This window comes from Lentiprolixibacter aurantiacus (assembly GCF_026241225.1).
Classification (GTDB): Bacteria; Bacteroidota; Bacteroidia; order Flavobacteriales; family Flavobacteriaceae; genus Lentiprolixibacter; species Lentiprolixibacter aurantiacus.
On sequence record NZ_JAPFQP010000001.1, the window covers coordinates 1,092,793 to 1,150,463 of the forward strand.

At 45.7% G+C, this 57,671-nt stretch carries 55 protein-coding genes and 1 tRNA gene; 27 read left to right on the forward strand and 29 right to left on the reverse strand.

What is annotated here, in order from left to right; all coding sequences use genetic code 11:
- Nucleotides 1–215: 215 nt before the first annotated feature.
- Genes OO016_RS04885 through OO016_RS04895 form a run of 3 tightly spaced genes read left to right on the forward strand, consistent with a single transcriptional unit; the run spans nt 216 to nt 2,100 of the window.
- Nucleotides 216–827: a 30S ribosomal protein S16 gene (locus OO016_RS04885; protein ID WP_266011307.1), complete on the forward strand. Its 612-nt coding sequence runs from the start codon at nt 216–218 to the stop codon at nt 825–827.
- A gap of 16 nt (nt 828–843) precedes the next feature.
- Nucleotides 844–1,371: a ribosome maturation factor RimM gene (gene rimM / locus OO016_RS04890; RefSeq protein WP_266011309.1), complete on the forward strand. Its 528-nt coding sequence runs from the start codon at nt 844–846 to the stop codon at nt 1,369–1,371.
- A 9-nt stretch (nt 1,372–1,380) separates the two neighbouring features.
- Nucleotides 1,381–2,100, forward strand: a complete 720-nt coding sequence (locus tag OO016_RS04895; protein ID WP_266011311.1) for a tRNA1(Val) (adenine(37)-N6)-methyltransferase — start codon at nt 1,381–1,383, stop codon at nt 2,098–2,100.
- A 2-nt stretch (nt 2,101–2,102) separates the two neighbouring features.
- On the opposite strand, the gene OO016_RS04900 is transcribed toward OO016_RS04895, so the two are convergent.
- Together OO016_RS04900 and OO016_RS04905 are read right to left on the reverse strand one after the other, a co-directional pair.
- Complete coding sequence (locus tag OO016_RS04900; RefSeq protein ID WP_266011313.1) at nt 2,103–2,981, reverse strand: dimethylarginine dimethylaminohydrolase family protein; 879 nt, start codon at nt 2,979–2,981, stop codon at nt 2,103–2,105.
- Between the two features lie 7 nt (nt 2,982–2,988).
- Entirely contained in the window at nt 2,989–4,266 is a 1,278-nt protein-coding gene (locus tag OO016_RS04905) for an amino acid permease (RefSeq protein WP_266011315.1), read from the reverse strand.
- Between the two features lie 95 nt (nt 4,267–4,361).
- On the opposite strand from OO016_RS04905, the gene OO016_RS04910 reads away from it, so the two are divergent.
- Nucleotides 4,362–5,450, forward strand: coding sequence for an aromatic ring-hydroxylating oxygenase subunit alpha (locus OO016_RS04910; RefSeq protein ID WP_266011317.1), 1,089 nt, complete (start codon nt 4,362–4,364; stop codon nt 5,448–5,450).
- A 98-nt stretch (nt 5,451–5,548) separates the two neighbouring features.
- Nucleotides 5,549–6,727 (forward strand): acyl-CoA dehydrogenase family protein, encoded by a 1,179-nt coding sequence (locus OO016_RS04915; protein WP_266011319.1) that lies wholly within the window; start codon nt 5,549–5,551, stop codon nt 6,725–6,727.
- A 6-nt stretch (nt 6,728–6,733) separates the two neighbouring features.
- Here OO016_RS04915 and OO016_RS04920 read toward each other — a convergent pair whose 3' ends face one another.
- Entirely contained in the window at nt 6,734–7,792 is a 1,059-nt protein-coding gene (locus OO016_RS04920) for a phosphotransferase enzyme family protein (protein ID WP_266011321.1), read from the reverse strand.
- A 15-nt stretch (nt 7,793–7,807) separates the two neighbouring features.
- Entirely contained in the window at nt 7,808–8,704 is an 897-nt protein-coding gene (locus OO016_RS04925; protein WP_266011323.1) for a nucleotidyltransferase family protein, read from the reverse strand.
- Nucleotides 8,705–8,853: 149 nt separating this feature from the next.
- Here OO016_RS04925 and hemN point away from each other — a divergent pair, with 149 nt between their 5' ends.
- Both hemN and OO016_RS04935 read left to right on the forward strand, forming a co-directional pair.
- The gene (gene hemN / locus OO016_RS04930) at nt 8,854–10,215 is read left to right on the forward strand and encodes an oxygen-independent coproporphyrinogen III oxidase (RefSeq protein ID WP_266011325.1); all 1,362 of its coding nucleotides are present in this window, start codon (nt 8,854–8,856) and stop codon (nt 10,213–10,215) included.
- A gap of 31 nt (nt 10,216–10,246) precedes the next feature.
- Nucleotides 10,247–11,071, forward strand: coding sequence for a universal stress protein (locus tag OO016_RS04935; RefSeq protein ID WP_266011326.1), 825 nt, complete (start codon nt 10,247–10,249; stop codon nt 11,069–11,071).
- Between the two features lie 33 nt (nt 11,072–11,104).
- On the opposite strand, the gene OO016_RS04940 is transcribed toward OO016_RS04935, so the two are convergent.
- The 13 genes from OO016_RS04940 to OO016_RS05000 all read right to left on the reverse strand — a co-directional run bounded on the left by OO016_RS04940 (nt 11,105) and on the right by OO016_RS05000 (nt 23,725).
- On the reverse strand, nt 11,105–11,641 hold the full coding sequence (locus OO016_RS04940) for a DUF1643 domain-containing protein (RefSeq protein WP_266011328.1): 537 nt from the start codon (nt 11,639–11,641) through the stop codon (nt 11,105–11,107).
- Entirely contained in the window at nt 11,638–12,396 is a 759-nt protein-coding gene (locus tag OO016_RS04945; RefSeq protein ID WP_266011330.1) for an LOG family protein, read from the reverse strand. The genes OO016_RS04940 and OO016_RS04945 overlap by 4 nt, the downstream gene beginning before the upstream one ends.
- Nucleotides 12,397–12,398: 2 nt before the next feature.
- Complete coding sequence (gene deoD, locus OO016_RS04950; protein ID WP_266011332.1) at nt 12,399–13,103, reverse strand: purine-nucleoside phosphorylase; 705 nt, start codon at nt 13,101–13,103, stop codon at nt 12,399–12,401.
- Nucleotides 13,104–13,105: 2 nt separating this feature from the next.
- A complete protein-coding gene (gene deoC, locus OO016_RS04955; RefSeq protein ID WP_266011334.1) occupies nt 13,106–13,759 on the reverse strand; it encodes a deoxyribose-phosphate aldolase in 654 nt (217 codons plus the stop codon).
- A gap of 10 nt (nt 13,760–13,769) precedes the next feature.
- A complete protein-coding gene (locus OO016_RS04960; protein WP_266011336.1) occupies nt 13,770–15,041 on the reverse strand; it encodes an acetyl-CoA hydrolase/transferase family protein in 1,272 nt (423 codons plus the stop codon).
- Nucleotides 15,042–15,081: 40 nt separating this feature from the next.
- The gene (locus OO016_RS04965; RefSeq protein ID WP_266011338.1) at nt 15,082–15,789 is read right to left on the reverse strand and encodes a sulfite exporter TauE/SafE family protein; all 708 of its coding nucleotides are present in this window, start codon (nt 15,787–15,789) and stop codon (nt 15,082–15,084) included.
- Nucleotides 15,790–15,797: 8 nt separating this feature from the next.
- Nucleotides 15,798–16,244 carry a FixH family protein gene (locus OO016_RS04970; RefSeq protein ID WP_266011339.1) on the reverse strand — a complete coding sequence of 149 codons (447 nt, stop codon included), beginning with the start codon at nt 16,242–16,244 and terminating at the stop codon, nt 15,798–15,800.
- Nucleotides 16,245–16,254: 10 nt separating this feature from the next.
- The gene (gene ccoG / locus OO016_RS04975; RefSeq protein WP_266011340.1) at nt 16,255–17,664 is read right to left on the reverse strand and encodes a cytochrome c oxidase accessory protein CcoG; all 1,410 of its coding nucleotides are present in this window, start codon (nt 17,662–17,664) and stop codon (nt 16,255–16,257) included.
- A 34-nt stretch (nt 17,665–17,698) separates the two neighbouring features.
- Nucleotides 17,699–18,652 (reverse strand): cbb3-type cytochrome c oxidase N-terminal domain-containing protein, encoded by a 954-nt coding sequence (locus tag OO016_RS04980; RefSeq protein WP_266011341.1) that lies wholly within the window; start codon nt 18,650–18,652, stop codon nt 17,699–17,701.
- Nucleotides 18,653–18,657: 5 nt separating this feature from the next.
- Complete coding sequence (locus tag OO016_RS04985; RefSeq protein WP_266011342.1) at nt 18,658–18,840, reverse strand: CcoQ/FixQ family Cbb3-type cytochrome c oxidase assembly chaperone; 183 nt, start codon at nt 18,838–18,840, stop codon at nt 18,658–18,660.
- Nucleotides 18,841–18,843: 3 nt separating this feature from the next.
- Nucleotides 18,844–21,045, reverse strand: coding sequence for a cytochrome-c oxidase, cbb3-type subunit I (gene ccoN, locus OO016_RS04990; RefSeq protein WP_266011343.1), 2,202 nt, complete (start codon nt 21,043–21,045; stop codon nt 18,844–18,846).
- Between the two features lie 18 nt (nt 21,046–21,063).
- Nucleotides 21,064–21,261 (reverse strand): cbb3-type cytochrome oxidase assembly protein CcoS, encoded by a 198-nt coding sequence (gene ccoS / locus OO016_RS04995; RefSeq protein WP_266011344.1) that lies wholly within the window; start codon nt 21,259–21,261, stop codon nt 21,064–21,066.
- 73 nt (nt 21,262–21,334) lie between these two features.
- Nucleotides 21,335–23,725, reverse strand: a complete 2,391-nt coding sequence (locus OO016_RS05000) for a heavy metal translocating P-type ATPase (RefSeq protein ID WP_266011345.1) — start codon at nt 23,723–23,725, stop codon at nt 21,335–21,337.
- A gap of 112 nt (nt 23,726–23,837) precedes the next feature.
- Here OO016_RS05000 and OO016_RS05005 point away from each other — a divergent pair, with 112 nt between their 5' ends.
- Complete coding sequence (locus OO016_RS05005) at nt 23,838–24,533, forward strand: Crp/Fnr family transcriptional regulator (protein WP_266011346.1); 696 nt, start codon at nt 23,838–23,840, stop codon at nt 24,531–24,533.
- Nucleotides 24,534–24,727: 194 nt separating this feature from the next.
- Complete coding sequence (locus tag OO016_RS05010) at nt 24,728–25,570, forward strand: universal stress protein (RefSeq protein WP_266011347.1); 843 nt, start codon at nt 24,728–24,730, stop codon at nt 25,568–25,570.
- A 36-nt stretch (nt 25,571–25,606) separates the two neighbouring features.
- Here OO016_RS05010 and OO016_RS05015 read toward each other — a convergent pair whose 3' ends face one another.
- On the reverse strand, nt 25,607–25,828 hold the full coding sequence (locus tag OO016_RS05015; RefSeq protein ID WP_266011348.1) for a hypothetical protein: 222 nt from the start codon (nt 25,826–25,828) through the stop codon (nt 25,607–25,609).
- Between the two features lie 325 nt (nt 25,829–26,153).
- Between OO016_RS05015 and OO016_RS05020 the strand changes: the two genes are divergently transcribed.
- Nucleotides 26,154–27,311: a homogentisate 1,2-dioxygenase gene (locus OO016_RS05020; RefSeq protein ID WP_266011349.1), complete on the forward strand. Its 1,158-nt coding sequence runs from the start codon at nt 26,154–26,156 to the stop codon at nt 27,309–27,311.
- A 113-nt stretch (nt 27,312–27,424) separates the two neighbouring features.
- Here OO016_RS05020 and OO016_RS05025 read toward each other — a convergent pair whose 3' ends face one another.
- Nucleotides 27,425–27,574, reverse strand: coding sequence for a hypothetical protein (locus OO016_RS05025; RefSeq protein ID WP_266011350.1), 150 nt, complete (start codon nt 27,572–27,574; stop codon nt 27,425–27,427).
- A 242-nt stretch (nt 27,575–27,816) separates the two neighbouring features.
- Between OO016_RS05025 and OO016_RS05030 the strand changes: the two genes are divergently transcribed.
- Nucleotides 27,817–30,189: a hypothetical protein gene (locus OO016_RS05030; RefSeq protein ID WP_266011351.1), complete on the forward strand. Its 2,373-nt coding sequence runs from the start codon at nt 27,817–27,819 to the stop codon at nt 30,187–30,189.
- 122 nt (nt 30,190–30,311) lie between these two features.
- Here the strand turns inward: OO016_RS05030 and hutG are convergent, their stop codons facing one another.
- The 4 genes from hutG to hutH are packed head-to-tail and all read right to left on the reverse strand — an operon-like array spanning nt 30,312 to nt 36,169.
- On the reverse strand, nt 30,312–31,271 hold the full coding sequence (hutG, locus tag OO016_RS05035) for a formimidoylglutamase (RefSeq protein ID WP_266011352.1): 960 nt from the start codon (nt 31,269–31,271) through the stop codon (nt 30,312–30,314).
- A 14-nt stretch (nt 31,272–31,285) separates the two neighbouring features.
- On the reverse strand, nt 31,286–33,325 hold the full coding sequence (gene hutU, locus OO016_RS05040; RefSeq protein WP_266011354.1) for a urocanate hydratase: 2,040 nt from the start codon (nt 33,323–33,325) through the stop codon (nt 31,286–31,288).
- A 1-nt stretch (nt 33,326) separates the two neighbouring features.
- Nucleotides 33,327–34,586, reverse strand: coding sequence for an imidazolonepropionase (gene hutI, locus OO016_RS05045; RefSeq protein ID WP_266011356.1), 1,260 nt, complete (start codon nt 34,584–34,586; stop codon nt 33,327–33,329).
- A gap of 5 nt (nt 34,587–34,591) precedes the next feature.
- Complete coding sequence (hutH, locus tag OO016_RS05050; RefSeq protein ID WP_266011358.1) at nt 34,592–36,169, reverse strand: histidine ammonia-lyase; 1,578 nt, start codon at nt 36,167–36,169, stop codon at nt 34,592–34,594.
- 135 nt (nt 36,170–36,304) lie between these two features.
- Here hutH and OO016_RS05055 point away from each other — a divergent pair, with 135 nt between their 5' ends.
- A complete protein-coding gene (locus tag OO016_RS05055; protein ID WP_266011360.1) occupies nt 36,305–36,862 on the forward strand; it encodes a nitroreductase family protein in 558 nt (185 codons plus the stop codon).
- Nucleotides 36,863–36,865: 3 nt separating this feature from the next.
- Here OO016_RS05055 and OO016_RS05060 read toward each other — a convergent pair whose 3' ends face one another.
- On the reverse strand, nt 36,866–37,381 hold the full coding sequence (locus OO016_RS05060) for a DUF456 domain-containing protein (protein ID WP_266011362.1): 516 nt from the start codon (nt 37,379–37,381) through the stop codon (nt 36,866–36,868).
- 163 nt (nt 37,382–37,544) lie between these two features.
- On the opposite strand from OO016_RS05060, the gene OO016_RS05065 reads away from it, so the two are divergent.
- From OO016_RS05065 to OO016_RS05100, 8 genes are all read left to right on the forward strand, one after another.
- Nucleotides 37,545–37,994, forward strand: coding sequence for a hypothetical protein (locus OO016_RS05065; protein WP_266011364.1), 450 nt, complete (start codon nt 37,545–37,547; stop codon nt 37,992–37,994).
- Complete coding sequence (gene ruvC / locus OO016_RS05070) at nt 37,991–38,542, forward strand: crossover junction endodeoxyribonuclease RuvC (RefSeq protein ID WP_266011366.1); 552 nt, start codon at nt 37,991–37,993, stop codon at nt 38,540–38,542. The genes OO016_RS05065 and ruvC overlap by 4 nt, the downstream gene beginning before the upstream one ends.
- A 66-nt stretch (nt 38,543–38,608) precedes the next feature.
- Nucleotides 38,609–39,736, forward strand: a complete 1,128-nt coding sequence (gene hemW, locus OO016_RS05075; protein WP_266011367.1) for a radical SAM family heme chaperone HemW — start codon at nt 38,609–38,611, stop codon at nt 39,734–39,736.
- Between the two features lie 76 nt (nt 39,737–39,812).
- Nucleotides 39,813–40,562 (forward strand): cyclase family protein, encoded by a 750-nt coding sequence (locus OO016_RS05080; RefSeq protein ID WP_266011368.1) that lies wholly within the window; start codon nt 39,813–39,815, stop codon nt 40,560–40,562.
- Nucleotides 40,563–40,597: 35 nt separating this feature from the next.
- Nucleotides 40,598–41,221 (forward strand): DUF4230 domain-containing protein, encoded by a 624-nt coding sequence (locus OO016_RS05085; RefSeq protein ID WP_266011369.1) that lies wholly within the window; start codon nt 40,598–40,600, stop codon nt 41,219–41,221.
- A gap of 20 nt (nt 41,222–41,241) precedes the next feature.
- Nucleotides 41,242–41,643: a Dabb family protein gene (locus tag OO016_RS05090; protein WP_266011370.1), complete on the forward strand. Its 402-nt coding sequence runs from the start codon at nt 41,242–41,244 to the stop codon at nt 41,641–41,643.
- Nucleotides 41,644–41,665: 22 nt separating this feature from the next.
- Nucleotides 41,666–42,028 (forward strand): MmcQ/YjbR family DNA-binding protein, encoded by a 363-nt coding sequence (locus OO016_RS05095; protein WP_266011371.1) that lies wholly within the window; start codon nt 41,666–41,668, stop codon nt 42,026–42,028.
- Nucleotides 42,029–42,045: 17 nt separating this feature from the next.
- Nucleotides 42,046–43,878 (forward strand): MutS-related protein, encoded by a 1,833-nt coding sequence (locus OO016_RS05100; protein WP_266011372.1) that lies wholly within the window; start codon nt 42,046–42,048, stop codon nt 43,876–43,878.
- A 15-nt stretch (nt 43,879–43,893) separates the two neighbouring features.
- Here the strand turns inward: OO016_RS05100 and OO016_RS05105 are convergent, their stop codons facing one another.
- Entirely contained in the window at nt 43,894–44,994 is a 1,101-nt protein-coding gene (locus tag OO016_RS05105; RefSeq protein WP_266011373.1) for a DUF4407 domain-containing protein, read from the reverse strand.
- An 87-nt stretch (nt 44,995–45,081) separates the two neighbouring features.
- Nucleotides 45,082–46,470, reverse strand: coding sequence for a dipeptidase (locus OO016_RS05110; protein WP_266011374.1), 1,389 nt, complete (start codon nt 46,468–46,470; stop codon nt 45,082–45,084).
- Between the two features lie 119 nt (nt 46,471–46,589).
- Here OO016_RS05110 and OO016_RS05115 point away from each other — a divergent pair.
- Nucleotides 46,590–46,671, forward strand: a tRNA-Leu gene (locus OO016_RS05115).
- Nucleotides 46,672–46,902: 231 nt separating this feature from the next.
- On the opposite strand, the gene OO016_RS05120 is transcribed toward OO016_RS05115, so the two are convergent.
- The 3 genes from OO016_RS05120 to OO016_RS05130 form a co-directional block, all read right to left on the reverse strand.
- The gene (locus tag OO016_RS05120; protein ID WP_266011375.1) at nt 46,903–47,034 is read right to left on the reverse strand and encodes a hypothetical protein; all 132 of its coding nucleotides are present in this window, start codon (nt 47,032–47,034) and stop codon (nt 46,903–46,905) included.
- 150 nt (nt 47,035–47,184) lie between these two features.
- Complete coding sequence (locus OO016_RS05125) at nt 47,185–48,531, reverse strand: sugar porter family MFS transporter (RefSeq protein WP_266011376.1); 1,347 nt, start codon at nt 48,529–48,531, stop codon at nt 47,185–47,187.
- A gap of 50 nt (nt 48,532–48,581) precedes the next feature.
- Nucleotides 48,582–49,877, reverse strand: a complete 1,296-nt coding sequence (locus tag OO016_RS05130; protein ID WP_266011377.1) for a 3-deoxy-D-manno-octulosonic acid transferase — start codon at nt 49,875–49,877, stop codon at nt 48,582–48,584.
- 48 nt (nt 49,878–49,925) lie between these two features.
- Between OO016_RS05130 and OO016_RS05135 the strand changes: the two genes are divergently transcribed.
- The 6 genes from OO016_RS05135 (at nt 49,926) to odhB (ending at nt 57,660) form a co-directional block, all read left to right on the forward strand.
- Nucleotides 49,926–51,080 carry a DegT/DnrJ/EryC1/StrS family aminotransferase gene (locus OO016_RS05135; protein ID WP_266011378.1) on the forward strand — a complete coding sequence of 385 codons (1,155 nt, stop codon included), beginning with the start codon at nt 49,926–49,928 and terminating at the stop codon, nt 51,078–51,080.
- Between the two features lie 26 nt (nt 51,081–51,106).
- Nucleotides 51,107–52,126 carry a UDP-glucose 4-epimerase GalE gene (gene galE, locus OO016_RS05140; protein WP_266011379.1) on the forward strand — a complete coding sequence of 340 codons (1,020 nt, stop codon included), beginning with the start codon at nt 51,107–51,109 and terminating at the stop codon, nt 52,124–52,126.
- A 20-nt stretch (nt 52,127–52,146) separates the two neighbouring features.
- Nucleotides 52,147–52,521, forward strand: a complete 375-nt coding sequence (locus OO016_RS05145; protein WP_266011380.1) for a hypothetical protein — start codon at nt 52,147–52,149, stop codon at nt 52,519–52,521.
- Between the two features lie 95 nt (nt 52,522–52,616).
- Nucleotides 52,617–55,436: a 2-oxoglutarate dehydrogenase E1 component gene (locus OO016_RS05150; protein ID WP_266011381.1), complete on the forward strand. Its 2,820-nt coding sequence runs from the start codon at nt 52,617–52,619 to the stop codon at nt 55,434–55,436.
- Between the two features lie 77 nt (nt 55,437–55,513).
- Complete coding sequence (locus OO016_RS05155; RefSeq protein ID WP_266011382.1) at nt 55,514–56,398, forward strand: peptidoglycan DD-metalloendopeptidase family protein; 885 nt, start codon at nt 55,514–55,516, stop codon at nt 56,396–56,398.
- 26 nt (nt 56,399–56,424) lie between these two features.
- On the forward strand, nt 56,425–57,660 hold the full coding sequence (gene odhB / locus OO016_RS05160; protein ID WP_266011383.1) for a 2-oxoglutarate dehydrogenase complex dihydrolipoyllysine-residue succinyltransferase: 1,236 nt from the start codon (nt 56,425–56,427) through the stop codon (nt 57,658–57,660).
- Nucleotides 57,661–57,671 lie beyond the last annotated feature (11 nt).

A 57,671-nucleotide genomic window follows, 5' to 3' on the forward strand; every position in this document is an offset into this window, starting at 1 on the left:
GGGTAGTTATCAGGAGTTATTAACGCACTCGCACTACCTGTTGTAAAAGGCAGACATCCTCATTTTTATATTCAGAATATTCTGCTGATTACCAGGCCTTAAAATAATGTTTTCCAAAGCATTGTGCATTAAAAGAAATAAAGTATCTTTGCCGTCCTTTTAAGGAATAAAGAATTAATAACTGAGGGTCGGGCACCCTGCAAAATTAATGTGATATGCCAGTAAGAATCAGACTTCAAAGACACGGAAAAAAAGGGAAACCTTTCTATTGGGTAGTAGCTGCGGATTCCCGCGCCAAGAGAGATGGTAAATTCCTTGAAAAATTAGGAATCTACAACCCCAACACCAATCCGGCTACCATAGATATCGACGTGGATAGCTCTGTAAAATGGTTGGAAAACGGAGCTCAACCTTCGCACACCGCAAAACGTATCCTTTCTTACAAAGGAGTTTTGTTAAAGCATCACCTGCAAGGTGGGGTTAAAAAAGGAGCTTTAACCGAAGAACAGGCTGAGGAGAAATTCCAGGCCTGGGTTGCTGATAAGGAAAAAGCTATCGCCAATAAGGCCAGCAATCTTGAAAAAGCAGAAGCTGATGCCAGGGCCAAAGCACTTGAGGCTGAGAAAGAAGTAAACGAGAAGCGTGCTCAGGCCGCCGCAGAAGCGGAAGCTGCAGAATTGGCTGAAGCAGAAGCTGCCACTGAAGAAGCACAGGCTGAAGATACTACAGCAGAAGCAACAGAGGCTGCTGCTGAGACCGAAACAGCGGTAGAAGAAACTACAGAAGAGACTGCTCCGGAGGCTGAGGCATCTGCTGAGGAAGAATAGAGAAGCCGGCAACACCATGCGTAAGGAAGATTGTTTCTACCTGGGCAAGATTGTTGCAAAACATAGCTATAAAGGGGAAGTCCTGGTAAAATTGGATACCGACGAACCCGGGATATACGAAAACATGGAATCAGTGTTTGTTTCAAGAGGAAACAGCCTGGTTCCATTTTTTATTGAACGCTGCAGGCTCCATAAATCTAACCTGCTGCGTATCAAATTTGAAGAGGTGAATGATGAGCCAGAGGCTGTGAATCTGGTTGGTTCCGGGTTATACCTGCCCCTGGAGCTATTGCCTGAACTGGAGGGGAACAAGTTTTACTACCATGAGGTTATCGGTTTCAGTCTGATGGATCAGAAACACGGTGATATTGGCGTAATCAAAGGAGTGAACGACAGTGTGGCTCAAGCCCTCTTTGAGGCTGAAAAAGATGGGAAAACCCTGCTGATTCCTATAAATGATGAGATCATCCTAAAGGTGGACCGTCAAAACAAAACCATACATGTAGCCACCCCGGAAGGCCTGGTTGAGCTGTATTTGTCCTAATCATTCACAATGAGCAGGAGTAAACCCTTCCGATTCAAGCAATTTACGATCCACCAGGACCGCTGTGCCATGAAAGTAGGCACGGATAGTGTGCTGCTTGGTGCCTGGGCACCTGTATTTCATAATCCGGTTTCCATATTGGATATAGGAGCAGGAACGGGCCTGCTTTCCCTTATGCTCGCCCAGCGCAGTCAGGCCGAAATTATCGACGCCATAGAAATACAGGATTTGGCCTTTGAACAATGTGTGGAAAATTTCGAAGCCTCACAATGGTCAGACCGCCTTTATGCCTATCACGCCTCCCTGCAGGAATTTGTTGCGGAAGTGGAAGATCAGTACGAGCTTATCATCAGCAACCCCCCTTTTCATTCCGAAGTACAGGCAAGCGCAGAACCCAGCCGGGACCTGGCCAGGCAGAACCTGTTTCTGCCATTTCCCGACCTTCTGCAAGGCGTAGGGCAACTATTGGCACCCATGGGCATTTTTGCTGTCATTTTACCTCATAAGGAAGTAACATCTTTTACCGACCTAGCAGCAACTGAAGATTTGCACCCTATTAAGGTACTAGCTGTACGCGGCAACCCTGAAGCACCTGTAAAACGAAGCCTTATCGCGTTCGCCCGGGGTAAAACAAACTTCGAATACGACGAGCTTATCATTGAGATGGGGAGGCATGTATATACACAGGATTACATTGCACTAACCCGGGATTTTTACCTGAAAATGTAAGGTTAATCCATTCTGTAAATGGGGCGTGTGAGGCAGGTAGGACCACCCCCGCCTTTGTAACTTATTTCCTGCCCTGCATAAGTATCAACTGTGCACCCTGCTTTTCGCAAAGCATTTTCGGTGTGTGGATTTCCTGCCACCATTATACATTCCCTTGGAGCTACAGCCAGTACATTGCAACCCATAGATTCGAATTCATGTTCGGGCACCTCCACAAGGGAAAAACCACGGTCTAGTAGTTCATTCCTGAATGCAATTGGCATGAGTAGGGAATAGACGACTGCCAGGTCTTTATCTACCGGACTTAAAATAGACATTAGATGAAAAACATCCGAAGGGCCTTTGTAATGGGGAAGTTCTGCTACCAAAACTTCAATATTGTAAGGAGCCAGCAGTTCTTTTAATTGTTTTATGCCGGATAAATTTGTGCGATAAGTATGGCCCACGGCCAACGTATTTTTGTTCAACCAGGCAACATCACCTCCTTCGAGCGTACCCGGGGCTTTAATGGTGCCAAGAACCGGAATATTACTGGCGTCAAAAAATTCTTTTTGCACCTTCGGTTCCAGGGCCCTGGCGTGCTTTCCCATATTGCAAATAATCATTCCATGATCTGTAGCAATGCTGGCATCACGGCAATAAATAGAATCTATTGTAACAAATTCAGATTCGGGGAAACAGCTTATGTGGGGTATTTTTTTGAAAAGTAATTTTTTGAATTCTTCGTATTCTTCTATCGCCCTGGTCAGATCAGGTTTGGAAAGGTAGTTGTGGGCAGCCCATTCATTTTTTAGCTTCTCCTCGCTAATAAAGGCATCCTTTACGGTTTTGATGAATACATATTTCAATTTTTTGTATTCAGACTGACAGGTGTTTTGCATCTGACTATTATGTTTGGTCTTTATTTTTCCATTTGACAAATACATAAAAGGGTATGCCTATCATCAACATAATAAATCCCCAGAATACCGATTCTTCCCCTGCGCCAAACAGGGCCCAAAGGGAATAGGAAAAGGCCAGGCTCCCCATGCCGTATATTCCCAACCATGGCTGGGAAGGCAACTTTTTTTCTAAAAGGATGCTAACATAGGAGGCAGCGGAAAAGAGATATGGAACTACGGCAATCATGGTGCCCAGTAAAATTAGAAACCTGAATTGCTCTACCAGGCCTTCGGTATAATTCATCAGCATTACTATAGAGGCCAGTGCACTCCCAATGATCATTCCATAAACGGGAATACCCTTTTTATTTTCTTTCTTGAAAATACCCGGAAAGAGTTTATCTTTTGCTATAGCCTTTGGCATTTGACCAACAATTAAGATCCACCCATTAAGGGCGCCAAAGGCAGCAATTGCAGCTCCACCGGCTACCAGCCCACGTCCAAGTTCTCCTGTCATTATCCCCATGGCATCTGCAAAGGGTGCCGGTGAGATCTCAAGTTCCTTCATTGGTACCATTCCCATAACAGCTGCTGTTCCCAATACATAAACCATAGTGGTTATTAAGGTTCCCAGGATGGTGGCCTTAGGGATGGTTTTTCCGGGGTTTTTTACGTTATCTGAGGGAATAGTTGCACTTTCAAACCCTAAAAAAGCATAGAGTGTCATCGTTGAGGTTATTGCAATAGCTTCAAAACTTGATGAATCACTTACATTGAAGGGGATAAAGTTGTCAATATTAAAAAAGAAAAAGCCCCCAATAATAATCATTAGTATGGGGGTGAGTTTAAGGATGGTTGTGACAACCTGGATTTTTCCCGATTCTCTTACCCCTCTGGTGTTTATCCAGGTGAGCAGCCAAATAGCACTTAGTCCCGTTAAAACAGAAATCAAGGAATTATTCCCCAATATTGGGAATAAAATACTCAGGGCGCTTACAAAGCCAATGGCGATTACAGCTATACCTATCCAGGTTGAAATCCAATACCCCCAGGCCACCAAAAAACCAGCGAATTCACCGAAGCCCGCCCTTGTATAAGCATAGGGCCCACCGCTTTTATCCAGGAACAATTTACTGAGCTTGCTGAAAACCAGGGCCAGCACAAAAGTACCCAATGAAGAAGCCAGCCAACCCATAATACTGATTCCTCCATATGCCGCGAGGGCAGCAGGCATCATAAAAACGCCTGCCCCAACCATATTGCCAATAACCAGCGAGGTACTCATCCATAACCCCAGTTTTTTATTATCGTTTTGATTCATCGGTTTAGGTTGGTTCTGAAAAGAATTATATATTTTTAAATGTACTAATTAAAAAGAGAGTGTCTCAAAAATTCAGTATTGACCCTGATATTACCAGGGCTAAAACCTTGCCGGCTCATTTTTACAGGGACCCAGAAGTATTTGAAGCTATCAGGGACAAGGTTTTCTACAAATCCTGGCAATGGATAGGGGACAGGAGAAACCTCGATGCTACAGGTGGTACCTTGCCTTTCACTTTACTGGAGGGGTTTTTGGATGAGCCTTTGGTTCTTACCAGGGACAAGTCCGATAAGATTCATTGTCTTAGTAATGTTTGTACACACAGAGGTAACCTGGTAGTTCAGGAAGGGGGCAAGGCAAAGAAACTGATATGTGGGTATCACGGCCGCAGATTTACACTTAGCGGCCATTTTGAACATATGCCCGAATTTGCCGAAACCAGTGATTTTCCGAGGGATTGCGATGACTTGTTTGACTTTCCTCTTCGTCAATGGGGTCCTTTTTTATTCGCTGGCCTGAACCCTGCTTTTGATTTTCAATCCGTGATCGATGGAATGAACGAACGCGTAGGATTCCTTCCGCTCAACAGGTTCCATCTTGATGAATCCCGTAATAAGGATTATTACATCAATGCGCATTGGGCACTCTACTGCGATAATTACTTGGAAGGGTTTCATATTCCTTTCGTTCATGAGGATCTTAATGCCGTGCTGGATTATGGAGATTATGAAACCGTGCTTTACGATCATATGAACCTGCAAATTGGCTATGCCAGGGACAATGAGGATATTTTTGAATTGCCAAATGGGCATATAGACCACGGTAAGAAGATAGCTGCCTATTACTACTGGGTGTTTCCCAATATGATGTTTAATTTCTATCCATGGGGATTATCATTGAACCTCGTCCAACCATTGGCTAAAGACAAAACAAAGGTTTCTTTTATCAGTTATGTTTACGATCCCACCAAATTGGATAAAGGGGCAGGTACTGGTCTTGATAAAGTAGAGCTGGAAGATGAAGAAGTTGTTGAGGGTGTTCAAAAAGGACTGTCATCCAGGTTCTATAAAGCAGGCAGATTTTCTCCAACCCGTGAACAGGGGGTTCATCATTTTCATCTGCTTCTCAGTAAGTTTTTAAGCAACTGAAAGAATAATAAACCCCGAGATGAATTCCCTTGAAATAGTATAAGGCTGCATTGGTTGATACGGGGGCATTAAGTACCTTTGTTCAAAACCATTAAAGAATGAAACCCGACCTCTTTGAAGCCCCTGATTACTATAATTTAGATGATTTATTAAGCGAGGAACACAAGCTCGTAAGGGATGCTGCACGCAGCTGGGTAAAACGGGATGTTTCACCCATAATTGAAGAATATGCCCAAAAGGCAGAATTCCCGAAACAGATCCTGAATGGCCTTGCTGAAATTGGTGCTTTTGGTCCATATATTCCCGTGGAATACGGAGGTGCTGGCCTGGATCAGATCAGTTATGGCATTATCATGCAGGAGATTGAAAGGGGCGACAGCGGTGTGCGTTCCACTGCTTCCGTGCAATCATCACTGGTAATGTATCCCATTTATGCATACGGGACCGAAGAGCAACGCAAAAAATACCTCCCTAAACTGGCAACCGGGGAATTGATGGGCTGTTTCGGGCTAACTGAACCCGACCATGGTTCCAACCCCGGAGGTATGGTTACTCATTTCAAGGATGAGGGTGATCACTACCTGCTCAACGGGGCAAAACTCTGGATCTCCAACTCACCTTTTGCAGATATTGCCATCGTCTGGGCTAAGAATGAAGAGGGAAGGATCCACGGGCTTATCGTGGAGCGTGGCATGGAAGGATTCTCCACTCCTGAAACCCACAACAAATGGTCACTTCGGGCCTCAGCTACAGGAGAGCTGATCTTTGACAATGTAAGGGTCCCGAAAGAGAACTTGCTGCCGGGTAAGAACGGACTTGGGGCCCCTCTGGGCTGCCTGGATTCTGCCCGATACGGCATAGCCTGGGGCGCCATTGGTGCCGCTATGGATTGCTACGATACGGCACTTCGTTATGCCAAGGAACGTGTTCAGTTTGGTAAGCCCATAGCAGCTACACAACTACAGCAGAAGAAGCTGGCTGAAATGATTACGGAAATTACCAAAGCACAATTGCTGGCTTTCCGTCTGGGACAACTCAAAAACGAAGGCAGGGCTACCACGGCCCAGATTTCCATGGCCAAACGGAACAATGTGGAAATGGCCATCAAGATAGCAAGGGAAGCCAGACAGGTACTCGGTGGTATGGGAATCACTGGTGAATACAGTATAATGCGGCATATGATGAACCTGGAGTCTGTAATTACCTATGAAGGAACCCATGATATCCACCTGCTTATCACCGGGGCAGATATCACAGGACACCAGGCATTCAAATAGATAAGATCAGCTCAGAAAGTATTTTCCAATCACTTCCTCCAGAAACGAGGTTTCTTCCTCCGCCAGTGAGGCAAACCGGAACAACGCGAGGGAACGGTCCAGGTTTTGGCTGGGATAACTTACCTGATAATATCGGTCCCCCAGCAGAAAGTCTGTCAAAGCTCTTACTCCATGAAGGTATGGCATCATTTGCGCCCCGTGAGGAAGCGATTTAATTTCCTCAATATTAAGCTCAGGGGCCGTTTTGCTTAGGGCAAATATAAATGCTTCACAATAACTTCGATTAAAGGTAATTTTATCAAGATCGCGTTCATCCTCCGCGGAGGGGTTAACCACCGTTCGCAGGGCATCCCCGAAATCATAGTAAAAATAACCCGGCATTACTGTATCCAGGTCGATCAGGCAAAGCCCTTTTCCGTCCCTTTTAGAGAAAAGGAAATTGCTCATTTTGGTGTCATTGTGGCAAACACGCAGGGGTAAGCTGTAATTTTGCTTCGCAAGCAACGGCTCTCTTTTAGCCTGTGCGAATCCAATAGCCGCTTTTGCTTTTTCCAATCGTTCTGCGGAAGCTGAGGATAGTGCCTCGTCAAACTGCTCCAATCGTTTGCGGAGCGATTGGAACCCGGGAAGGAAATCTTTAAAACCTCCGGGATCGGCTTTTCCCAGTAACTGATGAAATAATCCCAGAATTCTTCCTGTTTCTGAGGCCATTTGTTCGCTAGTGCAAAACAGGCTGCTAAAACTGTCAGGGACATAGGTGATTAGGCGCCAGTATTCTCCGGAAGGCGTTTTTATGCAGTCGTCCCCTGTTTTGGCAGGAATAAGTTCAGGGCCACAATACTTCGGGTCCTGCAGGAAGGTCAGTGCACGCCTTAAATTTTCCATAAGGCTTTCCACATCCTCAAAGACCGCAGAATTTAACTGCTGCAGTACATAGGTAGGCTTTCCTTCATATTCTATAGCAAAGGAACGGTTGATGTAACCGGAATCCAGAGGCCGGATCCCGGAAGGATGAGGGGGGACAGGGAAACCGCTAAGTACAGCATGTATTTCCTTTTGTCCCATATGAAAATTCTTTGTTTACACAGTCACTGCGGGCCAGAGCGGACTAGGGTACCCCCCGGCACCTGTCATTTCCTGAAGTTTTTCCATAGCCTTCTCCTTGTCGTCAAGATAGGTAACACCAAACCACAAGCTTTCTGAAGGTATCACTTTTACTTCTGCCAGCTGGCTTTTGAGCATTGCCTGTATTACAAATGGCAGATAAACTTCTCCACGTTCCAGGTTATCTCCCTGAGCAATAAATGCCTTCAGGTCTTTGGTGATCTGATCGAATATCGTTGGCTGGCATACCCAGAAGTTCATGCTCACCAATTCCTCACCGGTAAATGTTAAGCCAGAATCTGTATCCACAATACCATTGTCCTGCTCTTGTATTTTGGTACGTTCAACTACGGATAGCAGTTGATCTCCTTCCTGCTCGCAAACCCCTCGGGATACAGAGCCGTGCTCGGAAAGGGTATCCTTCAGGGTATAGGCTACCAGACCAAAGGCATCTGAGCCATCTTCGGATCTGATGAACTGGGCGGCGTTGCGGTATGCATTTTTTCCGTAGTAATCATCAGCATTAATAACCACAAAGGGGGCATCTATGACTTCCCTTGCTGTCCATACTGCATGGGCAGTACCCCAGGGTTTGGCTCGCTCCCCATCAAATTCTATTCCTGCAGGAAGGTCTTCCAATTGCTGAGCCAGTACATCGAGCCTGATCCCGTCCGGTAATCGCGGACTGAGATAGTCCCTGAGGAAATCCACATTGTTTTTCTGGGTAATAACCACGATATGGTCGAAGTCATTCTGGAGGGCATCGTAGATGCTGAATTCCATCAGGAACTCCTCTTCTGGCCCAAGGCCATCAAATTGTTTTAGTTTTCCGTAGCGGCTCCCTTTTCCGGCAGCCATGAGCAACAAAATCATAGATATCTTTTATGCTGGCAAAAATAGGTTTTATGGGCCAACCTGAAAGGAAGAGTAGATGTATTTCCGTTTTTTAACGATAAGATAAACTGATTTATATCATTTTTTGCAGTATGCAAAGCAGTTAGCTTTGTGAGAAAGTGCTAGTTATGTCCAGTTTAGTTGCCAAATACAACGTTCCAGGCCCCCGTTACACCAGTTATCCCACAGTACCCTATTGGGACATGGATACCTTCTCCGGCAAGCGCTGGAAAGAATCCCTGAAACGAAGCTTTGATGAAAGCAATCAGGAGAATGGGATAAGCCTGTACATTCACCTTCCCTTTTGTGAAAGCATGTGTACCTTCTGCGGTTGCCACAAGCGAATCACAAAACGGCATGATGTAGAAGTCCCGTATATAAAAACCCTCCTCAGAGAGTGGAGGCTGTATTGCGACTTATTGGGGGCGAGACCTAGAATCAAAGAACTGCACCTTGGTGGTGGTACCCCCACTTTTTTCTCTGCCGAGCACCTGGAAATGCTCATTAATGGCATATTCCGATGGGCAGACCGGGCCGAGGATTACGAATTCAGCTTCGAGGGCCACCCCAACAATACCACACGCAAGCATATGCAGGTATTGTACAACCTGGGCTTCAGGAGGGTGAGCTTTGGTATCCAGGATTACAGCAAATCCATTCAACAGGCTATACACAGGATTCAGCCCTTTGAGAACGTAAAAAATGTAACTGAATGGGCCCGGGAAATAGGCTATACTTCAGTGGGGCACGACCTTATTTACGGACTGCCGCACCAGCACATTTCACACGTAGAGGCTTCAGTAGTAATGACCAAGTCGCTGATGCCAGACCGTATAGCATTCTACAGTTATGCCCACGTTCCCTGGTTAAAGGGCAACGGACAAAGGGGGTTCAGGGATTCTGACCTCCCCAGCCCCAGGGACAAACAGCACCAGTACGAATGGGGGAGGGAACTGCTAATTGAAGCCGGCTATGAAGAGATAGGCATGGATCATTTTGCCCTGAAAAGCGACAGCTTGTATAAAGCCATGGAAGATGGCAGCATACACCGAAATTTTATGGGATATACCATTTCTACCACCCAATTGATGATTGGACTGGGAGTTTCCAGTATTGGTGACAGCTGGTATAGTTTTGCCCAGAATGTCAAGAGCCTTGAGGAATACGAACACCTGGTTTATAATAACATTATCCCGATATATCGTGGCCACATCCTCACCAAAGAGGATCGGATTATAAGAAAACACATACTCAATTTGATGTGCCGGTTCCACACATCCTGGGATCAACAGGATCAGCAGTTTCCGGAGCTTGCCCATGCGATGGAAAGATTAGGGGAGATGGAACAGGACGGTCTTGTGGTTATAACCCCCACGGAATTGATCGTCACGGAAAAAGGAAGGCCCTTTATCCGGAACATTTGTATGGCCTTTGACCTGCGAATGCAGCGCAAAGCCCCGGAAACCCAGTTATTTTCAATGACCATCTAAGTATGGTATATTCACCTTAAATTCCTGAATCATGAAAACCATTATTGTCCCCGTTGATTTTTCCGAACAGTCCGAATATGCGCTTAAAGTGGCAGCCTCCCTGGCCAAGCAATACGATGCTCAGATATTGGCTTTGCATATGCTTGAATTGAATGAAGCCATGATTTCATCATCAGAAGGTTTTCACCCGGAACAAACAGTATTCCTGCTGAAACTTGCCGAGAAACGCATAAGTGATTTCCTGGACAAAGCCTATTTGAAAGGGGTAAAAAAAGTTACCCCCATTATTAAACACTTCAAGGTTTTTGGAGAGGTGAATGATGTGGTGGAAAGGCATGGTGCCGATTTGATTGTGATGGGATCACATGGCAGCGATGGCCTCAGGGAGATTTTTGTGGGATCCAATGCCGAAAAAGTGGTACGCCATTCCGAAGTACCGGTATTGGTGATAAAAGATGAAATGGAAGACTTTAAAGTAGATACCTTTGTTTTTGCCTGTGCCTTTAAGGAAGAAAGCTTGGGAGCTTTCCATAAGGCCTGGAGCTTTGCGGAAAAACTCAACGCAGATTTTCACATGGTGTATATCAATACACCCGGTGATAATTTCCTGAGCGACCAGGATGCGCAGGAAAAAATCTCCAATTTTATGGAAAAGGCCGGAACGGACCATGAGGTCAATATCTTTAATGACTACAGTGTTGAAAAAGGGGTATTGAATTTTTCTGAGAAAATCAATGCCGATGTAATAGGTATTCCCACACATGGAAGAAAGGGCTTATCTCACTTCTTTATGGGTAGCATTGGGGAGGATATTGCTAATCATTCCAAAATCCCGGTAATTACGTTCAAGATATAACCAGCATCCATATATTTTTAAAGGGACTTTGCTTCAGGGTCCCTTTTCCTTTGTGCTAAAAGGATGCACAAAATCTTTGTAAGTCCCTCGAGAAGGATGAGATCTCGTCTGGAGCACGGGTTTTTCAGGAAATTCCTCCAGAAAACGCATTACAACCTTTTGACGCTCCGGAAACCCGCAGGTTTTCCCCCAGGCGATTAACGCGATATGTGCTTTGGAGATTGCATATTGTAGATAATGATCATTCAAGGGTCCTACCTGTTTGGGATTTCCCTGAAAGCTGCGGGTTTGGATATGGGCAAACAGGTTAACGATGGTCAGTTCACTAATATCCTTAAAATAAGCAGAAGGCTTCTCAAAAATTAGTTTTTCCAGGAATTGCACGGATTTGTCGGCCTGGTTTTCGTTGGCTATGCTTGGGTTCAGCATAATTGCACATACCTGTTTTCCCGAAGTTTCCTGAACTCTTTTGATTTCCATCAGGTAGCGGTACTTGCCACAATTTGAGAATACCGCTGTTACTTTCAGGCCTGCTAAATGTCGGAATGATTTTGGACGGGGTTTCTTCATCGGCGAGCGGATGCTTTGGTGCCCCATTCCCCAAACCACCACTTTGGTTTTTTCTGCATTTTCACCAGGTTAAACCGCTTAATTGCATGTGTCTGGATATGTGCAACCATCTCTTCAACGGAATCTGTCATGAAAAGGAGGTCCATATCATTTGGGCTGATACTCTCGTTTTTAGCCATCAGCTGAATATGTTCATATAGTTCCTTGTGATATTCTTTACCCATAATGACTACCGGGAAATCAGCAATCATTTGTGTCTGGATCAGGGTGAGGGATTCGAAAAGTTCATCCAGTGTGCCTATCCCTCCCGGCATTACAATAAAGGCATAGGAATATTTCATGAGCAGGAACTTGCGAACAAAAAAGTAAGGGATGTCTATCCAGCGATGTAAATAAGGGTTGGGTTTCTGTTCAAAAGGTAGAATTATATTGCAGCCAACGGAGTGCCCACCTGCTTCATATGCTCCCTTGTTGGCGGCCTCCATGATTCCCGGACCGCCGCCGGTCATAACGGTAAAGCCAAGTCGGGCCAATGCCGCACCCACTTCTTCCGCCTGTTGGTAATAGGGATTGTCCGCTTCAAAGCGCGCAGAGCCAAATACGGTTACGCAAGGGCCTATAAAGTGCATTTTCCGAAAAGCCCTAATGAAGCTAAACTGTACTCTAATAGTGAAGAAGAATTCGCGTATCCGGGATCGCGGACCCTCGAGAAACCTTGATTCCGCTACTTCGAGCCGATTTAACCTCCTTTTCATTCCTATTCTGCATTGGTGCAATTCAAAGCAATGCTAACCATCTCACCGAAGCCCTGTTCCCGCGCTTCAATACTGATTCGTTCCCTGGTCAGCAAATGATCTGCAATGCTCATGATAGCAAGGGCCTTTACCCCGTGTTGGGCGGCAAGGGTATACAAACCTGCTGTTTCCATTTCTACGCACAGCACCCCAAACCGGGCCCATATCTCATAACTGTCGGGGTCAAAATCATAGAACTCATCCGCTGAAAGCACATTCCCGGCTTTGAATGCAATACCATTCTCACGGGCATACCGAACTGCGCTGAGGAACAATTGACTGTTTGCCGTGGGGGCATAGCTTCCTGGTAAACGGTACTGGTTGATCGCAGAAGTAGTGGAGGACGACATGGCGATGACAACGTCGCGCAATTGGATGTCCTTCTGGTAAGAGCCCGCTGTACCTACGCGAATCAGAGTTTTTACTCCATAATCACGGATAAGTTCCGAGTAGTATATCATTGCTGAAGGAATCCCCATTCCGCTGCCCTGTACAGAGACCGACTTTCCTTTGTAGGTGCCTGTGAATCCCAGCATACCCCTTACCTGGTTGTAACAACGGGCATTTTCCAGAAAGGTTTCTGCTATCCACTTTGCCCGGAGTGGGTCACCCGGCAATAATACTGTTTCTGCAATTTCTCCTGCTTTGGCTTCAATATGCAAGCTCATGCTTATTCTTTTGTTTTCATCATGGCTACTCCAGCCGAAGCGCCTATACGATGTACCCCTTGCTCGATATACATCAGTGCGGTTTTGCGGTCACGAATACCACCGGAAGCTTTGATTTTACAACGATTTCCCACTATCTCCCGGATCAGGGATATATCTTCCGGGCTGGCACCCCTGCTTCCGAAACCAGTTGAAGTTTTGACAAAATCTCCCCCGGCTTCCACAACTAATCTGCTGGCTGTTTGTATTTCCTCTTCAGAAAGATAACAAGTTTCAATGATAACTTTTAATTCCTGCCCATTACCCATGAGGGACTTGATCTTGCTTATCTCTTCACGTACAGCAGAATAGTGGCCAGATTTAAAACGGCCAATGTTTATTACCATATCCAGTTCGTCTGCCCCGTTGGAAAGGCAGTATTCCGCCTCAGCCAGCTTAATCGGGGTGGCGGTAGCTCCCAATGGAAAGCCAATTACGGCTGCTTTTCTTACCTGTGAACCATCCAGTACTTCACGGGCCAGAGGGAGGTAAGTGCTGTTAACACATACCGCATAAAAACCGTAATACAAGGCCTCCTCACAGAGTGATTCAATATCGCTGGGTGTAGCCGTAGCTTTTAACAGGGTGTGGTCTATATATTTCTCAAGTGGTAGCATCCTTTATTTTTTATCCTCTTCCAAAACGGTCATATGCTGCCCTGTCCAGTATTTCCCTGTGATCCGGATGTGCAATGGATACAAGTGCTTTGGCCCGTTCATACAGGTTTTTTCCAAACAGGTTTACCACCCCGTACTCGGTAACAACATAATGTACGTGGGCACGGGTTGTGGTTACACCGGCTCCCTGTTTAAGGGTAGGGGTAATTTTCGATAAGCCTTTATTAGTTACTGAAGAAATGGCAAATATGGGTTTTCCTCCCTCAGACATCGTAGCCCCGCGAATAAAATCCATTTGTCCTCCCACACCGGAGAAAAGCCTTGTTCCAATAGAGTCTGCACAAACCTGTCCGGTCAGATCTATTTCGATTGCACTGTTGATAGCGGTTACTTTGGGATTTCGGCTGATGAGGTAAGTGTCATTGGTATAGGCGGCTTCCTTAAAGTGAACTACCGGATTATCATTTACAAAATCGTATAGCTTTTTTGTTCCTGCCGCAAATGCCGTTACCACCTTTCCTGTTTTCATCTCCTTCTCCTCTCCCGTTATTATCCCTTCTTCGAGGAGGGGAAGCAAACCATCCGAGAACATCTCAGTGTGTACTCCCAGCCTTTTGTGGTTGTGCAGATTGGTCAGGACCGCGTTGGGTATGTTTCCGATTCCCAGTTGCAGCGTAGCGCCGTCTTCAATGAGATTGGCCACATGCCGCCCTATTTCGTGCTCAACATCTGAGATAGGGGTCATGGGGGAAACATGAATAGGGGCGTCTACTTCAATGGCCAGGTCTATCTTATCCATATGGATTATTCCATCTCCATGGGTACGAGGAACCTGGGGGTTGATCTGGGCTACTACCATCTTGGCCGTTTGAATTGCCGGAATAACAATGTCCACAGATACTCCCAGTGAACAATATCCATGCCTGTCCGGAGGGGAAACCTGTACAAGAGCAATATCGAGTGGAAGGATATTCCTTCGGAACAGCAGGTGAATCTCACTCAGGAATACGGGGATATAATCTCCCTGGTTGGTATTGACAGCCTTGCGAACGTTTCCGCCAACAAAGCAACTGTTGATCTTAAAGGCTTTATTGTAAGGGGGAATGGCGTAATTTACCTGGCCTTCGGTATGGATGGAGATGACCTCCACATCCTTTAGTTCTTCATATCGTTCACAAATACCATTGATAAGCGTATTTGGGGTCATGGCTGCGCCCTGGAGAAACAGGCGATCTCCGGATTTAACTACGGCTGCTGCTTCTGCTAAGGATACTATTTTCATACAATTAGAATTTGAGGTCTGGCCTGATAATAAAAAAGATTTAGGGAGTATGGCATTCCATTTCCGTTGTCTGCATGTTCATACCGGGTTTCGGGGATATATAGGGGATACCAAGACCCATACCTCTCAAAATGAATAATACTCCAATAATAACAATGAAAACCGGGATTGCTTTTTTGATTTGTTGTCTGAGCGACCCTTTCAGCAGGCTTCCGAAATACACGGTTGCCGTCATTAAGGGTACTGTTCCCAGGCCAAAAATAATCATATACAGTGCTCCGGAAGCAGGATCTCCTGAGGCAATCGCACCGAGCAAGGCCATGTAGACAAGGCCACAGGGGAGAAACCCATTTAAAAATCCTATGGTGAGGAAAGTGTCCGGGCTTTTGCTCTTGAGGGATTCGCCAAGCCAGCTTTTGATTTTACCCACAACCTTATATACAGGACGAGCAACGCTAAGCCGACCCAGGTATTTATAGGGGATTAGCACCAGAATTATCATGATTGCCCCTATAGCAATGGATAATTTCTGCTGTACCCCAAACAAATACAATCCTTTGCCTATTAATCCAAATAACAATCCGATAATACCATATGCCATCAACCGGCCAACGTGATATATGGTTACCTGCCCGAGCTTTTTAACAGGTAGTTTATGATCCACCGGCAACATGAAGGCTATGGGCCCGCACATACCCACGCAGTGCAAGCTTCCCATCAAACCCAAAACCAGTGCGGAAAGTAACATAGGAGTGATTAATAGTTGATACTTTCTTTAATGAGGTAGTCCTGCTCATTGTGCGACCAATAAATACGAATGTCCCAACGACCATCCACAAGCTGCTTGTCAGGTATGAGCAAATGTGTATTGGATAAACTTACGGGTAAGTCAAAATCCAGGTGCTTGTTGGATGGTCTGTATAGGGACACTTTTCCTTGAGTATTTTCAAATTCGAAATCATCCGGAAAAGTGATCATAAGCCCTTCTCCGGTTTTGGTAAAAGTTGTGGCCCTTGCATAGTCAAGGGCATTTTGTTGTGCGTCTATTTCCTGCTGGTAGGCCAGTTCCTCCTTGTAATACTCCCGTGTTACCAGGTCGTGGTTGGCCTGGTTCCTTGTACTTGCCAGTACAACGAAATAGAGAATAAAGACGATAAAAGCTATAAAAGCCAGTACGATACCCGTACCCCATGAAATTTTCATATCCTTTTTTTTAATTATAACTCCTCGGTGCCAGGAAGCGTGCTGTGGTTGTTTCTATCAGTTCGCCTTTACTGTAAACACCAATTTTGAGTTTATCTTTGTCGCCACTTAGGGCAGCTCCGTTTATTTCAATGAACAAGGTTCCTTCTGCCAGTTCCTGCGCAGGTACTTCAAACGTATCCTGGCTCACCATCTCAATTTTGCCCTTATGCGAAAGCAACTTAAAATTCACATCAGGGATATCCGATGAAGTTTTATTGACCAGCTTGTAGGTATATACATTACTAATTATATTCCCCTCTTTGCGCTCGTACAGCTGTCCGGGCAGGCGAAGGATATTCGCTTCCAGTTCATTTCGCAGGAATAACATCCCGATCAATACCCCGATAAGAATAGTCAGAACTGCAGAATACCCTTTTAATCGGGGTGAAAAAGTGAATTTGGACTTGTTCACAATATTGTCCTCGCTGGCATAACGGATAAGCCCTCTGGGTTTGTTGATCTTCTCCATTATGGTATCGCACTCGTCAATACAGGCGGTGCAGTTTACACATTCCAATTGGGTCCCGTTTCTGATGTCGATGCCGGTTGGGCACACATGCACACACTGCAGGCAATCAATACAATCTCCATGGCCCAGTGCTTCCCGGTCCTCATTCTTGCGGAACTTCTTCCGTCCGTTGACACCTTCACCTCGCTTGTGATCATAGGCGACTACAATAGATTTGTTATCCAGCAGTACGCCCTGCATCCTCCCATAAGGACAGGCAATGATGCAGACCTGTTCCCGGAACCATGTAAACACAAAGTGGAAAACAAAGGTAAAGATGAGTAGTGGGATCAAAGTGCTCGTATGTGCAGCAGGTCCTTCGGTTACATACTGCAATAACTGGTCGCTACCAATCAGGTATGCCAGGAATATATTTGCAATAAGGAAAGATATCAGGAAAAACACCGTCCATTTAAAAAGTCTTTTCCGGATCTTTTCCCCGTTCCAGGGCTGGCGGGAAAGTCGCATTTGTGCACCCCGATCTCCATCGATCCAGTATTCTATCCTCCTGAATACCATCTCCATGAAAATGGTCTGCGGACATATCCATCCGCAAAAGATGCGTCCGTAGGCCACGGTAAAGAGCGCTATAAATATCACGCCAATGATCATGGATATAACGAACAGGTGGAAATCCTGCGGCCAGAAAGGGAAACCAAAGATGTTGAATCGGCGTTCCAGTACATTGAACATCAGGAACTGGTTGCCACCAACCTTGACAAAAGGGGAAGCGAACAGGAACAATAGCAGGCCATAACTAACCCATTTACGGTACTCGTAAAAACGCCCGCTGGGTTTCTTGGGGAATACCCAGGCCCGCTTGCCTTCTTCACTGATAGTGCCTATCGAATCCCTGAAATTGTCATCCATGCCCATTCATTTGAACGGTGATTAAGCCACTTCCTTAGTTCATAGCCACTGAAGTAGAATCCGTTTCCTGTTCCGGAGCGGTTTCTTCAGGGGCATTATCTTCTGTGCCAGCGTTCTCGTCTACCCAGATTTCGCCTTCAGAGGCTTTTGGGTTGGCCGGAGTAGTCCCCTGGAAGGTAAGCACATAGCTTCCCACCTGTGCAATTTCAGATGGTTTCAAGCTTTGTTTCCACGGTACCATTCCTTTTCCGGCACGCCCGCCTTCCGATATAGTGTTGAATACGTTTTTGATTCCTCCTCCGAGGATCCAGTATTCATCGGTAAGGTTAGGCCCTATACCACCCCCACCATCGACCATATGGCATACTGCGCAGTTGGTTTCGAAAATAACTTTCCCGGCGTTGAGGTCCGAGGCATCAGTGAGGAGTTCAACTGTTGACGCATCCACAAGGTCTTTTGCGGTTTTCTTGTATTCTTCAATAGCCAGCTGAGCTGCTGCCACCTCCATTTCGTATTCCAGTTCCTGGTCATAATCCCCAATAATATGGAAACGCACGAGGTATACTGCACCAAAGATGACGGTGGCATAGAACAGGTACAGCCACCAGGGCGGGAGTTTGTTATCCAGCTCTTTGATCCCATCGTAATTATGGTCCAGGATAATTTCTCCTTCGGCTTCAATAGGTTTGGAACCAAGGAGTTTGAGATACATTTTCTTGCCCCATTTCCATTCCCAGCCTTTCGATTTGGCTTCCAGGTAACGTTCCTGGGCTTCCTCTGAAAGGGTCTGGAACATGATGTTCTCAATAGACTTCAGGATAAGTTCTATCGCTACAAGGATGAGCAATACCATCAAAAGGAAGAACTGGGTAATGGGGTATTCCAGGAAGGCCGGTTTTTCACCGGAGTCGATGAAATATTCCATCAATCCGAATATGAGGAAAAAAACTACGGGGATTCTAATCCACCATGGTGACATGTTTTTCATGGGTATTACGGTTTAGGTTGATTATCGTCTAAGGGCAATTCACTAAGCTCTTTGATACGTTCTTTGGATGTGGTCATTACCCACCAGAAAAGAATGGCAAAGAAGACAAAAAAGATAGTCAGGGATATTATCGGATAGGTCGCTATCCCGTCTATACTTTCCATATGGTTTTTAATAAACTTGAGCATAACCTATTTGTTTTCGGATAATAATTGATCTGTTTCTTTTACTTTGATATCGGTTCCCAGCCTTTGCAGATAGGCAATCAGGGCCACAATCTCCCTGTTACGCATTTCCACAAATTCCTCCCCGTTCTCCTGAGCATACTTTTTCTCTTCTTCGTACGTGCGGGCAAATTCGGGATCCGTATACAGGTTCTGTTCTATTTGCAAGGCCTGGGCATCCATGGAAGCTTTTGCGTTGGCGATTTCCTCTTCGGTGTAGGGAACACCCAGTTTCACCATGGTTTCCATTTTAGCCTGCGTCATACTGCGGTCGTGCTCATTGCGCACCAGCCATTGATAGGCAGGCATTATGGATCCCGAGGAAGTACTCTGAGGATCATACATGTGATTCAGGTGCCAGCTGTCTGAGTATTTGCCCCCAACACGCAGCAGGTCAGGACCCGTGCGCTTGCTACCCCAGAGGAAGGGGTGGTCATAGACAAATTCCCCGGCCTTAGCGTATTCTCCATATCGTTCCACTTCACTTCGGAAAGGCCTGATCATCTGAGAGTGACATCCCACGCAGCCTTCGCGAATGTAAAGATCCCTTCCCTCAAGTTCCAGCGGAGTATAGGGCTTTACGCTGGTTATAGTTGGGATATTGGATTCTACCAGCAGGGTAGGAATAATCTGCACAACACCCCCGATAAGGATCGCTATCGTAGCAAAGATAGTCAGCTGTATAGGCTTTCGCTCCAGCAAGGTATGGTAGGTTTCCCCGGCAATCCTTCTCTTGCTCACTCTTGCAAGGGCTGGTGCTTCTGCCAGTTCGTCTTCTACTTTACTACCAGATCTAACGGTAACCACAACATTGTAGAGCATTACAATAAACCCAACAATATACAGGGTTCCCCCAATGGCACGCATCCAGTACATGGGGATGATCTCATTTACTGTTTCCAGGAAGTTCCCATAAACCAGGGAGCCATCCGGATTGAAGTCTTTCCACATAAGCGCCTGAGTAAACCCGGCTACATACATGGGCAGGGCGTAGAGGACTATACCCAGAGTGCCGATCCAGAAGTGGAAATTGGCCATTGGCACGGAGTGCAGACGGGTCTTGAACATTTTCGGCACAAGCCAGTACACCATACCAAAGGTCAGGAAACCATTCCAGGCAAGTGCACCCACGTGTACGTGAGCAATGATCCAGTCACTGAAATGCGCAATAGCATTTACATTCTTTAAGGATAACATAGGGCCTTCAAAGGTGGACATTCCATAGCCGGTAATCGCCACAACCATAAACTTGAGAGTGGGGTCAGTACGCACCTTATCCCAGGCACCCCTCAAAGTGAGCAGTCCGTTGATCATACCACCCCAGGAAGGAGCAATGAGCATTACGGAAAAGGCAACACCGAGGTTTTGCGCCCAGTCTGGCAGTGCCGAATACAGCAAGTGGTGAGGGCCGGCCCAGATATAAATAAAGATCAGGGACCAGAAGTGCACTATGGAAAGCCTATAAGAGTATACCGGCCGGTTAGCCGCCTTGGGTACGAAGTAGTACATCAGTCCCAGGAAAGGCGTGGTAAGGAAAAATGCCACTGCATTGTGCCCGTACCACCATTGCACCAGGGCATCCTGAACACCTGCATAGGCAGAATAGCTCTTTAATGCACTAACAGGCAACTCGAGGCTATTGAATATATGGAGTACAGCAACCGTAACGAATGTAGCAATGTAGAACCAGATAGCTACATAAAGGTGACGCTGTCGTCTTTTAAGCATGGTACCGATCAGGTTCACTCCAAACGCCACCCAGACCACAGCAATAGCCAGGTCAATGGGCCATTCCAGTTCTGCGTATTCCTTTGAGGTGGTGTATCCCAGGGGCAGGGTTATAGCCGCGGCCACAATAATGGCCTGCCACCCCCAGAAATTGACATTACTCAGGACATCGCTGAACATCCGGGCCTTCAGCAGGCGTTGTGTGGAGTAATACACCCCGGCAAAAATGGCGTTCCCTACAAATGCAAAGATCACCGCGTTGGTGTGCAGGGGTCTAAGCCTGCCAAAACTCAGCCAGGAAATACCATCTGTAATGTTCGGGAATAAAAACATAAATGCCAGCAGTAGCCCTACCAGCATTCCGATGATCCCCCAAAACAAGGTGGCATAGAGGAATTTTTTTACGATTTTATTATCGTAATAAAACTGTTGTACTTCCATAATTACAATTTTTGACGATTATTTAGTTGGGTTGATTTTTGTTCTTTTCTCCTTTGAGGTATCGCCTTTTTTTACAAGTTCGTCTTCAAAGAGCATGCGCACGGAAGGAGTGTACGAATCATCGTACTGCCCGCTCCTAACGGAGACAATAAATGCGATAAAAAAGAATAATGCTACAGTAACACTTATGGTTAACAATACATAAATGACACTCATACCTACCTGAATTCTGGCGTAAAACTAAGTTGCTTCAATAGGGCAAAAAATGACATATGTCAGCTTTTTCCATTTATTTTAATCTTCTTCCCACATAGTTTGTGGCAATGGTGGTGAATCCCACAACACTGATGGAACTCAGGGGCATCAATATGGCCGCGATTACGGGTTCCAATTGTCCGCTTACGGCAAAATACAGCCCTGCCACGTTATAGATAAATGAGAATACAAAACTCCATTTGATAATACCCATGGCTTTCTGTGAGGCTGTTATGTAGGAATCCAGTTCTCCAAATTTGCCTGCATCCAGGATCCCATCACATGCTGGTGAAAACACGTTTACATTCTCTGATATGGCTATCCCTACTTCACTTTGGGCCAGTGCACCTGCATCATTGAGTCCGTCCCCCACCATCATTACCTTTTTTCCCTGCTCCTGAAGGCTTTTCACAAACTCGAGTTTTTCTTCTGGCTTTTGGTTGAAGAACAAAGGTGTAAGTTTGGGGAGGAGGTTCTGCAGCCTGGTTTTTTCCCCTTCGTTATCCCCGGAGAGTACCGCCACATCCATCTGCTCGGATAGCTTGTGGAACAACTCTGACATGCCTTCCCGATATTCATTTCGAAACACAAAGCAACCCTTGTAGGTTTCATTAGCACTGATGTGTACCACCGTTTTTCCGGTCTCCTCATCCTCATTTTTCCCTACAAATGCAGCCGAACCAATTTTAATCTGCTGGTCGTCGGCTCTGGCCGACAAGCCTTTCCCCTGTATTTCCTCGTACTCGTCCAGGGTAATGATATCGTGGTCTGCCAGAAGGTTGTACAGGCTTCGGCTCAAGGGGTGATTGGAGGCCCTGAGCGTGTTTACCAGCAGTGATTTCTCGTCTTCATTTAACACAATTCCCTCATAGGTAACCTGCTCCTTGTTGGATTTTGTAAGGGTTCCCGTTTTATCAAAGATGGCGGTATCTACTTTGGCCAACTGTTCAATTGCATCTGTATCCTTGAGATAGAACTTTCGGTTCCCGAAAATGCGCAACAGGTTGCCCAGGGTAAAGGGAGCGGCGAGTGCCAGGGCACATGGGCAGGCAATGATCAATACGGCGGTGAACACATTTAAGGCCATAGAGGGCTCTGTAAGCAGCCAGAAGATGGTTGCTGTCGTGGCTATGCTTAGAACAGCTAGGGTAAACCGTTTGCCAATGCGATCGGTAAGCGTCCGGAACTCTGAGGAATGCTGGTTGTGAAATGCTGCATTGCTCCACAACTGGGTGAGGTAGCTCTGGGAAACCGGTTTGAGGACATCCATTTCCACGGCTCCGGAGATCTGTTTCCCTCCGGCATATATTTTATCTCCTGACTTTTTGGGAACAGGGGCTGACTCTCCGGTGACAAAACTGTAATCGATATGCGTTTTGGGGCTGATCAGGATGCCGTCTACCGGGATAAGTTCCTGGTTTCGAATTAGCAGTCTATCCCCTTTCTCAATCTGGTAAACCTGTACACTTTCCTCTCCTCCTTCGGGTAGTAAGCGGGTTACTGCAATAGGGAAATACGACTTATAATCGCGTTCAAACGATAGAAATGCATAGGTTTTTTGCTGGAAAAATTTACCCAGGAGCAGGAAGAATATCAGGCCTGTCAGGCTGTCGAAGAATCCGGGGCCATAATCAAACAGAATATCTACGGTGCTTCTTGTAAACAGGGCAATAATCCCCAGGGCAATGGGCACGTCGATATTGAGCATGCGGGCCCTGAGTCCTTTGTAGGCAGATTTAAGGTAGTCCTGCCCCGCGTAAAATACTACGGGCAGGGCAAAAGCAAACATAAGCCAGCGGAAAAAGGTTTTATACTCCGTAAGCCAGAAATCTGCCGCCTGTGCTTCTTTTATATCGAAATACTCGGGAAAGGACAGGAACATAACATTCCCAAAAGCAAAACCAGCCACCCCAAGTTTATAGATAAGGCTCCTGTCTTTGGATTTAGTTGTTTTGCCCAGGTCTTCCAGAGAAAGGTAAGGCTCGTATCCGATCCTGGATAGCAGGATTACGAGTTCCTTGAGGCTCAGGGAATCCCTGTTATAGGTAATCCGGATTGTTTTTTTAGGGAAGTTTACCTGGGAATTCAGCACCTGCGGATTCAGCTTGTTCAGGTTTTCAAGGACCCAGATGCAGGAGCTACAGTGAATATTCGGGATATACAGGTTGATTATGGCCATGCGGCCGTCCTGAAATTCGATCAGTTTTTCAGCAATAGCAGGAGTATCGAGAAAATCGTACTTGCCCTCGATTTCCGCTGGAGAAGTCCCTGCAGCTTGCTGTAAATCATAATAATAGGAGAGATCGTGATCAGAGAAAATCTCGTAAACCGTTTTACACCCATTGCAACAAAAGGTTTTATTGTCAAAGACTACTTTCGTGTTACCGCAGGGGTCCCCGCAATGGTAACAGGATACCTTATCCATAGAAACATTTGCTAAATACCTGATGCCAAAAGTCTCGGAATTTCAACGGTTTTTATATGATAATTGTCAGCTTTTCAATAATTTTATGGTCATTTTAGGAAAAGCGCAGAAGATGGATCAAAAGAGTCGTTGTGAAAACTGCATTGTTCGCCAATTTAACTCCCTGAGGGCCATGACCAAGGAGGAATTAAAAAGGGTTTCGGATTCTAAATTAATGAAGACCGTAAAAAAAGGTGAGGCCCTTTTTGAGGAAGGCGATAAACTCAACGGCGTGTATTGTGTGCGCAACGGCGTTTCTAAACTTTCCAAGCTTAGTGCCAATGGCAAGGATCAAATCGTCAAACTAGCTACCAAGGGTGAAGTAATGGGCCAGCGTTCCGTTATAGTGGAGGAAACTGCCAATCTAAGTGCGGTGGCAGTAAATGATATGGAAGTGTGTTTTATACCCAAAGAGGCTATTGTAAATACCCTGCATTCCAATCCGGACTTCACCTATGAAGTGCTGCGCCATATGGCTCACCATTTAAAAGAGGCCGATGACGTTATTGTCAATATGTCTCAGAAAACCGTAAAACAGCGAATTGCTGAGGCTTTCCTTTACCTAAAGCACAATTACGGGGAAGACAAGGACGGATACCTTTTGCTTACCCTTTCCCGCGAAGATATTGCCAATGTGGTGGGAACAGCAACGGAATCCTGTATCCGTATTATTTCCGAATTTAAGAAGAAAGGCCTGCTTAAAAGTTCGGGCAAGAAACTGGGAATTGTCGACGAGAAAGGTCTTCAGGACCTGGCCGACGGCTTTTGATTTTCTCCCTGTAAATCGCCTTTTTATATCTTAATTTCCCTCGTAACGGAATTAATTTTTTTAATCCCCTGCCGCTCCATTTCCAGCCCCATTTATAAACACATGTTGGGAAGTCCCCGTAAAAGCTGACATATATCATTGTTTGCCAGAGTATCCCCGGCTACTTTTAACCCTGTAATTGTAATACTGTGGCCATGATAAAGATCTTGCTACCTACGGACTTTTCGGAAAATGCATGGAATGCCACCGAGTATGGGTTGAGGTTATTCGAGCGTGAAGATTGTACTTTTTATTTGGTAAATACCTATACTCCTGCTATTGTCCACAGCCGGTTTATGGCCACCACGGCAAGCGGGGGATTATTGGAAGATAATGTGCGGACTCGTTCCGAAAGCGGACTTGAAAATATCGTGGAACAAATCAGGTCTAAGAAAATAGGAGAGGGGCATCAATTTGAAACCATTTCATCCTTCAGCATACTTACTCAAGAAGTGAAGGAGCTGGTAGAGTCCGAAAATATTGACCTGATCATCACGGGAACCAAGGGTGCCTCAGGCTTTGATGAGGTATTTATGGGCAGCAACTCTGTAAGGATAATCAAGTCCAGTAATAAGTGTCCTGTACTTACAATTCCTAACGAGTTTCAATATAAGCCTCCGGCAACGATCGCCTTCGCAACTGATTTCAAAAGAAGCTTTTCCCCCAGGATTTTAGCGCCTCTGAAACAACTGGCAGACCGTTTTGAATCTGCTTTACAAATTGTTCATATACAGCAGGAAGAAGAACTGGAAGGTTTCCAGAAAGCCAACAGGGATGCGATCATGAACTATTTCGCACCTATCCGAACCACGCTGAAAAGCCTGCCTTATTTTTCCAGCAAGTCAGATGTGCTGCAACATTACCTGGTAGAGCATGATGTGGATATGCTGGCCATGGTGCTTTACCGTCATGGGTTCCTGGAAGAGCTGGTGCGTGAGCCGGTCATCAAGCGAATGGCATTCCATACGAGGATACCTTTGCTGGTATTGCCGGAATAATGCATTAAGATTGGTTTATGTAATGAAGCATTTCAGCTATTCTCCCCGAATAGGGGCATCCTCATAAAAGTCATCAAAGGTCTTTTCTGTTGTGTAATTATCCGTAAGGACGCGGTATACCATATACACAATAAGGATTTGACCAATTACCGTAGTATAGAAAACCCAGTTGAAAGGAAAATTCATGGTTACCATTATAGTTACCATGATTAACAATATGGTGGTTAGCCCCACCCAGAACATAGCAGAAGTACGCATCTTTTTTTAGTGGCAAGGTATTTATTTTATCCTCCAATTACTGTTAAGGTATTGGTAATTGCAGTTGAAAATCAACAATTTAACAGCCTTATTCCACAAAAACTGTATTTAATACAAAAGCTTTCGTATCTTTGTATTGTTGTGTTGGGTATTAGTTAGTGCTAATACCAGGTTGTTACCCTAAAAGAGCTTAAAAAGCCAGGGGTTAAACCAATGAAAGGCTTTCCAGTTTGGGAGGCTTTTTTTGTTTCTGCTTTTCCCGGATGTAACTTCATCAAGAGGGGAAATTATCGTAATTTTACAGGGTTAAAAACTACCGTAAATTATGCCACTTTATCACAAATTGGGGAAAATCCCACACAAGAGACATACTATTTTTAAGAAGGAAGATGGCACTTTGCACTATGAACAACTTTTTGGAACCATTGGTTTTGACGGGATGTCTTCCCTGATGTATCACCTCCATCGTCCAACCATGGTAAAAGAGGTGGGCAAAACCCTGGATATTCAGCCCAGGGCGGCAGTGGAACACAACATGAAATCCCGCCTGCTCAAGGGGCTGGATTTGAAACCTGTGGACGATTATTTGGACAGCCGGAAAGTAATACTGTTTAACTCGGATGTTCATGTTGGTCTGGCAGCGCCAAAGAAGTCCATGACTTCCTATTTTTACAAGAATGCCGATGCAGACGAATTGCTTTTTATTCACAAGGGTAGCGGTACGCTGAAAACCCTGTTGGGCGAAATTCCCTTTGAATATGGGGATTATTTACTGATCCCCAGGGGGATGATCTATCAGATCCATTTTGATACCGAGGACAACCGACTCCTGGTAACAGAATCCTACCATCCTGTTTACACCCCTAAAAGGTACCGCAACTGGTTTGGACAGCACCTGGAGCATTCTCCTTTCTGTGAGCGCGATTTCAAACTACCGCAAAACCTGCAGACACATGACGAACAGGGAGAATTCCTTATCAAGGTTAAAAAACAAGGGCAGTTGCACCACCTGATCTATGCCTCTCATCCCTTCGATGTTGTGGGGTGGGATGGTTACAACTATCCATACGGTTTCTCAATCCATGATTTTGAACCGATCACGGGACGTGTACACCAACCACCGCCTGTTCACCAGACCTTTGAAACGGGGGCATTTGTGGTTTGTTCGTTTTGTCCAAGGCTTTACGACTACCATCCGGAAGCTATCCCGGCTCCATATAACCACTCCAACATAGATTCTGATGAAGTACTTTACTATGTGGACGGTGACTTTATGAGCAGGAAAAATATTGACCAGGGCTATATCTCCCTGCATCCTGCGGGTATTCCGCATGGTCCGCACCCCGGCACTTACGAGGCCAGCATAGGCAAAAAAGGAACAGGGGAACTGGCTGTTATGATCGACACCTTTAAACCACTGCAACTTACGCAGCAGGCACTGGATCTGGATGATGGTAAATACTACCAGTCCTGGTTAGAGTAAATATAATAAACCCAATAAGTTGTATATCAGCTTGTTGGGTTTTCAAGTGTATTTCTTTCATTTCTCCCGGCTTTCCATACCTGTAACGGAAGAATAACCTTATTGCCCAGGGTTTATTCGCTTATACCAATTTTAAGGGCTTTTATAGCGTCGTCCTGTAACGGTGATAGCTTTTCTGCTATCAGCTTTTTATCCTCCTTAGGCTTCCTTCCAGTGTATCCCGCGGTGCTATGTCCCCCGTGGTTTCTTCTACCGTCTGCCATTTAAAAAGGATTAATTGTTTCTGTCTATTATAAAGACAACATTATTGGCGATCTGTATTGAGTACATTTGAAACAGAACCATAATTTTATAAAACTAGTAGTTATTAAAGGCTTTTTTAGTGCATAATCTAACATATTTGCTTTTCTGATATAATATCCCTTAATTCGTCAACCCCCATCTAAGACTTACTTTCCCTAACATTCTCTGGTAACCATTAGTATTATTAAAACCAACCTAAAAAATGAGAATATCATTAAAACTTTTTATTGCCCTTATTGTACTATTTGTATTTACCAACTGTTCCAGTGATGATTCAGGAGCACAAGCAGATCCTGATGTGGAATCACCAGCTCCGGATCCTGGCTCTGACCCATCCAGTACGGTATCCATTGCTTTAGAAGGCACAGATAATTTGATTCTGGAGAACCTATCCTCTTTTTCCTCGAGCGGTAGTACTGAAATAAACACAGAAGGCAACATCGATAACATTGCGGATCAGGAAAATATAGAGGCCCCGGTTATCTTTTCAAACGATGAGGATGAAATCATACTTGGATATTTTCCTCAGGCAATTACAGAAGACCAAATAACTATTGCTGATGTGGTTTATTTCTTTGTAAAGACCTATCCCAGATTGTCTGTTCGAGATTTGGACGATAGTATACTGAAGACTTCATTAATGGAGTCTGATATATACCCAACGCTAAGAAGCCAGGTGGAAAAAGCTTTAGATCAAAATGTATCAGTAATCAACGACCCAGATTTTGATGCAAATGTCAGGCTGTTTTTAGAAGAACTAGAAGAGAATAACTCGACTTCCGGAAGGGATATTGTTGCGCAGTTCAAAGTAAATTACCAGCGTAACGGCACCATAGTATTACCAACAGAGGCCCCGATTTTCTCTTCTTTCGGTGTTCAGATTACTAATCAAAATGGGACTCCGGTATACGGACCGAAGCTCTTAACAAGCAAGGAACTTGTACTATCTCCTGGTTCTTTCATTAATTTTATTATCAAGGAACTATATGAAGAACCTACAACAGGAACAGAAAACTTTACTCTTAGCCAGGACGGCTCATACAATATTTATTTTACTAATGGAAAGGGAGATACAGCCCTGGATGAATTGGTTATTAATCAGAATCAGAGAAATTTCGTGGCTATGGTACTGGGCCATGTTTTTCCTATCGGAGCAAAAAAATGGATAAAGAACCGAGGTTGTGATGATATTCTCTTTGATGTTGTAGGAGACATCACCAAATTCTTCACTGATGCACTGGCAAGTTCTGAAACTATTACGACGGAACATGTAACTATTTTTATAAAGGATATTTATGCCAGGTCTGGAGAGTATATTGTTTGTAATACAGCGAATGCCACTATTAAAAAGTACTTCGAGCTCATTTTTAAGATGGCAAGTAAGCGATTAGAAATTGCAGAGGATGTGGCAGAATTGATGTTCCAAATCCGGGATTTTGATGGTTCAGATATCCGCATAACAGAAACACGTTTTTTTGACAATGATATTGCATATGGGAAGTTACGTCTCACAGATGTCACAGAGAAAGTTTTCAATCAGGATCCCGGGACAGCATTTACCTATGAAGGTTTAGTTGAGGAGGAAGAAACGACATACGATGTTGATAGAGGGGCATTGAGTTCGCAATTTATACCAATGAATGAATGGAGTGAGGCGGCAGAAATACCCTTTGGTTTGGACTTAACTGGTGATGCTACTATTGATGGCAACAGTTCTATCTTCAAAACCAATGCAACCGGCATACTACAACTTACAGGAATAATAGGGAATCAACCTTCGGAATTACGTTTAAGCCCGGTTATTATTAATATAGGAGAGATTCCAGAAGAAGTTGTTGTGACTCTAAATCCCAATCCCAGCAACGAAAGACTAATTGCCTTTAATAGTATTGATGAAGTGCTAGTGGAGCTGGATCTACAAACCGGGAATGAATTGGGGCTTATCGCCACACTCCAAGGCTTCTTCTCAGATTTTGTTTACAATACAACTACAAATGAAATATTTGCAAGAGGACCAGGAGGCACATTTTCTATAAATCCGGAAAATGGAGCATCCAGCTTGTTTTCTGATGGTTTTGAGGATTTGCTCATATCTAATTCAGAAAATAGACTTTACGGTATAGGGGTTGAATTGTTTGAGATTAATTTGGCAGATGGAAGTACCTCCTTAATCTCATCAGATATAAATGCTGGGGGATATAAATCTGCTCTTCTTGAATCTACAAATGAAATTTTTTATAGAAGTAATGGATTATGGAAATATAATTTATCAACCAATCAAAAAGTACAATTGAGTACCGTTGGCTATGAAGGATTATTTGTATCTAATGCTCAGAACAGATTATTTGCATATGTCTCCTACGATAAAATAGTAGAATTAGATCCAATATCAGGTGAGGAAATTGGAGATGTTGCCATTTTAGGTGAGGAATATTTCACCGACTTTGTTATACTGGAACAAACCCAGGAAATTATTTGCCGAAGATTTCCAGGTACGTTCAAAATAAGTCTCGCAGACGGTACTGTAACAGAATTTAGTTCAACTACTTACGAAGATCTAATAATTATAGACTAGTAAGGCGTTAGTGTAATATCCGATCAAAATAACCGCCTATATTGGCGGTTATTTTTTCATATAATAGAACCATTTAAAATTGTGACTTGTCTAACTTTTTATTTTCTATTCTCATCTCCTGGTTAGAATAGCTCATTATGCCGTAGGACATAATGCATAAGGCCGGCCGCCAGCTTAGCGGTCTGTCCGTCCCTGTCAAACCTCGGATTGCATTCTGCCAGGTCCAGGCTTAAAAGTTTGCCGGAATTGATTACCTGTTTCATTGTCCACAGCACAATATCAGGGCTGAATCCAAATGGTGATGCAGCGCTGACCCCCGGGGAATAAGCCGAAGAAAATCCATCCAGGTCAATCGTCAGGTATACCTTATCTGTCTGTTCAAAAAAATTGTCTAGCTCTTTTTGCAGGGCATTGGTATTTCCAAGGTGAAAATCTGAATTTGGGACATAGCTCACGCCCAACTCCCTTGCCGTATCAAAAAGCATTTTGGCATTGGCTTCTTCCCGGATCCCCATACAGAGGTATTGAAATTTGCGGTCCTGTTTTTGCAATTCCCGGGCGATCTGGTAAAAGGGAGTTCCGGAATTAGCCCCATTAGCGCAGGACCTGAGGTCGAAATGGGCATCCAGGTTGATTATGCCTATGGATTCATTAGATTGTAGATGGGCGCAAAGTCCCGTAAAATGGCCAAAAGCGATATCATGCCCTCCCCCCAAAAGCAACGGGAAGCTACCCATATTCAATATATCCTTTACTTTTTCTGCCAGTGCGTGCTGGGCCGCCTCAAGATCCTGATCAACACAACCAATATTACCCGCATCCCATAATGATGAACCCAGGTGAGGCGGACTCGGGAGTCGTGCCAGTTCCCTCTTAATGGCATCTGGCCCTTCTATTGCTCCAGTACGACCCTGGTTTCTCCTGACCCCTTCATCACAGGCATAACCGAGAATAACAAACCCCTTCTCTTGAATGGTACTCCTTTCTAATTCCAGAAGGCCTACGCATTCATGCAAATATTGACCGTTTCCACTGCTTCTTCCTTGCCATAAATCCCTTTCAGGGGGATGATAATTCTTCATAGCACCGTCTGCTATTAGGATTGATGTTTATCCGGGAATAGGTTTTGAAGGGATTCTTCTTCCACAAGATTAGGCAGGGTTACTACAAGGCCCGGACTGCGCTCCATTTCTCGCCGAATCGCAAAAAGAGCCTCATCATTGCGGGCCCAGCTCCTTCGGGAGACGCCATTATTGACGTCGAAAAAAAGCATATTGCGCAGCTTGCTCAATGCCTGTTCTGAGCCGTCCAGCACAAGTCCAAAGCCACCGTTAATAACTTCTCCCCATCCAACGCCACCTCCATTATGAATGGAAACCCAGGTGGCACCCCTGAAGCTGTCTCCAATTACATTGTGAATAGCCATATCTGCGGTAAACTTGCTCCCATCATAGATATTGCTCGTTTCCCGAAAGGGAGAGTCGGTTCCGCTAACATCGTGGTGGTCCCTGCCCAGAACCACTGGAGCAGTGATTTTTCCTTCCGAAATAGCTTTGTTAAAGGCCTCTGCGATCTTTATACGTCCTTCGGCATCGGCATACAGAATCCTCGCCTGAGAGCCTACAACCAACTGGTTTTTTTCAGCTTCGGCAATCCATTTTATGTTGTCTGCCATTTGCTGTCCTATTTCTCCGGGAGCTTCTTCGTATAGCGAACTCAGTACGTTTTGGGCCAGCTGATCAGTTACGCTCAGGTCTTCCGGTTTACCAGAAGTGCAAACCCATCGGAACGGGCCAAAACCATAATCGAAGCACATGGGGCCCAGTATATCCTGAACATAAGATGAATAACGGAAATCGACACCATTTTCAGCGTAGACCTCGGCTCCTGCCCGGGAAGCCTCCAGCAGGAATGCATTGCCGTAATCGAAGAAATACATGCCCCGGGTAGTGTGCTTATTTATAGCCGCTACTTGCCTCCTGAGGGATTCCTGAACTTTTTTCCGGAACAATTCCGGATCTGCCACCATCATGGCATTGGCCTCCTCATAGCTCAAACCAGCCGGGTAATACCCACCTGCCCAGGGGTTGTGCAACGAGGTCTGATCGGAACCCAGTTGGATAGGAATTTCTTCTTCCCAAAAGCGCTCCCAAACATCCACCACATTGCCAACATAGGCCAGGGACACGGTTTCCTCTTTTGCTATGGCATTTCGGGTTCGTTTGACCAGGACATCCAGGTCCTGTATAAGCTCATCTACCCAGCCCTGTTTATGTCTTTTTTCGGCAGCAGCCGCATTGACCTCCGCACAGATGGTGATGCAGCCTACTATATTTCCTGCTTTGGGTTGGGCCCCGCTCATGCCCCCCAAACCTGAGGTGACAAATATTTTTCCCTCGGTTTTGCTCCCTTTTGCCAGGACCTTTCGGAATGCGTTCATTACGGTAATGGTTGTGCCGTGTACAATCCCCTGCGGGCCAATGTACATGTAGGACCCGGCCGTCATCTGGCCATACTGGGTAACGCCGAGTGCATTATAGCGCTCCCAGTCGTCTGGTTTGGAATAATTGGGGATCATCATACCATTGGTTACCACTACGCGGGGAGCATTTTTTCCTGAAGGAAACAGGCCCATAGGATGGCCCGAATAGATGTGAAGTGTTTGCTCATCAGTCATTCTGGCCAGATACTTCATGGTGAGCAGATACTGAGCCCAATTCTGGAAAACTGCCCCGTTGCCCCCATAAGTAATGAGTTCTTCCGGATGTTGTGCCACCGCAGGGTCCAGGTTGTTTTGAATCATAAGCATAATGGCGGCTGCCTCTTTGCACCTGGCCGGATATTCATTGATAGGACGAGCAAACATAGGGTAGGTAGGTTTGAAACGATACATGTATATTCGTCCGTACCGTTTTAGCTCTTCGGCAAATTCCTGCCCAAGTTCCCCGTGCCATTCTTTTGGAAAATAACGCAAGGCATTTCGAACGGCAAGTTTCTTTTCTGCAATGGTAAGCAGGTCTTTCCGGTTAGGGGCGTGACTCAGCTGATCATTTAAGCCCTTCCCGGGGGGGAGCTTATGTGGTATGCCCTGTAAGATGGCCGATTGAAACTCATTCAGCTCCGTTAATGTTGCCATATCATTTTTTGTTTTCAACCGGAAAAACTTCCTGGCCATTTTTCCACACCCTTTTCGGTTTAAGGCTGCCCTGATTATAAAGGATTTCACTATAGTGCCCCGTATAAAAGATACTAAAATCCGCCAGATATCCCGGTTGCAATATACCCCTGTCTTTCAAGTCCAGGGCGGCGGCAGCCCTATAGGTTATACCGGCCAGGACTTCGGCATTGCTCAATTTTTCAAAGGCGCCTAATATGCACGCCTGGGTGAGCAGATCTCCCATAGGGGCAGAACCGGGGTTATGGTCGCTGGCAATGGCCACAGTTCCCCCTGCGTCCAGTATCTTCCTGGCCGGGGCAAATCCGCACCCCAGTCCCAGGGAAGCCCCTGGCAGGGCCATGGCGATAACCGAACTTTTGGATAGGAGATCAATTTCCCGGTCTGTGCTGGCTTCCAGGTGATCTGCGCTAAGGGCACCGAATTCGATGGCTACTTCGCTCCCCCCAGTGGAGAACTGATCGGCATGCAGGGTCAGTTGAAAGCCCATTTCTTTCGCCTTTTTCAAATACGGACGGATGGTATCCGGATCAAAGGCCCCTTCTTCTATAAATGCATCAACCCTGTTCGCAAGCCCTTCTTCCCGCACTTTCGGGAGGAGTTCAGAAGCGATGAGCTTCAGGTATTCCGTGGGACCGGCCTGGAAATCTCGAGGAGTGATATGGGCAGCCAGACAAGTTGGTATAAGATCTGCCTGGATCTGCTGGTTGGCCTGCCTGATAGCCCTTAGCATTTTTAGCTCCTCCAGAACGGTGAGGCCATAACCGCTTTTAACTTCTATGGTGGTGATGCCGTTTTGCAAATGTGCTAAAGCTCTTTGGATGACGCCTTTGGCCAGAGCAGACAAATCGGCTTCTCGTGTTTTTTGTACGGTATCCCAGATGCCACCCCCTCTTTTTGCGATTTCCTGGTAGGTTGCCCCCGAATTCCGCAGGGCATAATCCCGCGCCCGGCTACCGGCAAAACAAATATGGGTGTGGGCATCTATCCAACCCGGAACCACTACGCTGGGTTCTTCCAGTTCAATATGATTAGCCTGAAGCTTCCCGGCTTTCTTCCTGATGTCCGAATAATCCCCAATTTCCATGACCTGCTTATCTCTGAGGAGCAATCCGCAGTTTTCTATAACTGGCAAATCGGCATCAGAAAGCGGCCCCCTCGAGGGTAATCCGCTCATGCTCAGCAATTGTGTAATGGGGCCAATAAAGGTGTATGCAGGCATAGGCTTTAATAGTATTCGAATTCTTCTGTATAAGCGGTAGTAATGGAGAGTCCGGCCTTTTCACGAGCCTTTTCCACGATATCCACAATTACCTTGTTCTGTATCATCCGGATCCCCTTTTCAATATCTTCGCTAAAGACACGGTCCTTTTCAGCAAAATCCACGTGCTTCCTCACGGCCTTATGCACCTGCTCAAGTAGCTTTCCGGATTTGAGGGGTTTTCGGTATTCAAAAGCCTGTGCCGCTGTCAATAATTCTATAGCGAGGATCTTTTCAATATTTTCCAGTACCTGAAGGGCCTTCCTGCTGCTTATTGAGCCCATGCTTACGTGGTCTTCCTGCCCCAGTGAGGTAGGGATACTGTCTGCGCTTGAGGGAAAGCATAGGGATTTATTTTCACTGGCCAGGGCGGCTGATGTATACTGTAGGATCATATAACCCGAATTGATACCGGTATCCTTCATCAGGAGTTTGGGAACTCCAGGGTTTCCCTTTAAGGCAAGGTAGATCCGCCGGTCCGAAATATTGCCAATTTCGGCTGAGGCTACACAAGCATAATCAAGGGCCATGGCAAGGGGTTGCCCGTGGAAATTGCCACCACTTATGGCCTGGCCATTCTCAACCACTACAGGGTTGTCTGTTACGGAGTTGAGTTCAATTTCGACAAGGTCTTTAAGGTGCAGCCAGGCGTTGCGTGAAGCCCCGTGCACCTGTGGTATACAGCGCAGGGAATAGGGATCCTGTACACGGTCACAATCGATGTGATCTTCCAGGATTTCAGAACCCTTCAAAAGGGCATTGATCCTCCCGGCAACATGTTGTGAGCCTTTATAAGGTCTGAGCTCGTGTAATGCGGCGTCGAAGGGTTTCAGTGACCCCTGAAGGCCTTCGATCATCATAGCCCCGATAATATCGGCCTGGGTAAGGCAGCTGTGCATTTTGGACACTACAAGGACCGCGTGAGCCGATATAAACTGTGTGCCGTTGATCAACGCCAGTCCTTCTTTGGGCCCGAGCTCAAGAGGAGGAATGTTCATATCACCCAGCACATCCTCCGCAGGACAAATCGCATCCTGTTGGTAGATTTTACCCAATCCAATCAGAGGGAGGAAAAGGTGGGCCAGTGGTGCCAGGTCGCCAGATGCCCCTACTGATCCCTGGGAGGGTACCACTGGAATAACATCCTTTTCGATATGCCAGAGGATACGATCCAGAGTTTTTTCAGCTACTCCGGAGAAGCCCATGGCCAGTGCGTGCACCTTGAGAATTAGCATGAGCCGGGAAATTTCCTTATCAACCGGCGGACCTACCCCAACGCTGTGACTTTTCAGTATGTTTTCCTGCAAAAGCCTGGTGTCACTGGCAGAAATTTTGGTGGTACACAAAGGGCCAAAACCTGTATTGATTCCATATACCGGTTCACCCTGGGCAACGAGCAGTTGCACCCTTTCGTAACTTCTTCGAATACCCTCCCGGGCAGATTCGGATAATATCCCTGATGTTTTCCCCCGGGCCAGTGAAAGGGCTACTCCTGCGGTGAGTCGATCTTCCCCGTATCGGAAAACACCTTCAGATTGAGCCATATGTTTATTAATTGGTGACATAAATGTACCTATTATGTTTCAGATTATTTGTTCCGGAAGCTGCTAAAGTTTCGGTTTGGTCAGGACAGGATTTGTATGGGGTTGTCCTATATTTGAAAACAGAATATAGTTGGTATGATATTGGACTTAATCAAGAAAAGGCGCTCGGTGTTCCCCGTGCAATACAATGGGAAATCAATTTCCAGAGAAGCTATTGAAACCGTTCTGGAAGCGGCGAACTGGGCACCTACACATAAGAAAACAGAACCCTGGCGGTTTAAAGTAGTACAGGGTGAGGCCCTGAAACGACTGGGAGATTTTATGGCTGGCATTTACGAGGAATCTGAGGAGCGACCCAAGCAGATGAAACTTAAAAAACTACGTGAAAACCCTCAGAAAGCCTCGGCTATTATAGTCATTTGCATGCAGCGAAACCAAAAGGACTTGTTGCCGGAGTGGGAAGAAGTAGCCGCCACCGCCATGGCTGTCCAGAATATGTGGCTGTGCTGCACCGAATTAGGGATTGGAAGCTACTGGAGCTCCCCAGGTGTAATTTCCCAGATGCATCGGTTTTTTGAAATGGAAGAAGGGGAACGGTGCCTTGGATTATTCTATATGGGCTATACGGATATGGAAATGGCTGAAGGGATGCGGCAACCTGTTGAAGACAAGGTGGTCTGGGTAAATGAATAAGGCCTATTCGAAAAATGGGAACAATATGTAGCGGTATTCCCATGCCGTGGAGATGAAAAGTCCGAAGTAGATTACCGCAACAACAAATTTCAGGAAGGTTCCGGTCAGGAACCCTATGAAAGATCCAAATGCCGCTTTCATTGCAGTTTTCTTGTCAGCTTTATTGATCAACTCTCCTGCCAGAGCACCTAAAAATGGCCAGATGATTATGCCAAAGATACCGAGGACAGGGAAGAGGATGGCTATCAGCAGTCCAATGGTGGTCCCTATCATTCCGGCACGACTGCCACCAAACCTGCGTGTACCTACGGCAGGGATAACATAATCCATGGCGAACACAATAAGGGCTATGAGAAGGGTTATTCCCAAAAACCACCAGTCATTGGGTACGGCCGAAGTTAAATACAGGGCTAGTAATCCCAGCCAGCTGAATGGTGGGCCCGGAAGAACGGGCAGGAAGCTTCCGAAAATACCGGTAAGCATAAGGATAAAACCAATAACCAACAAAAAAATATCCACGCTGCTAATTTTCTGTTTGACGAAGATAATGACGTTTTGTTACACCTTTATGGAGTACGGTAAGAAAGAGAAATGCAGAGTGAAATCGTCAAAAATATTGTAATTTCCGTGATTGAATATGTAAGGTATGCGCGCCCCGGCTTGTTTGATTTGCCTGTTTTTGATGACCTCTTGTGATTGGTTTGCCCCTGCCGATGTCAAAACAAGGAAATGGGTGGAGCTGGAGATGCAAAGCATCAATTGGGAGGAGTTAGACCAGTACCCCCTGTTTGAAAATTGTGATGAAATGGCTGGCAAGCAGCAGCAAAGATTGTGTTTTGAAAAGACTTTGCTGGATCAGTTCAGGCGGACTTTGAGTGGATTTGAGTTTGTGCTGGATACCACGGTTCGGGATACACTATATCTGGATTTTCTGGTTACGCATGAAGGCGAGTTGCAGGTGCTCGATATAGAACATCATGAAAAAGTAGCCGATCAGATCCCGGAGTTCGAGGGGGTAATTGTGCAGAGCCTGAAAGCTCTGCCCAGTCCGCAACCGGCATTGAAACGAGGCATACCTGTCAGTGCCAAATTCAGGATTCCTATGATCATAGAAACCGAGGAGAACGAATGAATACGGAAAAAATAATTTTGGGAATAGACCCGGGGACTACAGTTATGGGTTTTGGCATTATCAGGGTGGTTGGCAAATCCATGGAGTTTGTGCAGATGAATGAGCTTATCCTCAAAAAGTATTCGGACCCCTATACCAAACTCAAGGTGATATTTGAAAGGACGATTGAGCTGATAGACACCTACCATCCGGATGAGATTGCCATAGAAGCTCCATTCTTTGGCAAGAATGTGCAGTCCATGCTCAAACTGGGCAGGGCACAGGGTGTCGCCATGGCGGCAGGGTTGTCGAGACAGGTACCCATCACGGAGTATCTTCCCAAAAAGATCAAAATGGCCATCACCGGCAACGGGAATGCCAGCAAGGAACAGGTTGCTAAGATGTTGCAGAGTACCCTGAAACTGAAGTCGCTCCCAAAGAACCTGGACAGCACAGATGGACTAGCCGCGGCGGTATGCCACTTCTACAACGCCGGAAAACCCCAGGTGGGGAAGTCATACACGGGATGGGCAGCATTTGTAAAACAGAATGACGACAGGATTGGCTAGGTCAAAGAGGATAAATACGAATATGACCTTAATACCGACTTTGAAGCCTAACTTACAGCAATAGAAATGTCCGGTATATACATACATATCCCTTTTTGCAAACAGGCCTGCCACTATTGCGATTTTCACTATTCCACTCAGTTAAAAAAGAAAAAGCCACTGCTTAATGCCCTGCAAAGGGAATTGGAGATGCGTAAAGGAGAACTGCCTGAACAATTGGTTGAGACCCTGTATTTCGGTGGAGGCACCCCCTCTTTAATGGAAGCCGAAGAGATTGCTGAACTTATTTCCAGGGCTAAAAGCATATATACTTTCCCAGAAGATCCGGAGATCACCCTGGAAGTCAACCCGGACGATGTTAGCCAGGACAAGGCCAGGCTTTGGAGGCAAATTGGTATAAATCGGCTAAGTATGGGGATACAATCGTTCTTTGAGGAGGATCTGAAGTTTATGAATCGCGCGCATAATGCTACAGAAGCCCGGGAAGCTTTGGAATGGGCAGGGGAATATTTTGACAATATATCCCTGGACCTGATTTACGGGTATCCTTTACTAACAGAGGAGAAATGGATGAAAAACCTGGAGACCGCACTATCTTATGAAATACCGCATATTTCGGCCTATGCACTTACGGTAGAGCCCCGAACCGCATTGCAATCGTTCATAGAAAAAGGAAAAGTTCCCCCTTTGGATGAAGCCCAGGCGGAGGCCCATTTCCGAATCCTTGTCAATACCCTTGAAAATGAAGGTTATGTACATTATGAGATCTCAAACTTTGGCAAACCCGATTATTTTTCGCAAAACAACACAGCATACTGGATCGGGAAACCCTATCTGGGAATTGGCCCTTCGGCCCACTCATTTTATGGGCGCAGGCGTGGATGGAATATCTCCAACAATAGCAAGTACATAAAATCCATTGAAGAGGGAAAAGCCCCTGTTGAATATGAAGAGCTAAGCGATCAGGATCGCTATAATGAATACATCATGACGGGTCTCAGAACAATCTGGGGCGTTTCCCCAGATGAGATTGAAAAGCGTTTTGGAGCATCTTACCGGCAGTATTTCCTGAACAGAGTGGCCGCGCATCTTAATAGTGGAGACTTAATTCTAAAAGGAGATGCAATAGTAGCCAGCCCATCCGGTAAATTCCTGATAGATGGCCTGGCCTCAGACCTCTTTCGAGTCGGGTAAATTAACAGGGTGAAGTTGAATAAATACACTGGACAGGTTGCCTTAAACTTTGTAACTTCACAGTAAATTGCATTGCATGATTGCCAGTATTCAATTACGAAGTAAAACCATCAAGGTAGACCTCAGCAAACCCCTGGATATTTCTATTCCTATCCGGGATGGTAATGAGAATGTAAATGCCTGGTATGTGGATCCACCCAAAATGCAACCCTATACCGATGGGGAATTTACCGGCAGTGTTCTTGAAGGTTCTGCAGTCAATTTTTACAAGTTCGAGTATATCCCGCATTCCCATGGCACACATACCGAATGCGTAGGACATATTACCGAAAAAGTACATTCTGTGAATTCCCATTTGAAGCAGTATTTTAATCTGGCAGAGCTCATTACGGTTGCTCCCGAAAAACTGGGAGACGATTTTGTTATTTCCGCTAAACAGATCAGATATGCCCTCAGAAACAAAAAGAGAGAGGCGCTGATTATTCGTACCCTGCCCAACATGCTGCAAAAGCGAACCCAGCAATATTCCAATACCAATCCCCCGTATTTACTCGAAGATGCTGCACATTACCTGGCGAGCAAAGGGATAAAACACCTGTTGATAGACCTGCCTTCTATAGACAGGGAGCAGGACCAGGGGGCCTTGCTGGCGCACCGGGCGTTCTGGAAATTGGAAGGGAAAGTTCGGTATGATGCTACAATTACGGAGTTTATCTATGTAGACAACTCCATAGAAGACGGGACATATTTACTCGATCTCCAGGTAGCCCCTTTTGAAAACGATGCCAGTCCTTCCCGGCCGGTTTTATATCAACCTATTCAATAGCCGGGCTTCCTCAGCATTCTTATTATCTTTAGCCCATGGAGAACAGTATTGAAATTGTTTTGGGCCTGCTTTTGGGGGCTATCTTTATGTTCTGGACCTACAACTTCTTCAGGAGGAAGAAAAGCAAAGAGCTAACCGAACATCAGTCTACCATATTGCTTCAAAAGATCCGCAGTGTTTGCAAATTGATGACAATTGAAGGGGATTTTGCCGAGATCTACCGGTATGAAAATACCCGCCAGCATTTCATGAGCCTGTTCAGCAGTAAGAAAAGGGCCCTGATCGTTATCAATGCGAGGGCACAGATAGGGTTCGACCTCAAGAAGGTGCATATGCATGCAGACAATGAGAAGAAGAAGATCATCATGACCAATTTTCCGGATCCGGAAGTGCTCTCCATTGAACCGGAACTTGAGTTCTACGACATAAAAAATGGTTTGTTCAACAGTTTCCGACCCAAGGACCTGACTACCCTCAACAAGGAAGCCAAGGAGCACATAAGGGAAAAGATCCCGGAAAGCGGATTGATGGAAACGGCAAAGCGGGAAGCCCTCGAGGCAGTGCTGCTGATAGAACAGATTGTTGAAACCATTGGTTGGACGCTTGACTATTCTGCCCTTGAAATAGATGACAAGATCCGATCGCGTCTACCCGATTAGAATGTAATTCAAATATAGATATGAAAAATTTCCTGCTTACCCTAACCCTTTTTGCGATGACTCTGTCTGTTTTTGGACAGGAATCCAAAACCGAAGCTGAATTTGATCCGGCATTTGTGCACAGTGTTTACTTCTGGTTGCAAAATCCGGACAGTGAAGCGGACAGGGCTGCATTTGAAAAGGCAATACACACCTTACTTGAAAACTCCAGGTATACCAAAACCAATTTTCTGGGAATACCACCAAAATCCAGCCGTGAGGTGGTTGATGACTCCTTTACCTATAACCTCTTTGTAACATTTGAATCTGCCGAAGCCCAGGAAGCCTACCAGGTAGAAGAAGCACACCTTGCGTTTATTGAAGAAGCCCAGTCGCTCTGGAAAAAAGTGGTGGTTTACGATGCAGAAGGCCAGGTCAGGTAAGCAAATTATTTAATACCTCGGGATGAATATTGAGCAATTCAGGGATTATTGCCTGAGCAAGAAAGGGGTGACTGAAGAATTCCCCTTCGATGAGGTTACTCTTGTTTTTAAGGTAATGGGTAAGATGTTTGCCCTGGCCCCATTGGAAAGGGTGCCTTCCCAGGCCAACCTCAAGTGCGATCCGGAACGGGCAGAGATGCTTAGGGAAGAATGGGATGGGATTATCATCCCTGGTTACCACATGAGCAAGGTGCACTGGAATACGCTTTACCTGGAACAACTCCCTGTTGAATTGTTAACGGACCTTATAGATCACTCTTATAATCTGGTCGTTGCCAGGTTCCCCAAAAAACTTCGGGCAGCCTGGGAAGAACTGCTGGATTAAATGAGTAAAAGTTGAATATGCCGCGAGGCAGGCACCTTAAGCTAATACGTATCTTTACCCCTCCAGAAAATTATAGCATGCAGGATCCCGGGACATATTATGAGCAAAGGCTAAAGGCTCTGAAAGAGCAAAAAAGTCAGGTTTCACGAAAACTATTGGGATACAGCCTTTCGCGTTTAGCGGTATTCGTGTTGTTCATCGCAATGATCTATTTCCGTTTTGGTGACTGGTTGCTTATAGTACTTTCCGGTATAGTTTCCCTGTGTCTTTTCGTTTTTTTGGTCCTTCGGTTTAACCGCCTGCAGTACCAGAACAATAAACTCAAAGCCCTTATTCGATTAAATGAAATGGAACTGCAGGTACTGGACGGACAATTCGATCAGCTCTATGCCGGAACGGAATACGAAGAGGGAGAACACCATTTTGCCCGGGATATTGACCTGTTCGGTGAGGGAAGTTTTTTTCAATACGCCAATCGTACAGGTCTTAAGGAAGGAAGGGATATGCTGGCCAGGTGGCTCTTGAGCAACCACATAGAGCAGGTCAAACTCAAACAGTTTGCTGTGCAGGAGTTAAGGGATATGACAGAATGGAGGCAGGATTTTACAGCAACTGCTTCCCTGCTGCAGGCTGATACAGACCCACTACAGCTAACCCGCTGGTTCCGGGAATACAAACCTTTTCTCAATAGTCGGTTCAGGATCCTGCCCGTGGCGTTCAGTCTTTTATCCCTGGCTTTTGTTTTTGGCTATTTCATGAACCAGATCTCAGGCTGGGGGGTTGTCTTATGGTTGTTTACAGGGCTTGGGATTACGGGAGCCTACCTGAAAAGAATCAATTCCATGTCTGTTTCTGCCTCCCGTGCCCTGAGTACTTTCCAGCAATACCATAAATTAATTGCCTTGCTCGAATCTGTTAGCTTCCAGTCCGAATTGCTCTCTAAAAAACAGGAGATATACCGGCAGGAACAGGATTCCGTTTCCCAGCTGGTTCGCAAGTTTGCCGATATCCTTCACGCCTTTGACCAGCGCAACAATATGATCTTTGGTTTTCTGGGGAATGGCTTTCTATTATGGGACCTGTATCAGGTTTACCGAATTGAGTGCTGGATACAGGACCATGGTGATAAGGTAGAGGACTGGTTTGAAGCACTCAGCTATTTTGACGCCAGTGTCAGCCTGGGAAATTTTGCATTCAATCACCCGGATTACCACTTTCCTGGTTTAAGTACAGATAAGGTACTCATAAGAGTAAAAGGGGCCGGGCACCCGCTATTAGACAGGAGGAGGCTGGTTACCAATGATTTTCAGATAAGTGAGAAGGAATTCCAGATTATTACCGGGGCCAATATGGCCGGGAAAAGCACATTTCTGAGAACGGTTTCCCTGCTCATTGTTATGGCTAACCTGGGCCTTCCGGTATGTGCCTCCGAAATGGCATACAAACCGCTAAGGCTGGTAACAAGCATGCGTACTGCAGATTCCCTGTCCCGGCATGAATCCTACTTTTTTTCGGAGTTAAAGCGACTGAAATTTATTGTGGATGAGATTGAGGACGAACCCTATTTCATTATCCTGGATGAGATCCTCAAAGGAACCAATAGCACGGATAAGGCCAGAGGTTCCCGCAAATTTCTGGATCGATTGCTTACTTCAACCTCGGCCGGACTCATTGCTACCCATGACCTCAGTCTTTGCGAAGCAGCTGATGCCCATGAGCAGGTGAGCAATTTTTATTTTGATGCCACTATCATCGAGGATGAATTGCATTTTGATTATCAATTAAAGCCCGGTATCTGCCAGAATATGAATGCTTCTTTCCTTTTAAAGAAGATGAGAATTGTAGATTAAAAAGGTGTTTTTCTATTACAGGCTTTTTATCTGCATATCGTGAAATGCATCTGCCTGTAACCGGAGCAATTCTTCGGCTTTTTGCTTTTTGTATGCGTAAACCGCTTCTTCTTCCCTGATCTCACCATAGATTTTTTCGTTCAGGGCAGCGTCAGTAGCCAGGATATCCTTCCGCTGACTCACCTTCTGCGTTACCCAGGATTTCACTGCCGTTTCCTCATCTTCGAGTTTATAGTCGTACGGGCCTTTGGGAGAAAGCAGTTTTACAACTATGGGAGAAGTCTCAATGGCAAGGAACAAAAGGAAAATAAAAAAGGACGGGAACCAGGGGAGTTTGCCCAGCGCATTGATGCGGGCCATTAAGCCGTCGAATCCGTCGATGATAGGCTGTGAATTTTCCACATTCTGTCCGTATTCCTGTTGCAGTGAAGCAATTTGTGCCTCTAAAGCTTCTATCTTTTCACCATTTTTTTGTTTGAGTTCGCGGAGTTCCAGCAAGGAGGCATCATGCTTTTCCCTCTTTTCCTTGTAAACGGGTCCCTTTCCAATCAATAAGGTTCCTTCCCGGCCTTCGGCCTCAGCGATGTAGGTGTCGTAAAGGGCATTTGTTTCGGCTTCCCTGGATGCGATTTCTCCCTTAAGATTCGAAATATCCTGGTTAAGGTTTTCTATTACAGGGGTATATTGCAATGCTATCTGTTCTTTATTGGCCAGGGTCATTGCGTTCTTTTCCTCCAGCAATACCTGGTTGATTTCCTTTTCGAAGATTTTCATTTCGAGTGGTTTGGATATAACCACCGCAATGATCACAGCCAGGAGAATCCTGGGAGTAGCCTGCAAAAATTCATTCCAAAAGCTATCCCTTTTTCTGATGGTTGAGACAATAAAGCGGTCCAGGTTAAAGATGAGCAAGCCCCATAGCAAGCCGAAAAAGACTGCGGTATATACATTGTCAAATACGGTATAAAGTGCATAGGCACTGGCAATAAAGGCCATTACGGCAGTGAAGAATACGGTGGCACCTATGCCAGCGTATTTGTTTTGTTCCCCGTTGGAACAGCTATTCAAAATAGAAGTGTCGGCCCCGGAACAGAGCACGAAAAAACGGCGTATCATAATAGTGTTCGTTTTTTGATTGTGACTATTAGAACGCCGCCCTGATGGATTTGTTACATTTTACGGCAGAAAGTTTATAATTTGCCTTTATTTCATCATTTCTGAATAGTATTTATAGAAGTAGGGAATGGTTTCAATGCCTTTCAGAAAGTTCCAGATGCCAAAGTGTTCATTGGGAGAGTGTATGGCATTGCTGTCCAGGCCAAAGCCCATCAGGATGGATTTGGTACCCAGTTCTTTTTCAAATAAGGCCACAATAGGTATGCTGCCACCATTTCGTTTTGGGACGGGCACTTTTCCAAATGTGGTTTCATAAGCCTTACTCGCAGCCTGGTAACCAATGCTGTCAATCGGTGTTACATAGCTTTCCCCGCCATGGTGTGGTGTAACTTTCACACGAACTCCGGGAGGAGCTATTTGTTCAAAGTGTTTGGAAAATAAATCCGTAATCTCATGCCAGTCCTGGTCAGGTACAAGGCGCATTGAGATCTTGGCATGGGCCTTACTCGGTATAACCGTCTTGGCACCTTCCCCTGTATAGCCGCCCCATATGCCATTTACATCCAGGGTAGGCCTGATGGAATTTCGTTCGTTTGTGGTGTAGGTTTTTTCTCCATAAACGGAATCGATGTCCAGAGCATTTTTATAGGCTTCCAGGTCAAAAGGAGCCTTCGCCATGGCCGCACGTTCTTCTTCGGAAAGTTCAACCACCTTATCATAGAATCCCGGAATGGTGATATGCTTGTTTTCATCATGCAGGGAGGCGATCATTTTGGCCAGTATGTTTATAGGGTTTGCCACGGCTCCTCCGTATAAACCGGAATGCAGGTCACGGTTCGGACCCATAACTTCTACCTCCACATAGCTCAACCCACGTAGTCCGGTGGTAATGGAGGGGATATCATTGGCAATCATTCCTGTGTCGGAGATCAGGATAATATCATTGGCCAGTTTATCGTGATTCTCCCTGACAAAATCGGACAGGCTCTCGCTGCCTACCTCCTCTTCGCCTTCAATCATGAATTTTACATTACAGGGAAGCAGGTTCTTCCTGACCATAAATTCCAGAGCCTTAACATGCATATACACCTGGCCTTTGTCGTCCGAGGCCCCCCGCGCAAATATGGCCCCCTGTGGATGCAGCTCATTGGTGCGAATAGTGGGTTCAAATGGCGGTGAATCCCAAAGTTCCAGGGGGTCCGGAGGCTGAACATCGTAATGGCCGTATACCAGAACTGTAGGCAGGCTTGGATCTATCGTCTTTTCTCCATAAACAATGGGATAGCCTTTGGTCTCGCAGATCTCTACAACATCACAGCCGGCATCTGAAAGTGCTTTGCTAATGGCTTCAGCCCCGTTGTAGATATCCTGGGAAAACGCAGAATCTGCACTGATGGTGGGGATTTTTAGTAGTTCAATAAGTTCCTCAATAAACCGCTCCCGGTTTTCGGCAATATAGGCCTTTATATCATCCATTATTAAGAGTTTGTAGTTCCACTAAAATTACAAAAAGGTGTGCTATTATTTTTCTGAAAAGCCTGTTTTTGAAAAGAAAAATTGCTTTATATTTGCAACCCCTAAACGTTTAGGGATATGCAGGCGTGGTGGAATTGGTAGACACGCTAGACTTAGGATCTAGTGCCGAAAGGTGTGAGAGTTCGAGTCTCTCCGCCTGTACAAAGTAAAGGCCCATCCATTTTTGGATGGGTTTCTTTTTTAAGAAAAGGGGAGACGAGAAGTCTATGCCACCCAACGTGGGGGTAAGTCTCTCCGCCTGTATGAAGTAAAGCTTCTCTTTTAAGAGGAGCTTTTTTTTGGACGAAATTTCTAATAAAAAAACCCTCCTGTCATGAAGGGTTGTTATACTTCAATTTTGCCTTTGCAAGCAGTGAAATCCTGATTTACAGTTTAGTTAAAGAAGCCGAACAGTGCCAAAATCAAACTGATGACCACCCCTGCCAGGATCAGCACCAAAATTACAACCATTACACTAAGGAAGCCGTTCAGGACACGAGTGCCTAAAGTTAAGTGTTCTTTCATCGTTCATATAGTTTCATACAATGTACAATTTAAACAATAAAGTAGCATAATCCCTCATTTTTAATCGATTAACGAATCGGCTGATCCGATTAATCGTACATTATTGCACCCCTAACTTTTGGAGAAACCTGGAATTTTTATCCCTAAACGCTACTTGTCCAAACCTAACTTCTTTTCCAAAGCTTCCAGTGAAACGCCCTTGGTTTCCGGCATCATGAACAACACGAACAGGAGTTGCAGCACCATCATAAAGGCGAAGAAAATAAATATGGGCCAGGGGTTGTCCCGAAATATCCCTTTATCGGCGTCCAGGAATATAGGTGTTAACAAGGTAATCAATGCTGCAAAAACCCAGTGTGTGCCGGTTCCCCAGGATTGCCCGTAGGCCCGTACACGATTTGGGAAGATCTCAGAAATGAATACCCAGATCACAGCACCCTGCCCAATGGCATGGGAAGCGATAAAGACCAGGATAAAAACAAGCAGCAGGGTAGAACTAGCGCCGCTGTAGAAGCACCATCCCACCATGGCAAGGCTTACAATATATCCCAGGGAACCGATCTTCATAAGCTGTCTCCTTCCCAAATAGTCTATTAAACGGATACCAATCAATGTAAAGATGAGGTTTACGATCCCGATGGAAATAGAACTGAAAAGGGATTCCCTGGCTGCGAGCCCGGCCCTTTCCAATATCTCCGGGGCGTAATACAATACAAAGTTGATTCCGGATAACTGGTTAAAAAAGGCTAGCAGGAAAGCCAGGATCAGGGGTTTTTTAAATCTGCTGGTAAACAACTTTTCCTGGCCGGCATCTGTTGTATCGGTATTCTTTATTTCAATGAGTTTTTCCTGCGCATGCTCTTTGTTTGACAGGTATTCCAGCACGGCCAGAGCGGCTTTTTCATCGTGCTTCCTGAGGATAAGCCATCTTGGGCTATTTGGTGTTTTCAGGACCATCAGCGTATAGATAAAGGCTGGAATGGCTTCCACTCCGAGCATCCACCGCCAGTCGTTTGCCCCGTCAAATCCTTTTAATAAATAGTTGGAGATAAAGGCTATAAAAATTCCGAAAACAATGTTGAACTGATACAATGCAACCAGTTTGCCGCGATTTTTTGAAGAAGCTATTTCAGAAATATAGATAGGTGCGGCTACCGAAGAAGCACCAACCCCCAGTCCGCCTACAAACCGGAAAACTGAGAACATATAGGGATCGTAGGCAAAGGCCGATCCCAGTGCCGAAATGAAATACAAAACACCAATCCAGAACAGGGTTTTTTTCCTTCCGAACTTAGAGCAAGGGATGCCCCCAAACAAAGCGCCGATTACTGTCCCCCAAAGGGCCATGGACATGATGAACATGCCGTGAAACCAAGGGGATGTATTCCACAATTCCTTTATGGGCAGGTTTGCCCCGCTAATCACTACGGTATCAAATCCAAATAGAAACCCGGCCAGTGCGGCCGTCAGGGAAATCCTGAAAATTTTGCTTTCCATGGTCAGTTGCTTTGGGTAAAGCTAACAAAAATTCCGATGAAGGATGATGCCTAGTTTTTCGGTCTGGAAAGTAAATGCTGTAGGTAATGGATGATCTTAGTGGTGGCACCGAGGTTGCGGTTTATATAATCAGAATTGATGCGACCAGTGTTGTTTCTCAGCTCCTCATTTTCCAGCAGTTCATCCAGCTTTTGGTTGAGTTCTTTGGCGCTGTTTACCGAAAAAACGCCCTCAAGGGACACCAGTTCTTCTGCCTCCCGAAAGCCCTCATACTGTGGTCCGATTAATACGGGGATACCGTAAACTGCGGGTTCCAGTGTGTTGTGCAGTCCGGTGGCAAAACCTCCCCCAACATAGGCTACCTGTCCAAATTGATAGATCCGGGTCAACAGGCCTATGGCATCTACAATGAGTACAGAAAAATCTGTTTCCCCTGAGGTTTTCAGTTCGGAAAAAGTAGTAACCGGTTTCTGAATACTTCTTTGCAGATTTTGAATATGCTCCTTTTTAATATCATGGGGAACGAGGATGAATTTAACTGGCTTGTCTGTCTGGTTGATGTAAGGAACCAGTAACTTTTCGTCCTCTGGCCAGGTACTTCCGGCAACGATACATCTGTTTTTATTTACAAAGGATGCAATCCGGGGTAGTATGTCTTTCTGCTGCAGGATCTCAGCAACCCGATCAAAACGGGTGTCCCCACTAACGGTAGAATTTTGGATGCCTACCTCTTTAAGCAGGTTGGCAGACTTTATATCCTGAACAAAATAATGCCGGAATTGTTTCAGTGCTCGCAGCATAAATGCCCCGTATGGCCTGAAATAGATTTGTTTTTTGTTGAAAATGGCGGAAATGAGGATTACCGGTATATTCCTCCTGCTAAGCTCCCTTAAATAGTTGGGCCATACTTCATACTTGATGAAAATGGCAACCTCAGGTTTTACCAGGTCAAGGAAACGCCTGCTGTTAGACCGGGTATCTAAGGGCAGGTAAGTAACCAAATCCGCATCTGGGGAATTTTTCTTGACTTCATAACCGGAGGGTGAGAAAAAGGTAATCAATATCTGATGGTGGGGATACCGGGTCCTTAGTTCTTTTACCACAGGTAATCCCTGCTCGTATTCTCCCAGGGAAGCAGCATGAACCCAGATCCGGGGTGCATTGCTTTCTAAATGCATTTCAAGGGAGGAAAACACTGCACGTCTTCCCTTATAGAAAAGCCTGAGTTTTCTGTTGAAAAAACTAGCTGGAACCAAGAAAATCCCAACCAGGGATACCAGGAAGTTATAGAGAATATACAAGCCCGAGTGTTTCGCGCTAAAATACACCACTTTTTCCCAATACATCGATCCCGCTTCCTTAATTTTGTAATATTGTAATTACAAACTCCATCTATGAAAAAGATACAGATGGTTGACCTGATTGGCCAGTACCAGGGCATAAAGGATGAGGTCAACGAATCCATAAACCAGATCCTCGATTCAGCTGCTTTTATCAATGGACCCAAGGTGCACGAATTCCAGGCTGCACTGGAGGCCTATCTGGGGGTAAAACATGTAATTCCCTGTGCCAACGGTACAGATGCCCTTCAGATTGCTATGATGGGTCTGGGCCTCAAACCGGGAGATGAGGTAATTACTGCCGATTTCACCTTTGCAGCAACGGTGGAAGTGATTGGCTTATTGCAACTTACCCCGGTATTGGTTGATGTGGATCCATATACCTTTAATATTGATCCTATTGCTATTGAAAAGGCCATTACACCAAAAACCAAAGCTATTGTTCCGGTACACCTCTTTGGTCAATGTGCAGATATGGATGCGATCATGGAGATTGCAGAAAAGCACAATCTGTATGTAATTGAGGACAATGCCCAGGCCATTGGGGCCGATCACCAGTTTAGGGACGGCAGCAAGAAAAAAGCAGGCAACATCGGCCATGTAGGTGCAACTTCTTTCTTCCCTTCAAAAAACCTGGGGTGCTACGGGGATGGAGGAGCTATTTTTACCAATGATGACGACCTTGCCCATATCATCAGGGGTATCGTAAACCACGGAATGTATGAGCGTTACCACCACGACGTAATAGGGGTGAACTCCAGACTGGATTCTATACAGGCAGCAGTCTTAAACGCCAAGCTTCCTCATCTGGATACTTATTGTAGCCAGCGCAGGGAAGCAGCCAGGAAATATTCCAGGGCATTTGCAGGTCAGGAACATATCGTTGTGCCGAAAACAGTAAGGGGTTGCGAGGGTATTTGCGATACCTGCGATTGCCATGTTTTTCACCAGTATACACTTAGAATTACCAATGGGAAACGCGATAAAGTAGCAGAGCACCTGAAACAAAAAGGAATACCTTTTGGGATATACTATCCAATTCCCCTGCACAGGCAAAAAGCGTATGAAGATACCCGATATAATGAAGCAGATTTCCCGGTAACCAATCTGCTGGTTACTGAAGTGATTTCCCTTCCAATGCATACGGAACTGGACGACGAGCAGATTTCCTTTATCACCAGTGCAATAATTGAAGCGGTTAATGGTTAATTATCCTGGATAATATCAGTTATTAAATGAAAATACTAGTAACCGGAGGCCTTGGTTTTATAGGCTCGCATACGGTAGTTGAATTACAGGCAGAGGGGTTTGAAGTGGTCATTATAGACGACTGCTCTAACGCTTCAGAAAATGTACTGGACGGGATATCCGCCATTAGTGGCGTCCGTCCTCTTTTTGAAAAACTGGACCTCAGGATAAAGCATGATGTCCTAGGGTTTTTTGAAAGACACCCTGATCTGGGAGGGGTTATACATTTCGCAGCTTCCAAGGCGGTGGGCGAAAGTGTTGAGAAACCCCTTTTGTATTATGAGAATAACCTGAACACACTGGTTTACCTTCTTCAATGTCTGGGCAGTAAGGAACAAGCTCCCTTCATATTCAGTTCGTCCTGTACGGTCTACGGACAGGCAGATAAAATGCCAATTACTGAAGACGCACCTGTTAAACCGGCCGAATCCCCATACGGGAATACCAAGCAAATAGGGGAAGAGATCCTCCGGGATAGCTGCAGGGTAATACCACAATTGAAGGTAGTGGCCCTGCGCTATTTCAATCCCATTGGAGCGCATCCCTCTGCAGATATTGGGGAGCTGCCAATTGGCGTGCCCCAGAACCTGGTGCCTTTCATCACACAAACAGCAGCCGGACTTCGCGAAAAACTTTCGGTTTTTGGGAATGATTACCCTACTCCGGACGGTACCTGTATACGGGATTATATTCATGTAGTAGACCTTGCAAAGGCCCACGTGGTAGCCCTTCAGCGCATTCTCAATGGAAAGCAGAAGGAGAATTACGAAGTGTTCAATATTGGAACAGGCAAAGGCAGTTCGGTGCTGGAAGTGATCAAAAGTTTTGAACGGGTTTCAGGACGTTCCCTGAATTACGTCATCGCTGATAGGCGTCCAGGCGATATCATCAGTGCTTATGCGGATACCACCAGGGCCAATGAAGAATTGGGCTGGAAGGCAATCTCTACCCTGGATGATGCCATGAAATCGGCCTGGGACTGGGAACGGAAGATCCGCAATATCTAGAGCCATTATTCCCGGGTTTTATGACAAACTCCAAAGACAAGCTCCCGGAATTTGAGAACAGCCTTAGCCTTTTGCAGGGTGCCTCTGCAAAGGCGCTTTATAAAGCACTGATCAATCAATTGTCCAGGGATTTTGGAAGGGCCAATATCCTGGCGTCTTTTCATGAGGAAATGACCCCTGAAGAACTGTTGGCAGCCCTTAAGGAAAAACTCTACGTGCTGCTACTTGAGCACTTCGATGATTACCTGAATCTGATGTACCTCATAGATGTGCCCGAAAGCGCATTGAAGGATCTTAAACTTACGGATGCAGTGGAGGTTGCCGGACAACTTTCTTTCCTAATTCTGAGGAGGGAATGGCAAAAAGTATGGCTTAAAGCCCATTACCGCTCCTGAAACTGTTGATTTTGTGTCCTTGTGCCTCATGAGGTAACTATTTATTGTTGTATTTTTGACATTAATTTTGAATCTACGAAAGCAGCCCTTTTGCTATGGACAAATATTCCTTTCTGAATACGGCCCACACTTCTTTTTTTGCACAGCTATATGACCAATATCTGATTAATCCGGATAGTGTAGAACCCAGCTGGAGGGCATTTTTCCAGGGATTCGACTTCGGTATGGAAAGTGCGTTGGACGAGGCTGGCATTGCACCTGCTGAAACCACGGTAACCCTGCCTACCGGAGAGCAGATAGAAGTTCCGGAATCCTTTCATAAGGAGTTCCAGGTAGTTCGTTTGATTGATGGCTACCGAAGCAGGGGACACCTGTTTACCAAGACCAATCCGGTTAGGGAACGAAGAAAATATTCCCCTACACTTGCCATAGAAAATTTTGGTCTGTCAGAGGCAGACCTCGACACTGTTTTCAATGCCGGTGAGATTATTAATATCGGAGCCGCCAGTTTACGTGATATCATCCTGCACCTGCAAAAAATTTATTGCGATGCCATTGGTGTAGAATACATGTACATTCGCCATCCGGAGCATGTACAGTGGATCCAGAGCCGACTAAACGTAAACAGCAACCAGCCGGACTTCACGGTTAATCAGAAAAAGCACATCCTCAGAAAACTCAATCAGGCTGTGTCCTTTGAATCCTTCCTGCACACCAAATATGTGGGGCAGAAGCGATTTTCTCTTGAAGGGAACGAATCCCTAATTCCCGGACTGGATGCAATTGTAGAGCGCGCAGCGGATATGGGGGTGAAACAGTTTGTAATGGGGATGGCCCACCGCGGTCGACTGAATGTGCTTACCAACATTTTCGGAAAATCTGCCAAGGATATATTTAGTGAATTCGATGGCAAGGACTACGAACAGGAAATCTTTGACGGGGATGTAAAATATCACCTGGGGTGGACTTCCGTGCGTAATACCGATAACGGGAACAAGATCAACATGAATATTGCTCCGAACCCATCTCACCTGGAAACAGTGGGAGCTGTGGTTGAAGGTATTACCCGTGCCAAGCAGGACATGCATTATCCGGATGATTTTTCCAAAGTGCTGCCAATCGTTGTGCATGGTGACGCTGCCATTGCCGGACAGGGCATTGCCTATGAAGTGGTCCAAATGGCCTTGCTGGAAGGGTACCGTACCAATGGCACCATTCACATTGTGGTAAACAACCAGATCGGTTTTACAACCAACTACCTGGACGGACGATCATCTACCTATTGCACGGATGTGGGTAAGGTAACACTAAGCCCGGTGCTTCACGTTAACGCAGATGATGTGGAAGCTGTGGTGCACGCCTCCCTTTTTGCCCTGGAATACCGCATGCGATTTAAGCGCGATGTATTCCTGGACCTTTTGGGGTACAGAAAGTACGGGCATAACGAAGGTGATGAGCCCAGGTTTACCCAGCCAAAACTCTACAAAATAATCGCAAAACACCCCAATCCCAGGGATATCTACGCCCAGAAGCTAATTGCAGAAGGTATTATTGATGAGAACTATGTGAAGTCGCTGGAAAAGCAATTCAAAGACAGCCTTGAAGAGGAGCTGGAAGATTCCAGGAAAGAAGATAAAACCGTAATAACTCCCTTCATGGAAGATGAATGGAGTGGTTACAGGAGGGTAAGGGAATGGGAAATGATGGATGATGTGGATACCTCTTTTGACAGGGAACATTTGTCGGCCATTGCCCGTGCCATTACTGAATTGCCCGAAGGCAAAAAATTCCTCCGCAAGGTTGAAAGGCTGGTTAGTGACAGGAGGAAGATGTTCTTTGAAACCGACAAGCTGGACTGGGCCATGGGAGAATTACTCGCCTATGGAACTCTTCTGGAAGAGGGTTATAGCGTTCGTATGTCGGGACAAGACGTGGAACGTGGAACGTTTTCACACCGCCATGCGGTAATGAAGGTAGAGGAAAGTGAAGAGGAAGTTATGTTGCTGAATCATATTTCGGAAAAGCAGGGCAGGTTCCAGATCTACAATTCACTGCTTTCGGAATACGGGGTTGTTGGCTTTGATTATGGTTATGCCATGGCAAGCCCCAATACACTTACGATCTGGGAAGCCCAGTTCGGGGATTTTAGCAACGGGGCCCAAATTATGATAGATCAGTACATATCCGCAGCCGAAGACAAGTGGAAACTTCAGAACGGCCTGGTAATGTTGCTGCCCCATGGTTATGAAGGACAGGGAGCAGAACACTCCTCTGCCCGAATGGAGCGTTATCTGCAGTTATGTGCCAGGGATAATATGTATGTAGCCGATTGTACCACCCCGGCCAATATGTTCCATCTGCTGCGAAGACAGATGAAAGCCAGTTTCAGGAAACCCCTTATCGTGTTTACCCCTAAGAGCTTGTTGCGCCATCCCCGGGCCGTTTCCTCCGTAGATGAGTTTGTCAATGGCACCTTTCAAAAGGTAATTGATGATGCCACTGCCGACCCTGAAAAGATAAAATCCCTGGTATTCTGTACTGGGAAGTTTTATTACGATTTACTGGCTGTTAAGGAAGAAACCGGGCGTGATGATGTTGCACTGGTTAGATTGGAGCTACTCTTCCCGCTGCCTGATGAAGACATCAGGAGGTTGCTGAAAAAATACAACAAGGCCGATGATTGGGTATGGGCCCAGGAGGAGCCGCGTAATATGGGTGCCTGGACGCACTTCTTCACCCACCTTGATGAAGCCCGGAATTTCCGCGTGGCCTCCAGAAGGTTCTATGCTTCACCGGCTGCTGGTAGTGCAGTAAGGTCAAGAATGAGGCACCAGCAGGTAATTGACTATGTATTCGATAAGAGCAAAGATAATATGACGCGTAAGGTCACTCAGAGTGAATACGGGAAGAAGTGAGGCATTTTTTGTTCATATTGATGTTGTTGGGATGTTTCCGCCTTTGTGCACAGGAAGAACTGCCAAATTATGCGCGAATGGCTCAGGTATTTTCTGATATGTACAACAGTACCAATTACGATGGCATCTATGAGCTTTATGATACAGGGATGAAAAAGGCGTTCACGCTTATGGAGACCCGGAATTTTTTCAGGGAAAATGTGAACCGCCTAACCGGGGATATCAAAACAATGGGCTTTGTAGGCTTTCGCGATGGTGCACACGTTTATCGGGTGGAATTTGACCGTTCTGTTGCTGATTTGGTGCTTTCCCTCAACGGGCAAAACCAGATTAACGGCTTGTTTCTATCGCCGCCAAAACCCCTGAGAACACCTGTTATTGAACGCAATTCCACTCCTGTGATACTCCCCTTCGAAGAGGAGTGGTTTGTGTACTGGGGAGGTACAACCGAAGCCCAGAACTATCATGTAAGGGAAATGAGCCAGCAATACGCTTATGATTTGCTCATGGTGAAGGATGGCTCCTCTTTTGACGGAGATCCAAAAGAAAATGAAAGCTATTTTGCTTTTGGAAAAAACATTATTGCCCCCTGCAATGCACGGGTAGTACAGGTAATAGATGGGGTGCCTGATAACATCCCTGGAGAAGTGAACCCGAGGGACCTAACGGGAAATACCCTAGTTTTGCAAACTGACCTCGGGGAATTTATCCTGTTTGCCCACCTGCAGGAAGGTTCGATAATAGTGGAAGAAGGTCAGGAAGTGGTACAGGGTGAACTTATGGCAAAATGTGGCAATTCGGGCAATTCAACCGAACCTCATTTGCACCTGAGTTTGCAGAATACTCTGGAAATGAATGATGCGATAGGAGGCAAGCTTTTTTTTGAACGCATACTGGTAGACGGGCAGTTGCAGGTAGATTACCTGCCGGTCAAGGAACAGTTTGTAAAAAACACGAATTAATTTAATTATTGATAAAAGGATAACTCATGATCTTAGAAATGAAGGTTCCCTCTCCAGGGGAATCTATAACTGAAGTGGAAATAGCCGAATGGTTGGTGAGTGATGGCGATTATGTAGAAAAGGACCAGGCTATTGCTGAAGTGGATTCGGACAAGGCTACTCTTGAACTTCCCGCTGAGGAAAGCGGTATTATTACCCTGAAGGCAGAGGAGGGCGATGCAGTTGCAGTGGGGCAGGTAGTATGCTTGATTGATACCAGTGCAAAAAAGCCGGAAGGTGCTGCAGTCCAAGACGCTAATGGAGAAGCTAAAGTGGAAGAAACGCCAAAGGCGGCAGAACCGGAAAAAACCACTTCTTCAGCAGAGTCAGAAACGGCTTCTACCTATGCTACGGGAACGGCTTCTCCGGCCGCTAGGAAGATCCTTGACGAGAAAGGTATTGACCCGGCTACGGTAAAGGGCACAGGCAAGGATGGCAGGATCATCAAGGAGGATGCAGTGAAAGCCGTTCCGGCTATGGGAACACCCACTGGGGGAAGCAGGGGCGAAAGCCGGACAAAACTTTCCATGCTCCGCAGGAAGGTCGCAGAAAGGCTGGTGTCTGCCAAGAATGAGACTGCTATGCTTACTACCTTCAACGAGGTAGACATGTCTGCAATATTCGAGCTTAGAAAGGAATACAAAGAAATATTTAAGGAACAGCATGGGGTAAGCCTTGGTTTCATGTCATTTTTTACCAAAGCTGTTATCCGTGCCCTGCAATTATTCCCGGCCGTGAATTCAATGATAGACGGCAAGGAAATGATCACCTACGATTTCTGTGATATAAGCATAGCCGTTTCCGGTCCGAAAGGATTGATGGTGCCCGTTATACGAAACGCTGAGAACCTTACTTTCCGCGGTATTGAAGCCGAAGTGAAAAGGCTTGCGATACGGGCGCGTGATGGACAAATTACCGTGGATGAGATGACAGGGGGAACCTTTACTATCTCTAACGGAGGGGTATTCGGTTCTATGCTTTCCACCCCCATCATCAACCCCCCTCAGAGTGGTATACTCGGAATGCATAACATTGTAGAGCGGCCTGTGGTGAAAAATGGGGCTGTAGCCATAGCTCCCATAATGTATGTGGCCCTTTCCTATGATCACCGCATTATTGACGGGCGTGAATCTGTTGGCTTCCTGGTTGCGGTTAGGGAAGCACTGGAAAATCCAGTGGAAATCCTGATGGAAGGGAACGTGAAAAAGGCACTGGAACTTTAGGAGAAGGATTA

What these genes read in the sequence shown, in the direction of transcription:
- OO016_RS04885 (WP_266011307.1), top strand. Translation starts at nt 216, where the DNA reads ATGCCAGTAAGAATCAGACTTCAAAGACACGGAAAAAAAGGGAAACCT.
- rimM (WP_266011309.1), top strand. Translation starts at nt 844, where the DNA reads ATGCGTAAGGAAGATTGTTTCTACCTGGGCAAGATTGTTGCAAAACAT.
- OO016_RS04895 (WP_266011311.1), top strand. Translation starts at nt 1,381, where the DNA reads ATGAGCAGGAGTAAACCCTTCCGATTCAAGCAATTTACGATCCACCAG.
- OO016_RS04900 (WP_266011313.1), bottom strand. Translation starts at nt 2,981, where the DNA reads ATGCAAAACACCTGTCAGTCTGAATACAAAAAATTGAAATATGTATTC.
- OO016_RS04905 (WP_266011315.1), bottom strand. Translation starts at nt 4,266, where the DNA reads ATGAGTACCTCGCTGGTTATTGGCAATATGGTTGGGGCAGGCGTTTTT.
- OO016_RS04915 (WP_266011319.1), top strand. Translation starts at nt 5,549, where the DNA reads ATGAAACCCGACCTCTTTGAAGCCCCTGATTACTATAATTTAGATGAT.
- OO016_RS04920 (WP_266011321.1), bottom strand. Translation starts at nt 7,792, where the DNA reads ATGGGACAAAAGGAAATACATGCTGTACTTAGCGGTTTCCCTGTCCCC.
- OO016_RS04925 (WP_266011323.1), bottom strand. Translation starts at nt 8,704, where the DNA reads ATGATTTTGTTGCTCATGGCTGCCGGAAAAGGGAGCCGCTACGGAAAA.
- hemN (WP_266011325.1), top strand. Translation starts at nt 8,854, where the DNA reads ATGTCCAGTTTAGTTGCCAAATACAACGTTCCAGGCCCCCGTTACACC.
- OO016_RS04935 (WP_266011326.1), top strand. Translation starts at nt 10,247, where the DNA reads ATGAAAACCATTATTGTCCCCGTTGATTTTTCCGAACAGTCCGAATAT.
- OO016_RS04940 (WP_266011328.1), bottom strand. Translation starts at nt 11,641, where the DNA reads ATGAAGAAACCCCGTCCAAAATCATTCCGACATTTAGCAGGCCTGAAA.
- OO016_RS04945 (WP_266011330.1), bottom strand. Translation starts at nt 12,396, where the DNA reads ATGAAAAGGAGGTTAAATCGGCTCGAAGTAGCGGAATCAAGGTTTCTC.
- deoD (WP_266011332.1), bottom strand. Translation starts at nt 13,103, where the DNA reads ATGAGCTTGCATATTGAAGCCAAAGCAGGAGAAATTGCAGAAACAGTA.
- deoC (WP_266011334.1), bottom strand. Translation starts at nt 13,759, where the DNA reads ATGCTACCACTTGAGAAATATATAGACCACACCCTGTTAAAAGCTACG.
- OO016_RS04960 (WP_266011336.1), bottom strand. Translation starts at nt 15,041, where the DNA reads ATGAAAATAGTATCCTTAGCAGAAGCAGCAGCCGTAGTTAAATCCGGA.
- OO016_RS04965 (WP_266011338.1), bottom strand. Translation starts at nt 15,789, where the DNA reads ATGTTACTTTCCGCACTGGTTTTGGGTTTGATGGGAAGCTTGCACTGC.
- OO016_RS04970 (WP_266011339.1), bottom strand. Translation starts at nt 16,244, where the DNA reads ATGAAAATTTCATGGGGTACGGGTATCGTACTGGCTTTTATAGCTTTT.
- ccoG (WP_266011340.1), bottom strand. Translation starts at nt 17,664, where the DNA reads ATGGATGACAATTTCAGGGATTCGATAGGCACTATCAGTGAAGAAGGC.
- OO016_RS04980 (WP_266011341.1), bottom strand. Translation starts at nt 18,652, where the DNA reads ATGAAAAACATGTCACCATGGTGGATTAGAATCCCCGTAGTTTTTTTC.
- OO016_RS04985 (WP_266011342.1), bottom strand. Translation starts at nt 18,840, where the DNA reads ATGCTCAAGTTTATTAAAAACCATATGGAAAGTATAGACGGGATAGCG.
- ccoN (WP_266011343.1), bottom strand. Translation starts at nt 21,045, where the DNA reads ATGGAAGTACAACAGTTTTATTACGATAATAAAATCGTAAAAAAATTC.
- ccoS (WP_266011344.1), bottom strand. Translation starts at nt 21,261, where the DNA reads ATGAGTGTCATTTATGTATTGTTAACCATAAGTGTTACTGTAGCATTA.
- OO016_RS05000 (WP_266011345.1), bottom strand. Translation starts at nt 23,725, where the DNA reads ATGGATAAGGTATCCTGTTACCATTGCGGGGACCCCTGCGGTAACACG.
- OO016_RS05005 (WP_266011346.1), top strand. Translation starts at nt 23,838, where the DNA reads ATGGATCAAAAGAGTCGTTGTGAAAACTGCATTGTTCGCCAATTTAAC.
- OO016_RS05010 (WP_266011347.1), top strand. Translation starts at nt 24,728, where the DNA reads ATGATAAAGATCTTGCTACCTACGGACTTTTCGGAAAATGCATGGAAT.
- OO016_RS05015 (WP_266011348.1), bottom strand. Translation starts at nt 25,828, where the DNA reads ATGCGTACTTCTGCTATGTTCTGGGTGGGGCTAACCACCATATTGTTA.
- OO016_RS05020 (WP_266011349.1), top strand. Translation starts at nt 26,154, where the DNA reads ATGCCACTTTATCACAAATTGGGGAAAATCCCACACAAGAGACATACT.
- OO016_RS05025 (WP_266011350.1), bottom strand. Translation starts at nt 27,574, where the DNA reads ATGGCAGACGGTAGAAGAAACCACGGGGGACATAGCACCGCGGGATAC.
- OO016_RS05030 (WP_266011351.1), top strand. Translation starts at nt 27,817, where the DNA reads ATGAGAATATCATTAAAACTTTTTATTGCCCTTATTGTACTATTTGTA.
- hutG (WP_266011352.1), bottom strand. Translation starts at nt 31,271, where the DNA reads ATGAAGAATTATCATCCCCCTGAAAGGGATTTATGGCAAGGAAGAAGC.
- hutU (WP_266011354.1), bottom strand. Translation starts at nt 33,325, where the DNA reads ATGGCAACATTAACGGAGCTGAATGAGTTTCAATCGGCCATCTTACAG.
- hutI (WP_266011356.1), bottom strand. Translation starts at nt 34,586, where the DNA reads ATGCCTGCATACACCTTTATTGGCCCCATTACACAATTGCTGAGCATG.
- hutH (WP_266011358.1), bottom strand. Translation starts at nt 36,169, where the DNA reads ATGGCTCAATCTGAAGGTGTTTTCCGATACGGGGAAGATCGACTCACC.
- OO016_RS05055 (WP_266011360.1), top strand. Translation starts at nt 36,305, where the DNA reads ATGATATTGGACTTAATCAAGAAAAGGCGCTCGGTGTTCCCCGTGCAA.
- OO016_RS05065 (WP_266011364.1), top strand. Translation starts at nt 37,545, where the DNA reads ATGACCTCTTGTGATTGGTTTGCCCCTGCCGATGTCAAAACAAGGAAA.
- ruvC (WP_266011366.1), top strand. Translation starts at nt 37,991, where the DNA reads ATGAATACGGAAAAAATAATTTTGGGAATAGACCCGGGGACTACAGTT.
- hemW (WP_266011367.1), top strand. Translation starts at nt 38,609, where the DNA reads ATGTCCGGTATATACATACATATCCCTTTTTGCAAACAGGCCTGCCAC.
- OO016_RS05080 (WP_266011368.1), top strand. Translation starts at nt 39,813, where the DNA reads ATGATTGCCAGTATTCAATTACGAAGTAAAACCATCAAGGTAGACCTC.
- OO016_RS05085 (WP_266011369.1), top strand. Translation starts at nt 40,598, where the DNA reads ATGGAGAACAGTATTGAAATTGTTTTGGGCCTGCTTTTGGGGGCTATC.
- OO016_RS05090 (WP_266011370.1), top strand. Translation starts at nt 41,242, where the DNA reads ATGAAAAATTTCCTGCTTACCCTAACCCTTTTTGCGATGACTCTGTCT.
- OO016_RS05095 (WP_266011371.1), top strand. Translation starts at nt 41,666, where the DNA reads ATGAATATTGAGCAATTCAGGGATTATTGCCTGAGCAAGAAAGGGGTG.
- OO016_RS05100 (WP_266011372.1), top strand. Translation starts at nt 42,046, where the DNA reads ATGCCGCGAGGCAGGCACCTTAAGCTAATACGTATCTTTACCCCTCCA.
- OO016_RS05105 (WP_266011373.1), bottom strand. Translation starts at nt 44,994, where the DNA reads ATGATACGCCGTTTTTTCGTGCTCTGTTCCGGGGCCGACACTTCTATT.
- OO016_RS05110 (WP_266011374.1), bottom strand. Translation starts at nt 46,470, where the DNA reads ATGGATGATATAAAGGCCTATATTGCCGAAAACCGGGAGCGGTTTATT.
- OO016_RS05120 (WP_266011375.1), bottom strand. Translation starts at nt 47,034, where the DNA reads ATGAAAGAACACTTAACTTTAGGCACTCGTGTCCTGAACGGCTTCCTT.
- OO016_RS05125 (WP_266011376.1), bottom strand. Translation starts at nt 48,531, where the DNA reads ATGGAAAGCAAAATTTTCAGGATTTCCCTGACGGCCGCACTGGCCGGG.
- OO016_RS05130 (WP_266011377.1), bottom strand. Translation starts at nt 49,877, where the DNA reads ATGTATTGGGAAAAAGTGGTGTATTTTAGCGCGAAACACTCGGGCTTG.
- OO016_RS05135 (WP_266011378.1), top strand. Translation starts at nt 49,926, where the DNA reads ATGAAAAAGATACAGATGGTTGACCTGATTGGCCAGTACCAGGGCATA.
- galE (WP_266011379.1), top strand. Translation starts at nt 51,107, where the DNA reads ATGAAAATACTAGTAACCGGAGGCCTTGGTTTTATAGGCTCGCATACG.
- OO016_RS05145 (WP_266011380.1), top strand. Translation starts at nt 52,147, where the DNA reads ATGACAAACTCCAAAGACAAGCTCCCGGAATTTGAGAACAGCCTTAGC.
- OO016_RS05150 (WP_266011381.1), top strand. Translation starts at nt 52,617, where the DNA reads ATGGACAAATATTCCTTTCTGAATACGGCCCACACTTCTTTTTTTGCA.
- OO016_RS05155 (WP_266011382.1), top strand. Translation starts at nt 55,514, where the DNA reads ATGGCTCAGGTATTTTCTGATATGTACAACAGTACCAATTACGATGGC.
- odhB (WP_266011383.1), top strand. Translation starts at nt 56,425, where the DNA reads ATGATCTTAGAAATGAAGGTTCCCTCTCCAGGGGAATCTATAACTGAA.